This window comes from Streptomyces sp. NPDC057854, from assembly GCF_042797055.1.
GTDB lineage: Bacteria > Actinomycetota > Actinomycetes > Streptomycetales > Streptomycetaceae > Streptomyces.
Genome location: NZ_JBHVMF010000023.1, coordinates 1 through 43,870, shown reverse-complemented (window position 1 = coordinate 43,870; position 43,870 = coordinate 1). Strand labels below are relative to the sequence as shown.

The 43,870-nt window shown below is 75.1% G+C and carries 39 protein-coding genes and 3 pseudogenes; 26 read left to right on the top strand and 16 right to left on the bottom strand.

Going from position 1 to position 43,870, the window contains the following annotated elements; genetic code table 11:
* Positions 1–163: 163 nt before the first annotated feature.
* Both ACFVQZ_RS28390 and ACFVQZ_RS28385 read left to right on the top strand, forming a co-directional pair.
* Positions 164–583, top strand: a complete 420-nt coding sequence (locus ACFVQZ_RS28390; RefSeq protein WP_383627350.1) for a hypothetical protein — start codon at positions 164–166, stop codon at positions 581–583.
* An 84-nt stretch (positions 584–667) separates the two neighbouring features.
* Positions 668–1,375 (top strand): DUF6766 family protein, encoded by a 708-nt coding sequence (locus ACFVQZ_RS28385; RefSeq protein WP_051788197.1) that lies wholly within the window; start codon positions 668–670, stop codon positions 1,373–1,375.
* A 10-nt stretch (positions 1,376–1,385) separates the two neighbouring features.
* Here the strand turns inward: ACFVQZ_RS28385 and ACFVQZ_RS28380 are convergent, their stop codons facing one another.
* The 7 genes and pseudogenes from ACFVQZ_RS28380 to ACFVQZ_RS28350 all read right to left on the bottom strand — a co-directional run.
* Positions 1,386–2,231 carry a metallophosphoesterase gene (locus ACFVQZ_RS28380; protein ID WP_383627346.1) on the bottom strand — a complete coding sequence of 282 codons (846 nt, stop codon included), beginning with the start codon at positions 2,229–2,231 and terminating at the stop codon, positions 1,386–1,388.
* Entirely contained in the window at positions 2,228–2,515 is a 288-nt protein-coding gene (locus ACFVQZ_RS28375) for a BON domain-containing protein (protein WP_051788199.1), read from the bottom strand. The genes ACFVQZ_RS28380 and ACFVQZ_RS28375 overlap by 4 nt, the downstream gene beginning before the upstream one ends.
* The gene (locus tag ACFVQZ_RS28370) at positions 2,508–3,173 is read right to left on the bottom strand and encodes a nucleotidyltransferase family protein (RefSeq protein ID WP_383627512.1); all 666 of its coding nucleotides are present in this window, start codon (positions 3,171–3,173) and stop codon (positions 2,508–2,510) included. The genes ACFVQZ_RS28375 and ACFVQZ_RS28370 overlap by 8 nt, the downstream gene beginning before the upstream one ends.
* Before the next feature lie 5 nt (positions 3,174–3,178).
* Positions 3,179–4,201 (bottom strand): iron-containing redox enzyme family protein, encoded by a 1,023-nt coding sequence (locus ACFVQZ_RS28365; RefSeq protein ID WP_030497022.1) that lies wholly within the window; start codon positions 4,199–4,201, stop codon positions 3,179–3,181.
* Between the two features lie 21 nt (positions 4,202–4,222).
* Positions 4,223–4,630, bottom strand: a complete 408-nt coding sequence (locus tag ACFVQZ_RS28360; RefSeq protein ID WP_383627342.1) for a CDGSH iron-sulfur domain-containing protein — start codon at positions 4,628–4,630, stop codon at positions 4,223–4,225.
* A 160-nt stretch (positions 4,631–4,790) separates the two neighbouring features.
* Positions 4,791–5,483 carry an HAD family hydrolase gene (locus ACFVQZ_RS28355; protein WP_030497024.1) on the bottom strand — a complete coding sequence of 231 codons (693 nt, stop codon included), beginning with the start codon at positions 5,481–5,483 and terminating at the stop codon, positions 4,791–4,793.
* Positions 5,484–5,599: 116 nt separating this feature from the next.
* Positions 5,600–6,244: pseudogene (locus tag ACFVQZ_RS28350) on the bottom strand (HemK2/MTQ2 family protein methyltransferase); the annotation flags it as partial.
* Between the two features lie 250 nt (positions 6,245–6,494).
* On the opposite strand from ACFVQZ_RS28350, the gene ACFVQZ_RS28345 reads away from it, so the two are divergent.
* On the top strand, positions 6,495–7,079 hold the full coding sequence (locus tag ACFVQZ_RS28345) for an SRPBCC family protein (RefSeq protein WP_383627338.1): 585 nt from the start codon (positions 6,495–6,497) through the stop codon (positions 7,077–7,079).
* A 2-nt stretch (positions 7,080–7,081) separates the two neighbouring features.
* The gene (locus ACFVQZ_RS28340; RefSeq protein WP_051788202.1) at positions 7,082–7,510 is read left to right on the top strand and encodes a hypothetical protein; all 429 of its coding nucleotides are present in this window, start codon (positions 7,082–7,084) and stop codon (positions 7,508–7,510) included.
* A gap of 48 nt (positions 7,511–7,558) precedes the next feature.
* On the opposite strand, the gene ACFVQZ_RS28335 is transcribed toward ACFVQZ_RS28340, so the two are convergent.
* The gene (locus tag ACFVQZ_RS28335) at positions 7,559–7,843 is read right to left on the bottom strand and encodes a hypothetical protein (protein WP_030497028.1); all 285 of its coding nucleotides are present in this window, start codon (positions 7,841–7,843) and stop codon (positions 7,559–7,561) included.
* 152 nt (positions 7,844–7,995) lie between these two features.
* On the opposite strand from ACFVQZ_RS28335, the gene ACFVQZ_RS28330 reads away from it, so the two are divergent.
* Positions 7,996–8,532: an isochorismatase family cysteine hydrolase gene (locus ACFVQZ_RS28330; RefSeq protein WP_030497029.1), complete on the top strand. Its 537-nt coding sequence runs from the start codon at positions 7,996–7,998 to the stop codon at positions 8,530–8,532.
* Between the two features lie 18 nt (positions 8,533–8,550).
* Here the strand turns inward: ACFVQZ_RS28330 and ACFVQZ_RS28325 are convergent, their stop codons facing one another.
* Together ACFVQZ_RS28325 and ACFVQZ_RS28320 are read right to left on the bottom strand one after the other, a co-directional pair.
* The gene (locus tag ACFVQZ_RS28325) at positions 8,551–8,769 is read right to left on the bottom strand and encodes a hypothetical protein (protein WP_030497030.1); all 219 of its coding nucleotides are present in this window, start codon (positions 8,767–8,769) and stop codon (positions 8,551–8,553) included.
* A 100-nt stretch (positions 8,770–8,869) separates the two neighbouring features.
* Complete coding sequence (locus tag ACFVQZ_RS28320; protein ID WP_383627333.1) at positions 8,870–10,144, bottom strand: MDR family MFS transporter; 1,275 nt, start codon at positions 10,142–10,144, stop codon at positions 8,870–8,872.
* Between the two features lie 492 nt (positions 10,145–10,636).
* Here ACFVQZ_RS28320 and ACFVQZ_RS28315 point away from each other — a divergent pair, with 492 nt between their 5' ends.
* From ACFVQZ_RS28315 to ectB, 13 genes are all read left to right on the top strand, one after another.
* On the top strand, positions 10,637–11,113 hold the full coding sequence (locus ACFVQZ_RS28315) for a hypothetical protein (RefSeq protein WP_030497032.1): 477 nt from the start codon (positions 10,637–10,639) through the stop codon (positions 11,111–11,113).
* Entirely contained in the window at positions 11,104–11,589 is a 486-nt protein-coding gene (locus ACFVQZ_RS28310; protein ID WP_383627330.1) for a GNAT family N-acetyltransferase, read from the top strand. Before ACFVQZ_RS28315 ends, ACFVQZ_RS28310 begins: the two co-directional genes overlap by 10 nt.
* Complete coding sequence (locus tag ACFVQZ_RS28305; RefSeq protein WP_383627327.1) at positions 11,586–13,253, top strand: amino acid adenylation domain-containing protein; 1,668 nt, start codon at positions 11,586–11,588, stop codon at positions 13,251–13,253. Before ACFVQZ_RS28310 ends, ACFVQZ_RS28305 begins: the two co-directional genes overlap by 4 nt.
* Positions 13,246–14,211 carry an alpha/beta fold hydrolase gene (locus ACFVQZ_RS28300; RefSeq protein WP_383627324.1) on the top strand — a complete coding sequence of 322 codons (966 nt, stop codon included), beginning with the start codon at positions 13,246–13,248 and terminating at the stop codon, positions 14,209–14,211. The genes ACFVQZ_RS28305 and ACFVQZ_RS28300 overlap by 8 nt, the downstream gene beginning before the upstream one ends.
* A gap of 2 nt (positions 14,212–14,213) precedes the next feature.
* Entirely contained in the window at positions 14,214–15,830 is a 1,617-nt protein-coding gene (locus tag ACFVQZ_RS28295) for an AMP-binding protein (RefSeq protein WP_383627509.1), read from the top strand.
* Complete coding sequence (locus tag ACFVQZ_RS28290) at positions 15,827–16,537, top strand: rhodanese-like domain-containing protein (protein ID WP_383627321.1); 711 nt, start codon at positions 15,827–15,829, stop codon at positions 16,535–16,537. The genes ACFVQZ_RS28295 and ACFVQZ_RS28290 overlap by 4 nt, the downstream gene beginning before the upstream one ends.
* Positions 16,538–16,583: 46 nt before the next feature.
* Positions 16,584–17,846 (top strand): NAD(P)/FAD-dependent oxidoreductase, encoded by a 1,263-nt coding sequence (locus tag ACFVQZ_RS28285; RefSeq protein ID WP_030497038.1) that lies wholly within the window; start codon positions 16,584–16,586, stop codon positions 17,844–17,846.
* 80 nt (positions 17,847–17,926) lie between these two features.
* Positions 17,927–18,475, top strand: a complete 549-nt coding sequence (locus ACFVQZ_RS28280; RefSeq protein WP_383627318.1) for a DUF3291 domain-containing protein — start codon at positions 17,927–17,929, stop codon at positions 18,473–18,475.
* Between the two features lie 59 nt (positions 18,476–18,534).
* The gene (locus ACFVQZ_RS28275; protein WP_383627315.1) at positions 18,535–20,508 is read left to right on the top strand and encodes a class I tRNA ligase family protein; all 1,974 of its coding nucleotides are present in this window, start codon (positions 18,535–18,537) and stop codon (positions 20,506–20,508) included.
* On the top strand, positions 20,505–21,617 hold the full coding sequence (locus tag ACFVQZ_RS28270) for an NAD(P)/FAD-dependent oxidoreductase (protein ID WP_383627312.1): 1,113 nt from the start codon (positions 20,505–20,507) through the stop codon (positions 21,615–21,617). The genes ACFVQZ_RS28275 and ACFVQZ_RS28270 overlap by 4 nt, the downstream gene beginning before the upstream one ends.
* A 192-nt stretch (positions 21,618–21,809) precedes the next feature.
* Positions 21,810–23,093, top strand: a complete 1,284-nt coding sequence (locus ACFVQZ_RS28265) for a lysine N(6)-hydroxylase/L-ornithine N(5)-oxygenase family protein (protein WP_383627309.1) — start codon at positions 21,810–21,812, stop codon at positions 23,091–23,093.
* The gene (locus tag ACFVQZ_RS28260) at positions 23,090–24,304 is read left to right on the top strand and encodes an amino acid:polyamine antiporter (protein WP_383627306.1); all 1,215 of its coding nucleotides are present in this window, start codon (positions 23,090–23,092) and stop codon (positions 24,302–24,304) included. Before ACFVQZ_RS28265 ends, ACFVQZ_RS28260 begins: the two co-directional genes overlap by 4 nt.
* 71 nt (positions 24,305–24,375) lie before the next feature.
* The gene (ectB, locus tag ACFVQZ_RS28255) at positions 24,376–25,626 is read left to right on the top strand and encodes a diaminobutyrate--2-oxoglutarate transaminase (RefSeq protein WP_383627303.1); all 1,251 of its coding nucleotides are present in this window, start codon (positions 24,376–24,378) and stop codon (positions 25,624–25,626) included.
* A 193-nt stretch (positions 25,627–25,819) separates the two neighbouring features.
* Here the strand turns inward: ectB and ACFVQZ_RS28250 are convergent.
* Positions 25,820–26,173, bottom strand: a pseudogene (locus ACFVQZ_RS28250) (winged helix-turn-helix transcriptional regulator); the annotation flags it as partial.
* A gap of 107 nt (positions 26,174–26,280) precedes the next feature.
* On the opposite strand from ACFVQZ_RS28250, the gene ACFVQZ_RS28245 reads away from it, so the two are divergent.
* The 3 genes from ACFVQZ_RS28245 to ACFVQZ_RS28235 all read left to right on the top strand — a co-directional run bounded on the left by ACFVQZ_RS28245 (position 26,281) and on the right by ACFVQZ_RS28235 (position 32,661).
* A complete protein-coding gene (locus ACFVQZ_RS28245) occupies positions 26,281–27,492 on the top strand; it encodes a pyridoxal phosphate-dependent aminotransferase (RefSeq protein ID WP_030497046.1) in 1,212 nt (403 codons plus the stop codon).
* 255 nt (positions 27,493–27,747) lie between these two features.
* Complete coding sequence (locus tag ACFVQZ_RS28240; protein WP_383627300.1) at positions 27,748–29,046, top strand: acetyl-CoA carboxylase biotin carboxylase subunit family protein; 1,299 nt, start codon at positions 27,748–27,750, stop codon at positions 29,044–29,046.
* A 150-nt stretch (positions 29,047–29,196) separates the two neighbouring features.
* Positions 29,197–32,661, top strand: a complete 3,465-nt coding sequence (locus tag ACFVQZ_RS28235; RefSeq protein ID WP_383627297.1) for an ATP-binding protein — start codon at positions 29,197–29,199, stop codon at positions 32,659–32,661.
* A 22-nt stretch (positions 32,662–32,683) separates the two neighbouring features.
* Here ACFVQZ_RS28235 and ACFVQZ_RS28230 read toward each other — a convergent pair whose 3' ends face one another.
* Positions 32,684–33,295, bottom strand: coding sequence for a TetR/AcrR family transcriptional regulator (locus ACFVQZ_RS28230; protein ID WP_383627294.1), 612 nt, complete (start codon positions 33,293–33,295; stop codon positions 32,684–32,686).
* 66 nt (positions 33,296–33,361) lie between these two features.
* Between ACFVQZ_RS28230 and ACFVQZ_RS28225 the strand changes: the two genes are divergently transcribed.
* The 5 genes and pseudogenes from ACFVQZ_RS28225 to ACFVQZ_RS28205 form a co-directional block, all read left to right on the top strand.
* On the top strand, positions 33,362–34,858 hold the full coding sequence (locus ACFVQZ_RS28225; protein WP_383627291.1) for a DHA2 family efflux MFS transporter permease subunit: 1,497 nt from the start codon (positions 33,362–33,364) through the stop codon (positions 34,856–34,858).
* Positions 34,855–35,595 (top strand): SGNH/GDSL hydrolase family protein, encoded by a 741-nt coding sequence (locus ACFVQZ_RS28220; protein ID WP_383627287.1) that lies wholly within the window; start codon positions 34,855–34,857, stop codon positions 35,593–35,595. Before ACFVQZ_RS28225 ends, ACFVQZ_RS28220 begins: the two co-directional genes overlap by 4 nt.
* A 147-nt stretch (positions 35,596–35,742) precedes the next feature.
* Positions 35,743–36,660, top strand: coding sequence for a hypothetical protein (locus ACFVQZ_RS28215; RefSeq protein WP_383627284.1), 918 nt, complete (start codon positions 35,743–35,745; stop codon positions 36,658–36,660).
* A 114-nt stretch (positions 36,661–36,774) separates the two neighbouring features.
* Positions 36,775–38,034 carry an MFS transporter gene (locus ACFVQZ_RS28210; RefSeq protein WP_030497053.1) on the top strand — a complete coding sequence of 420 codons (1,260 nt, stop codon included), beginning with the start codon at positions 36,775–36,777 and terminating at the stop codon, positions 38,032–38,034.
* A gap of 114 nt (positions 38,035–38,148) precedes the next feature.
* A pseudogene (locus ACFVQZ_RS28205) lies at positions 38,149–39,076 on the top strand (TerC family protein); the annotation flags it as partial.
* 310 nt (positions 39,077–39,386) lie between these two features.
* Here the strand turns inward: ACFVQZ_RS28205 and ACFVQZ_RS28200 are convergent.
* From ACFVQZ_RS28200 to ACFVQZ_RS28185, 4 genes are all read right to left on the bottom strand, one after another.
* Positions 39,387–40,607, bottom strand: coding sequence for a hemolysin family protein (locus ACFVQZ_RS28200; protein ID WP_383627506.1), 1,221 nt, complete (start codon positions 40,605–40,607; stop codon positions 39,387–39,389).
* 36 nt (positions 40,608–40,643) lie between these two features.
* Complete coding sequence (locus ACFVQZ_RS28195) at positions 40,644–41,495, bottom strand: universal stress protein (protein WP_383627280.1); 852 nt, start codon at positions 41,493–41,495, stop codon at positions 40,644–40,646.
* Positions 41,496–41,618: 123 nt separating this feature from the next.
* Positions 41,619–42,920 (bottom strand): Na+/H+ antiporter NhaA, encoded by a 1,302-nt coding sequence (gene nhaA, locus ACFVQZ_RS28190; protein ID WP_383627277.1) that lies wholly within the window; start codon positions 42,918–42,920, stop codon positions 41,619–41,621.
* 239 nt (positions 42,921–43,159) lie between these two features.
* Positions 43,160–43,870, bottom strand: a 711-nt coding sequence (locus ACFVQZ_RS28185) for an alanine:cation symporter family protein (RefSeq protein ID WP_383627274.1), incomplete at its 5' end; no start/stop codon positions are given.

Sequence of the window (43,870 nt, the reverse complement as noted above, 5' to 3'; positions counted from 1 at the left end):
GTGCTCCTGGCCGCCCCCCCCCCCCCCGGGGGTGGGGGGGGGGGCGCCCATTTCCCGGGCGCCCCCGCGGGGCGCGCGTGGGGGTGACGCGGGGCGGGGGGGGGCCCCGGGGGGGGGGGCCCCCACGTCCGGCGCGTGCAGGGTGGGGCCAGGAGGGTGACGCATGAGACGTACGAACCGTGGGAGACGCGCGGCGGCCGTGCTGGCCGCCGCGCTGCTGCTCGGCGGCTGCGGCGCGTCCGCGGCCCGCGAGGACGGCGCGACCGACGCCGGACGGCGGTTCGCCGCCGCGCTCGCGGCCGGCGACTTCCGCACCGGCTGCGCGCTGCTCGCCCCGCAGACCCGCGACGAGGTCGAGGAGGACGGGCGGACGCCCTGCGCGGCCGGCCTGCGCGAGGCCGGGCTGCCGGCCGCCGGGGCGCCGCTCGGCGTCGACGTCTACGGGCGCGAGGCGCTGCTGCGGATGGCGGGCGACACGCTGTTCCTGTCCCAGTTCGACGCCGGCTGGCGGGTGACGGCCGCCGGGTGCGAGGAGCAGGCCATGGAGGACGAACCGTACCGCTGCTCGGTGAAGGGAGGCTGACGGCATGAGGATCGTGTTCCTCGGCTGCGTCGTGACGATCCTGGGCGGGCTCGCCTACTTCACGGTGATCGGGGCGATGCACCGGTGACGCGCGAGAGCCGCGGAGAGCGCCCGGCGGCCACCGGCTTCTGGCGGACGAACAGCCTGACGCTCGCGTTCGGCGCGGCCTTCTTCGCCGTCCTCGCCGGCCAGGCGGTCGCCGGACGCGCCGAGTTCAACGAGCAGCTGGCCGTGGCGGGCCTCCAGCAGGTCGGCTTCGGCGCCTACCTGACGTCCTCCGACTTCGCCGTGGACGTCACCGAGAACTGGCAGTCCGAGTTCCTCCAGTTCTTCCTGTACGTGTACGGGACGGTGTACCTCCTCCAGCGCGGCTCGCCCGAGTCGAAGCCGCTGGACCGGGTGGGCACCGAGAGCGACGAGTACCAGCGGATGGGCCCGCACGCGCGGGCCGACTCGCCGCGCTGGGCGGGCACACGGGACTGGCGGCAGAAGCTGTACTCGCGCTCGCTCGGACTCGTCATGGGCGTGTTCTTCCTGCTGTCCTGGTTCGCCCAGTCGGTGTCCGGGGTCGCCGCGTACAACGCCGAGCGGCTGCGGCAGCTCCAGGCACCCGTCGACTGGGGCCCGTACCTCCTGTCGGCCGAATTCTGGAGCCGGTCGCTGCAGAACTGGCAGTCGGAGCTGCTGGCCGTCGCGTCGATGGCCGTGCTCTCCGTATACCTCCGGCAGCGCGGCTCCCCGGAGTCGAAGCCGGTCGGCGCCCCGCACACGTCGACCGGCGTCGAAGGCTGACCGCCGCCGCTCAGCGGTTGTCGTAGCGGGCCGTGAGCGCCCCGGCGGCGGCCCGCGCCACGGGCACCGACGCGTCCGCGTCGCGGCGCCGCCCGTCGAGCGGCAGCCGGTAGAGGGCGTAGGCGTGATCGATCACGGGCTGCGCCACGTTCCGCACGCGGACGCCGCCGGCCGTCATGCCGTGCTCGGTGCCGAGATGGGCGTGGCCGTGGACGGCCAGGTCGGCGCCCTCGGCGTCGATGGCCTCGGCGAGCAGATAGCTGCCCAGGAACGGGTAGATCTCCGGCGGTTCGCCCGCGAGGGTGTCGGGGACCGGCGAGAAGTGCGTGAGCGCGATGCGGACGGCGCAGCCCTCTTCGCGCAGGTCCGCGAGGGCGCCCGCCAGCCGCTCCGCGCTGTGCCGGGTCGTCCGGACGAACGCCTTCATCTCGGGCTCGCCGAACTCGCCCGCGCTGCGCCCCACGAACCCGCCGCAGAAGCCCTTCACCCCGGCGACGCCGACCTTGTGGCCGTCGACCGGCAGCACGGTGCTGTCGCCTTCCAGCACGTGCACGCCGGCGTCGCGGAGCACCTGGGAGACCTCGTCGGGTTCGTCCGCGTGGTGGTCGTGGTTGCCGAGGACGGCGACGACGGGGACGCCGAGGTTCTCGACCTCGCCGGCCACCACCCGGGCCTCGGCGGCGTAGCCGTGCCGGGTGAGGTCGCCGGCCAGCAGCAGCACGTCGGCACAGCCGGGGAGGGCTTCGAAGGCGGGGCGGAGCAGGCCCTCGCAGCCCTCGCCCAGGTGGATGTCTCCGACGGCGGCGACGCGGACGGCGGAGCGCCCGTCGGTCCGGTCCGGTTCGACGAGGGTCATGGCAGCTCCTCCCCGTGGTCCGGGGCGTCGTGGCCGGCGACGGCGAGCTCCGCCCGCACGGGGACGTCGCCGAGGGTCTCGCGGGCGAGGTCCAGGATCTCGTCGCGGCGGGCGGGGTCGGTCACGGTGCCGGAGAGCAGGACGGCGCGGCCGCGCCACTCCACCCGTACGCCGAGTTCGGCCTGGCCGTCCGTGGCGAGCCGCTCGCGCAGCAGGGCGATGCGGTACTCGTCCGCGGCCGGTCCGGTGAACCGCTCGGCGAGGTGTTCCGGTCGGTCAGTCACGGCGGTCCGCCCCCTCCTCCCCCGCCGCCGGGTCGTCGTCGGCGCGCGGGAGGACGCCGAGGAGGCCGAGGAGGTAGAGGAAGGCCACGGCCATCGGGTGGTCGCGGGTCTCCTCGCGGACCCGGTCCCAGTCGACGCGTTCCCGCAGGCCGCGGGCGACCGGCAGGAGGGCGCCGTAGTCGCAGTGGTGCTCGGAGAGCGCCGCGAGCCGGCTGATCATGAGGTCGGTGGGGTCGAGCACCGGCAGGTGCACGGAGTCGACGGGCAGGATCCAGGCGCGGTCGAGGAGTTCCTCGGTGACGGCCCGGCCGGCGAGCGAGAAGATCAGGTCGATCTGCTCGCCGCCGCTGCGGGCCTTGACCAGCCAGTCCTCCGGCGGGTCGACGATCCGGATGCCGCGCTCGCGCAGCAGCTCGACGACGGTCCCGGAGTCCTCGGCGCGCAGCGCGAAGTCGGTGTCGTGCTGGAGCCGGACCGGGATGCCGTACGCGTACGCGGCGACGCTGCCGACGAGGGCGAACGGGCAGCCGGAGTTCTTCAGGACGGCCCCGACCTCCTTGGTGACCTCCAGGATGGCCTGGGTGTGGTCGGGCGGCAGCGCGTCCACGATCCGGCCTTCGCCGCCGGTCTCGTCGCCCGCGTGGGTGGCCTGTGTCATGACGTTCATTTCTCCTCCTCGATGGGGGCCCGCAGCGCGCTGGCGCCGGAGTCCCAGGCGTCCGTGACGGCCCGGGAGAGGGCGTCCTCCACGACGCCGGTGGCCTGGGCACCGAAGACGACGTCGGCGGCGAGACCGGGTTCCTCGTCGAGCAGTCCGCCGACGACCTCGCGCCGGACCAGCTGCTCGTGGACGGCGTCGGCCTCCACGTGCTCGTCGTAGAAGAAGGCCGCCGCCTCGCCGGCTCCGCACCGGCGGAGCGCGGCCGCCAGCCAGGACGCGGCGGGCGGGGAGGTGACCTCCAGGACGGCGAAGTGGCCGACGAGGGCGCCCCGGAGGGCCCGGTGCAGCCCGAACAGCGACATCACGTTGACGCAGGCGAGGGACTGCGCCCCGACGGACGGCAGGTAGTGGCCGTACTCGGGGCTGAGGTCCAGGGCGCGCATCAGGTCGGCGTAGAGCCGGGAGTGCACGCGCTCCTCGCGGCCGCTGCCGTACTCGTCGTACAGCACCGTCGCCATGCCCGCCTTGGCGCGCCCCCGCAGCCGGGGCAGCACCCAGGCGTGCGGGTCGGACTCCCGCAGCTGCTGCACGGACCGCAGCACGGCGTACTCGCGCAGCTGCTCCAGGGTGCCGTGGCGGAGCAGGTAGCGGGAGGCGCCCCGGCCGTCGGGCGGCTCGGTCAGCAGGGCGTCGAAGAGTTCGCCGGGGGTGGTGCCGCCGGGGCAGGAGTCCCGGAGCGCCGCCAGGAAGTGGCTCTCCAGGAGGGCCCGCAGGCGGAGCAGTCCGAGGTCCCACTCGGCGGCGTCGGGGACGTCCGCGAAGCCGCGGTAGTGGAGTTCGTAGCCGAGGTGCAGGGCCAGCTGGACGTCCTCGCCGAACGGGTCGGCGGCGAGGACGGCGCCGGGGCCGGGCAGGGCGCCGGACCGGCCGCCGAGGCGGGCGGTCACGGCGGCGGAGAGCTCGCCCCGGGGCGGGGGCAGAGCGGGCGCCCGGGTCTCCGCGGCGCGCGGGGCGGTGATCGTCATGACACGGTCTCCTCGGTCGGGTCAGGCGGGCGGCGCGGGCTCGTCCGTGCGCCGCGGGCGGGCCCGGCGGCGGTGGCTGGTGTCGCAGAACGGGTCGCGGAGGCTGCGCCGGCACCGGCACAGCGCGACGACGGGCCGTTCGCTGCGGCGCACGGTGCCGTCGGCCATCACGATCTCCACGGGCCCGTCGACCAGCAGCGGGCCCTCCCGGAGCGGGGTGATCCGGACGGCGGGGGCGCCGGGCGGCGGGGCCGGCTCGGGCGCGGGGTCCCGGCCTCCGGGGGCGGGGCTCCGGCCTCCGGGGGCGGGGCTCCGGCCTCCGGGGGCGGGGCCGGGAGCCGCGGGCGCCTCGGGGGCCGCGGGGTGTCCGGGGCCTGCGGGCTGGTCGGGGCCTGCGGGGTGCTCGTGCACGGGGTCCACGGGGTCCACGGGGTACCTCCTGGGGCGGTCGGGGCCTTGTGCCGGGGGCGCCGGTACGGCTCCGGGCTGGGGTGCTTCGGCCCTTTCGGGCGGAACGGCGGACCTTCCGGTCCGTCGAGGGGGGTGCTTGAGCGCCTGCCCCCTCGCGGCCCGGCCATGCCCGGACGCGTCAGCGCGGCGGGCGGGCCAGCGGGCCGGAGTCGAGGTGGCGCAGCAGGGTGAGGGCGTCGTCGTGGACGGCGACGGCGCCGGCGTCCTCCAGTTCGCGGCGGGTGGTGCCGCCGGTGAGGACGGCGACGCAGGGCACGCCGGCGCGGCCGGCGGCCTCGACGTCCCACACGGTGTCGCCGACGAGGACGGCGTCCTCGGGTTCGGCGCCCACCTTGTCCAGGGCGGCCCGTACCAGGTCGGGGGCGGGTTTGGTGGCGGTGACGTCGCCGCTGGAGGTGGCCGCGTCGATGACGTCGTCGGCGTCGAGCCGGGCCCGTACGGCCGCCACCTCGTCCTCCGAGGCGGAGCTGGCGAGCACGACCCGCCAGCCCCGGGCGGCGACGGCGCGGAGCAGTTCGGCCGCGCCGTCGAACGGGGTGAGGGAGTCGTACCAGGTGGCGTAGAGGGTGCCGTGGGCGTCGGAGACGGCCTCGTCGTCGTCCTTGGCGCGGTCGGCGCCGAGCACGGCGTCGAGGAGCCGGTCCGAGCCCATGCCGACGGCGCGGTGGATGCGGGACATCGGCACCGTGTGGCCGTGCTGCCGCAGCGCCATCCACCACGTGAGGGCGTGCAGGTAATTGGTGTCGACGAGGGTCCCGTCGACGTCGAACAGGGCGACGCCGCGGGTCTGCGGCGCGGGGTTCGGGGTCATCGCGTCTCCCGGGTGCGGTGGGGGGTCCGCGGGCGGTGGGGGGCCGCCGGGCCGTCGCCGGCCGCGGACAGGATGCGCCTGCCCGGGGCCGGGCGGGCCATGCGGGAGCCGGCCGGGCGGACCGCGCGGATCACCACGAGCTCTTCGGTGCGGGTGCCGGGCGGGACGATCCCGCGCGCCTCGAACCAGTCGGCGCGGGCCGTCATCACGGGGCCGAACGGCTGGTCCCGGCGGGCGACGACCTCGGCCGGCAGCCCTTCGGCGCGCAGGGCGGCGAGGGTGGCGGACACGCCGCTGAGCGAGGACTGGACGAGGAGGAGCACGCCGTCGGGGGCGAGGACGGCGGGCGCGGCGCGGCAGATCCGGTCGAGGAGCAGCCGCCCGTCGTACCCGGCGTCCCACGCCCGCGCGGGACCGTCCGCGGGCACGTCCGGCGCGGGGGCGGGTACGTAGGGCGGGTTGACGGTCACCAGGTCGAACCGCTCCCCCGCCACGGGCGCGGCGAGGTCGCCGCGCAGCACCCGGACGCGGCAGCGGCCCCGGCGGGCGTTGCGGCGGGCGGCGGTGACGGCGGCCGGCGCGATGTCGGCGGCGGTCGCCGTGGCGCCGCGGCGGGCCGCCGCGATGGCGAGGACGCCGCTGCCGGTGCACAGGTCGAGGGTGCGGGCGCCCTGGTCCAGGCGCTCGCGGGCGAGGGTCTCCAGCAGCAGGGCGGTGTCGCCCTGGGGTGCGTACACCCCGGGTGTTCTGATCAGCGTCATGGGCTTCGTCCGCTCGTCGTCGGGGCGCGTGGGGCGTCGGCCGCTCCGGCACGCGCGCGGGCCTCGTTCGGCGCGGTTACCCGCTCCGCGGTCCTCCACGCGCGCGTGGAGGTGGAGACGGCGGACGGTGGTCGCGGCTCCGACGCGAGGCACGCGCGCGCGTGGGCGGGCGAACCGGCGGTTACGGCTCCGGCGCGCGGGTAGCCGCGCCCCGACGGACACCGCGCCGGCACGACGCGACCACAGGGAGATGACGGAGATGGTGCACGACACGATCGAGGTGGAGGCCCCCCTGCGCGAGGTCTACGACCAGTGGACGCAGTTCGAGGAGTTCCCCCGCTTCATGGACGGTGTGGAGGAGGTGCAGCAGCTCGACGACCGCCTGTGCCACTGGCGCACCAAGATCGCGGGCGCGACCCGCGAGTTCGACACCGAGATCGTCGACCAGCTTCCCGACCAGCGCATCGCCTGGCGGACGGTGGGCGGCGACGTGAAGCAGAAGGGCGTCGTCACCTTCGAGAAGGTCGACGAGGCGCACACGCGCGTGCAGCTCAGCATGGAGATCGAGCCGTCCGGGATCGCCGACCGGGCGGCGAAGGCGATGGGGGTCCTGGAGAGCCGCATCGAGGGCGATCTGAAGCGGTTCAAGCGCTTCATCGAGGAGCGCGACCACGCGACGGGCGGCTGGCGCGGCCGGCTCCGGCCCGCCGACAGCGCGGGCGGCACGACACCGCCGGATCCGGCCACACCCGGCGACGACGTCCCGCCGTACGGTTCGGCGTCCCCGGAGACGCCGCCGCACCATCCCCGTCCGCCGTACGACGGACCCGTGTAGCCATGTCCGGGCCCCGCTCCGCGCTCCTCCTCGTGGACGTCTCGCTGCACACGGAGGAGCGGGGCCGCCTGCCGGTGGCCCTGAGCGGCGGCGCTGCGGACGCCGCGCCGCTGGTCCTCGGGGAGGGGACGGTGGTGAGCGTCGGGCTCACCTTCCGGCTGGGGACGGAGGTGGACGGTCTGACGTACGAGGAGGAGTACGCCCGGGACGGCCGGGTGCTCACCACGACCCGGACGCCGCTCGGCGACTTCCGCCGCGGCGGGCCGTACGAGGTGTGGCTCCCGCCGCGGCGGTTGCCGGTCGGCCGGGCGCACTGCGGCGTCTACCGGATCACCGGCCTGCTGACCGACGGCGAGGGACGTGAGCTGGCGCGCGAGGCGCACGACCTGCGCCTGGTGCACCTGAGCGGGACGCCCACGGCACCCGCCTGAACGCCGGGCGGGCGGGGCCGTGGGCCTTGGCGGGTGCGCCGGCTCGGGTCAGGCGGCGCCGGGGACGAAGTGGCGGTGGATCTCCGCCATGCGCGGCCGGGGCTGTTCCGGCCAGCCGAGGCTCGTCGCGATGGGCATCATGCGTTCGGCGAACGCCTCCATCTTCGCCTCGCTCTCCCACATGTCGAAGATCTCCAGGCCGCTGTCGGTGGCCACGCACGCGTGGGCGAGGCAGCCGTCGAAGATGCCGGGCTCCTCCTGGAGCCGGGCGCTGAGCGTGTCGTACTGGTCGGTGGTGACTCCGCCGAGGACGGCGTGGACGAGGATCGCCATGATCCCTCCTCCGGGTGAGGGCGGTCCGCCCCCTCTCCCCCAGCACATCACGCCCGGCCGGGGTCGGCACCCGCTCCGGGTGCGGACCGGGGGCCGTACCGGTATGCCGGAGGTACCGAGTACGCGGTTCGCGGAGGAGGACGGTGGCGCGCATGGGACGTCCGGCGCTCGTGGTGATCGACATGCTGAACACGTACGCGCACGAGGACGCGGAGCGGCTGGTGCCGTCCGTGGAGGCGGCGCTGCCCGCGATCGTGGACCTGCTGCGGCGGGCGCGGGCGGCGGGAGTACCGGTGGTGTACGCCAACGACAACTTCGGCGAGTGGCGCTCGCACCACGGGGAGATCCTGGAGCTGGCGCTCGCGGGCCGGCGTCCGGACCTGGTGGAGCCGGTGCGGCCGGACGAGGACGCCCTGTTCGTGGTGAAGGCGCGGCACTCGGTGTTCTTCGAGACGCCGCTGGAGTACCTGCTCCGCTCGCTGGACGTGACGGACCTCGTCCTCACCGGCCAGGTCACGGAGCAGTGCGTGCTCTACTCGGCGCTGGACGCGCACATCCGGCACCTGGACGTGACGGTGCCGCGCGACGCGGTCGCTCACATCCACGAGGACCTGGCGGGGGCCGCGCTGCGGATGATCGAGCGGAACATGGGCGGGCGGATCGTGGACGCCGCCGACGTGGCGTTCTGACCGCCCGCCCCGGGGCACTCAGATGCCGAAGCCGAGGAGGGCCACCTCCAGCGGGAGCGCGGGGCGCTCGGGGAGGGCGGGCGGTTCCTCGCCGCGGCCGGTGTGGGTGGGGCGGACGGGCCGCAGCGCGGCGAGGCCGTCGGCGGCCCAGCCGGCCTCCGTGGCGGGCAGGGAGAGCGTCATCCTCCGGCCGTCGGGGAGGGTGGTCTCCAGTGTGGTCGGGTCGTTCGCAAGCATGGCACCTCGCTCGGGTCGCACGCCGTGGATCACCGTGTCCGCTGTGTCCACCGTGTTCGTCCGGTAGGACGGCCGGGCCGGCGGAAGGGTTCCCTCCGGGTCAGCCGGCCTCCGCGGCGGGGGCCGGCTTCGCGGGTTCCGGCCGGTGGTCGGTCTCCTCGGCGGCGGCGCGGCGGGTGAGGCGGGTGCCGATCCCGAGCTGCGCGCCCGCGGCGGCGAGGGCGACGACGAGGCAGCCGAGCCAGAGGGGCGAGGCGCCCCAGGTGTGGATCACCCAGCCGCCGACGAGCGGGGCGACGACGGCCGAGCCGGTCCACGCGACCTGGTAGAGGCCCTGGTAGCGGCCGCGGAGGTGGTCCGGGGAGATGCGGGCGACGAGCGCGAAGCTGGTGGGGGTGTTGCCGATCTCGCCGAGGGTCCACACGATGATGGAGGCGCCGTAGATCCAGGCCGAGTCGCCGAGGAGCAGGACGGAGTAGCCGCCGCCGACGAGGGCGGAGGAGCCGGCGAGCACCCAGGATTCGGGGAAGCGCTTGTAGAGCCGGGTGAGCGGCAGCTGGACGGCGACGATGACGATGCCGTTGAGCGCGGCGACCTGGCCGAAGGTGCTCGGTGAGAAGCCGTCCAGACCCATCGCGATGGGCAGTCCGCTCTCGGACTGGAGCAGGATGGTGAGGACGAGGAACTGGGCGGCGACGAACGCGACGAAGCTGCGGTCGCGCAGGACGGCGCCGAAGCCCTCGGCCTCCTCGGCCTCGGTGGGCGCCGTGGTGCGGGCGCGGCCGGGGACGCGGGTGGCGATCAGCAGGGCGCCGATGAGGGTGGTGGCGCCGTTGAGCCAGAAGAGCGCGGTGTAGCCGACCAGGGAGACGAGGCCGACGGAGAGCATCGCGATGGAGTAACCGACGTTGATGGCCCAGAAGTTGAGCGAGTAGGCGCGGACCTGGTCCTTGCCCGGGACGACGTCGGAGATGAGCGCGTTGTGGGCGGGCCGGGTGGCGTTGTTGACGACGCCGACGACGAAGGCGCCGACGAGCAGCGCCCACGGGGAGCGGGCGTACGCGAGGGCGATCATGCTCACGGCGGTGGCGCCGAGGGCGCCGACGAGGGTCGGTTTGTGGCCGAACCGGTCGCCGAGGGCGCCGCCGAACGGTCCGGCGAGCAGCGAGCCGACGCCGATGCCGGCGACGACGGTGCCGGCGAAGGCGGCGCTGCGGTCCAGCTCGTCGGTGATGTAGAAGGCGAGCAGCGGCATCACGAACCCGCAGGCCCGGTTGACGAGTTGGGCTGCCCAGAGCCACCAGAATCCGGACGGGAGCCCGCCGAAGGTCGCGGCGAAGGACGTGCGCGCCCTGGTGAGTGGCCGGAATGGCATGGGGTGGGGTCCCTTCGTCGTGACGCCGTCGGACGGGGCGGACGGTACGAGACCGGAGTGCCGCCGGTCCGAACACGGAATGAATACCGGCCGGAGCCGTTCCGCGGAAGACGGGATCGCGCCAGGCGGCTCTCGGACAGGTCGGCGGACCGCCCGTGGCCGGGGTTCACCGGGGGGTCGGGGACGCTTCCGGCGGAAGAGTTCCGGTGTTCTCCCCCGGGCGCCACACTCTTCCTTAGGCGGTGGGCGCATGTGCCGTCAACATGTGGCGAGTTACCGGCGTGTCGCGCAAACGACGAGGTCAGGGGGGGCTTTCGCGGCGCGCTGTTGATCTCTATGCTCTCACTCGCCGCCCCGGCCCCATGGGGTGATGTTCCAGAACATATGGGGATCGTTCCTTGCACTTCCGTACCGCTGATCCACAGAACAGCCCGGAGGCGAAGAGCACGTGATCGACATGGAGCGGGGTCCGCGGACGGGATGCGCCGCCGGATGAACCCTCTGACCTACACACCGCGCCTGGTGAAGGCGCTGCCGCCGGTGCACGCCAACGGGCGGGCGCTGAAGGCGTACGCGATGTTCGCCGATCCCGGGCGGGCCGGCGAGCTGCCGGACCCGGAATGGCTGGAGCGGCACGCGGCCACGGTGGTGAGCGAGCCGCTGGGTCCGGGCGACCACCCGGCGGGCTTTCTGATCCTGCACCACGGCGCCGAAGGAACGTATCTGCTGGTGAGCCAGTGGTACGACGCCGACATGCTGAAGCACTGGGTGCGGGGCGCGGTCCCCGCGGACGGCGGGGACGTGGTCTTCGCGCCGCTCGCCCAGCGGGACCTGGTCGCCTGCGTGTGGGAGCTGGAGGTCGTGAAGTTCGAGCGCGACGCGTGGGTGAACACGGTGATGGCGCGCGGGAGCACCGACCGGGAGACGGTCGGCGCGTATCTGGACACGACGTTCTCGGGGTGGGTGTGAGGGTGGGGCACGACATCGAGATCCGGCCGGTCGAGCCGGACGATCTGGACGCGCTGCTCGGGCTGTGCGCCGAGCACGCGGCGTACGAGAAGGCGGAGTTCGCCGACACCGGGCAGGTGGAGCGCTGGCGCGCGGCGTTCTTCGGCGAGCGGCCGGCGGTGCACGGCTGGCTGGCGCTGGACGGCGGGGAGCCGTGCGGCTTCATGACGGTGACGGTGGACTTCTCCACCTGGAGCGCCGCCCGCTTCGCGCACATGGACTGCCTGTACCTCCGGGAGGCGTACCGCGGGCTCGGTCTCGGGCGCGTGTTCCTGGAGCGGCTGCGGGAGTTCGCGCGGGCCGAGGGGTGCGGCTGGGCCGAGTGGCAGACGCCGCGCGACAACGAGGCCGGCATCGGCTTCTACGGGCGGATGGGCGCCCGGTCCAAGGAGAAGCTGCGGTTCAGCTACGACGTCGGGACGGAGGACGGCTCGTGACCACGACACCGGAGCGTACGACTCCGCCCGCCGCGCTGCCGCCGTGGTCGATCGACCCGGCGGACCAGGCCGGTCCCGCGCCGGCGCTGGGCGACCTGGTCGCCGCGGCGGCGGCGAACTGGCCGGAGCGCGCGGCGCTGCACGACGGCCGGATCGGCCTCACCTTCGCGGAACTGGAGGAGCGGGCCACCACGCTGGCGGCCTGGCTGGCCGGTGAGGGCGTGGGGCCGGGCGACCGGGTGGCGATCCTCGCCGAGAAGAGCGCGCTGATGCCGGTGCTCGCGATCGCGGCGTGGAAGTGCGGCGCCGTCTACGTGCCGCTCGACGGAACGGCCCCGGAGTCGCGCCTGCGCGGTCTGCTCGGCCGGCTCGACGCCCGGATCGTGCTGGCCCTGGACGACCGGGCGCCGGTCGCCGACGGGGTCCGCTGGGCGGGCCGGACGGAGCTGGACGGGGTGCTGGCGGGTCCGGCGCGGGCGTGGCCGACCGTGCCGCACCGGCCGGATGACATCGCGTACATCATCTTCACCTCGGGCTCCACGGGCGAGCCGAAGGGCGTGGAGATCACCGTCGCCAACCTGGTCGCGTACTTCGGGAACCACAACGAGGTCCTGCGGTTCACGCCCGCCTCCCGGGTGTTCAGCCTCTCGCCGTTCCACTTCGACGTGTCGATCGAGGACACGCTGCTGCCGCTGTCGCTCGGCGCGTACGTGCACCAGTTCCGCGGGATGCACGCGGGCGCGGTGATGCGGGCGGTCATCACCCGCGAGCGGATCACCCATCTCATCGCGGTCTCCACGCTGTTGACGATGATCACCGAGGGCGGGCGGCACGTCACCCGGGAGAACTTCCCGTGCCTGGAGATGGTGATGACGGGCGCCGAGGTGTGCGACCCGGGCGTCATCAACGTCTGGAAGGAGGGCCTGCCCGAGGTCCGGGTGATCAACGTCTACGGACCGACGGAGGCGACGATCGTCTGCGTCGCCCACGAGATCGTGCGGGTGGACCCGGAGCGGGTCGACGCGTACCCGATCGGGCGGCCGCTGCGCGGGGTGGCGGCGCTGCTCGTGGACGACGGCGAGACGGTCCACGAGCCGGGCCGGGTCGGCGAGTTGTGGATCGGCGGCGAGCAGGTGATGCGCGGCTACCACGGCATGCCGGAGGAGACCGCCCGGCGGGTGGTCGAGGTGGACGGCGTCCGCTACTACCGCACCGGCGACCTCTGCGCGTACGACGAGAACGGCGACCTCGTGTTCCGGGGCCGGAACGACGACGAGGTGAAGCTCGCGGGCCGGCGCATCCACCTGGGCGAGATCCGGCAGACCGTGCTGAGCTCCCCGGGCGTCGAGCGGGCGGCCGTCGCGCTCGTCCCCCGGCTCGGCCACGACGTGATCGCCCTGGTGGTGATGGCGCCGGACCGGTCGGCGGTGGCGGACGCGGAGAAGCGGCTCGCCGAGCTGCTGCCCGCGTACATGCTGCCGACGGTCGTCGCCTGGTCGCCCGAGCTGTCCGTCTCCTCGACGGGCAAGACGGACGAGAAGCTGCTGATGGCACGGCTCGCCGAGGCGGTCCGCGAGACGGCCGCGACCACCCGGTTCGCGTTCACCGCGGCCGGCGAGGTGGTCCCGGACGACGAGCCCGACGGGGGGTCCGGACGTGCCTGAGACGGACACGGCCGGGCCCGCGGCGGAGACCGCGGTGCTCCATCCCGAGTTCGGCCGGCTGGCCGCCGCCCGCCGGATCATGGCGGTACGGGGCTCCACTGGATCGCTCGCGGAGGACCGGGCCAACGCCGAGCGCTGGGTCGCCCGCTTCGGCGGGGCCGTCGACCCGGCGGACGGCGCGGCCGTCGCGCGGGGCCCGCACTCGCTCACCGTCCGGCCCCGCCAGGAGGACCCGGACAGTCCCTGGGTCGTGTACGTCCACGGCGGCGGGATGGTCTACTACTCGACCGACGTCTTCCAGCCCTTCTTACGCACCCTGGCGGACACCCTGCGGGCGCCCGTGGAGGCGTTCGACTACCCGAAGGCGCCGGAGCACACCGTCGAGGAGGCGGTGGACCACCTGGTCCGGCACATCGGGGCCCGCCGCCGGGAGCTGACGGACCGTCCGGTGGTGCTGGCCGGGGACAGCGTCGGCGGGCTGCTGGCCCTCTACTTGAGTCTGCGGGAGCTGCCGGGGGCGTTCTCCCGGATCGTGCTCCTCTATCCCGTCCTCGACCTGCGGACCGAGCGCGCGTCCTACCGGGCCTTCGGCGAGGGCCACTTCCTCGACCGCGACGCGATGCGGATGTTCCGGTCCTTCCTCGAACCCTTCTTCTCCGCCCGTGACTTCGACCCGATGCGCCTCGCGGAGCGGGACCTGGCGCGGCTGCCGGGCTGCTCGGTCGTCACCGCCGGCTGCGACGTCCTCCGGGACGAGGGGATCGCCTGGGCCGAGGGGACGGCGGGCCGCACGTCCGGGCTCCGGCACCTCCACTTCCCCGCCCTTCCGCACGACTTCTGCCTGTATGCCGGCCGGCTGGAATCCGCCGGGAGCGCCGTCGCGGAGATCGCCAGGACCGCGTTCCCGCTCGACCTCCCCCTCTCCCAGGACGCTCTCGACGAACGGGGCCGCTCGTGACCATGGACAACCGCGCGGGCGGGCCGCCGCCCGCCCTGGGCGACCTGCTGGCCGGCCCGGCCCGCCGGTGGCCGGAGCGCCCCGCGATCGACGACGGGACCGCGCACCACACGTTCGCCGAACTGGAGGACGGCGCGCTGCGGATCGCGGGCTGGCTGGCGGGACAGGGGGTGGGCCCGGGCGACCGGGTCGTGGTCCTCACCGAGACCCGCACTGTCATGCCCATGATCATCGCGGGCATCTGGAAGCGGGGCGCCACCTACGTGCCCGTCGACGCGGCGGAGCCGCTGCCCCGGCTCCGGAAGCTGCTCGACCGGCTCCGCCCCGCCGCCGTCGTCACCCCGGCCGGCCGGGAGCCGGTGCTCCCCGGCGTCCCGATGCTCGACGGAGAGGCGCTGGTCCCGCTCCTCGCGGGCCCCGCCGCCCCGCACACCACCCTGGCGCACGGACCCGGCGACGCGGCGTACGTCGTCTTCGCCTCCGGCGCCACCGGGGAGCCGCAGGGCGCCGAGATCACCGCCGAGGGGCTGCGCGCCCACTTCGCCGGGCACAACGAGGTGCTGCGCCTCACGCCCGACTCGCGCGCGCTCGGTCTCTCCCCGTTCCACTTCGACGTGTCCCTCCTCGACACCCTGCTCCCGCTCTCCGTGGGGGCCTCCGTCCACCAGTTCCGCGGCCTCCCGGCCGGCGCCGTGCTGCGCTCCGCGCTCGCCCGGCAGCGCGTCACCCACCTCTTCGCCGTCACCCTGATGCTCGGCCTGATCACCGACGACGGACGCCACATCACCCGGGAGAAACTGCCGGCCCTGGAGGTCGTCATGACGGGCGCCCAGGTCTGTCCGGCGCCCCTGCTGCGGATCTGGGCCGACGGGCTCCCGGGCCTCCGTCTCGTGCAGGCGTTCGGCCCCCCGGAGGCCACGATCTTCGCCCTCACCCACACCGTGCGTCCGGACGACCTCGCGGACCCCGCGGGCGGCGCGGGAGCGGAGGGCGCCGCGCCGTGCCCCGTCGGCAGGCCGCTGCCCGGCGTCCTCGCGAAGCTGGTGCGGGACGGCGCCGAGGTCCACGGACCGGGCGCCGAGGGCGAGTTGTGGATCGGCGGGCCGCAGGTCACGCGCGGCTACTTCGACCAGCCGGAGGAGACCGCCCGGCTGGTCGTCGAGGACGGCGGGACGCGCTGGTTCCGCACCGGGGACCTCTGCGCCTACGACGCGGACGGCGTCCTCGTGCTGCGCCGCCACGCCGACCCGCGGATCACCTGGCTGGCGGGCCGCCGCACCCACCTGTACGAGATCGAGCGGGCGGCCCTGAGCTGCCCCGGCGTCGACGGCGCCACCGCCGTCGCCGCCCGGCGGGCCGGCCGCGACACGGTCGCCCTCGCCGTCGCCGCCAAGGACCGGCGCACGCTCCGCGACCTCACCGAGCACCTGCGCGGCCTGCTGCCGGCGCCGCTGCTCCCGGCCGTGCTCGTCCGCACCGAGCCCGGCCGGGAACCGGACGTGCCGCGACTGGTCCGGTGGCTCGCCGACCCGGACCCGCGCCCGTCCTCCCCGTACTTCGACATGTCCGCCGACGGTGCCGTCGAGCCCTTCGACGGCGACGACAAGGAGGAGCAATGACCACAGCGGTGAACGACCCGATCCAGGAGAAGGTCGCCGCGTACCTGGAGACGGCGCTCGGCAAGCCGGTGGACCTCGCCCCGCTGCCCGACACCACTCCGCTGAACACGCTGGGCCTGGACTCGCTGCTCACCATCAGCGTCCTCGTCACCCTCCTGGAGGACGCGGGCGTCGACCTGGGCGAGCACGCGGACTCCCTCGTCACGCCCAGCACCCTCGGCGACCTGTACGCGATCGCCGGGCGGTTCCTCGGCTCGCCGGAGGAGCCGGCCGCCGCCGCGGCCCCCGCCGCCGGGCCGCCGGCCCGGGAGCAGGACGCCCAGCTCGCGTACTACCAGGCGAAGCTCGCGTACGAGATGGACTCCGCGGACCTCCGGGACGCCCTCGCCGCCGGCCAGGACATCGTGGTCGTCGACGGGCGCGGCAGCGAGGCGTACGCGGCGGAGCACATCCCCGGCGCGGTCAGCATCCCGCACCGCTCGATCTCCCAGGAGTCGCTGGCCGGGCTCGCCAAGGCGCCGCTGTACGTCACGTACTGCGACGGCATCGGCTGCAACGCCTCCACCAAGACCGCGATCAAGCTCGCGACCGCCGGGTTCCGGGTGAAGGAGCTGATCGGCGGCCTGGACTGGTGGAAGCGCGACGGCCACCCCACGGAGGGCCACGCCGCCCCGGAGCACGCGCACCACGCCGGCTGCGGGTGCTGACCGCCCGTCCCTACGTCCGTCACTTCCAGAAGCGGGGAGCAGATCTGTGAGCACCGAGGAGCACGACGGGACGCCGCTGGACGTGGCGGTGGTGGGCGGCAGCCTCGCCGGCTGCGCCACCGCCGTCCACTTCGCCGCCCAGGGGTACCGGGTGGCGGTCTTCGAGAAGCGGGCGACGCCCGAGGAGCACCACAAGCAGCTCTGCACCCACTTCGTGCAGCCGCACACCGTGCCGCTGCTCAACGCCCTCGGGCTCGCCCATCTCCGGGAGCCCGCCTGGTCGGTGGCGACCAAGGCGGTGTTCGTGACGCCCGGCGGGGTGGTCGAGACACCGGGCCCCTGGTACGACCCGGAGCAGCCGGAGTCGTACGCGCTCAACCTGGAGCGGCGGGTCCTCGACCCGGCGATCCGGGAGTCGGCGCGGCGCCACGGCGTCCGGTTCGCCGAGGCGACCGCGGTGGAGGGCGTGGAGGAGGCCGGCGACGGCTGGACCGTGGTGCGCACGACGGGGGACGCCGGCCCCCGGTCGTACCGGGCGCGGCTCGTGGTGGCGGCGGACGGGCGGCGCTCGCGGATGGCCGGGCTGCTCGGCAACGAGGCCGACAGCCGGCCCAACGAACGCGCCGCCGTCTTCGGCTACTTCCGGGGGATCGAGGCACCGGCGGACAACCGCTCGGTCTTCGTGATGAACGAGCGGGACCTGGCGTGCAGTTACCCGCTCGTCGGCGGCCGGACCGAACTGGTCCTCTTCGCGGACAAGGCGCGGGTCGAGGGGTGGCGGGGCAGCCCGGACGGCCGCATGCAGGAGTTCCTGAAGTACTTCGACGGGCTGCCGGAGGCGCCGTCGGTGGCCGACGCGGTCCCGGAGGGTCCGCTGCTCGGCTACAGCGACTATCCGAGCCTGATCCGGCGGCCGGTCGCGGGCTCCGTGCCGTTCGTCGGCGACGCCGCCCTGTCGCTGGACGCGATGAGCGGCGTCGGCTGCGGATTCGCCCTCCTCACCGCGCAGCTGCTGGCCCGCTCGTTCACCGGCCGGACACTGGACGCGGACGGCATCCGCGACGGACTCGCCGCGTACCGGGCCGAGTTCGAGCGGACGCTGCTGCCGCACGCCGAGGGGATCTGCGGAGACTCGCTCGTCGACAAGGACGAGGCGACCCGCAAGCGGATGTTCGAGACCATCTGCGGGGACCAGGACCTCGCCGCGAAGTACCTGGCGCTGACCGGGCGCATGATCATGCCGGCCGAGTTCCAGCGGGCCTTCATGCGGGGCCTGATGGCCCGCGGCTCCCGCGCGACCCGCGCCTGACGCCCCTCTCTCCCCCGTCCCCTCCGCGTCCCTCACCCCCCACCCCACCGGGCACGTTCACCAGGGAAGGACAGACACCGATGGCGCGTGTCGCGTTCACGACGTTCGCGATCCTCAAGAAGCCGTACGGGAACCCCGAGGTCCAGGCGTTCGACGACCTGACCCCGCCGACCTTCGAGGAGGCGGAGGGCAGCCCCGGCTTCATCGCCCGGGCCAAGGAGGACCCCGGCCAGAGCCACCTCACCAACTTCCAGCGCGACTGGGGCGCATGGGGCAAGTTCGAGGTGCCCCGCTTCTACACGGGCGGCCGGACGGACGACACCGACAGCCGGGCCTCGACCCTCTCGCTCTGGACCGACCTCGACTCCGTCCTCGCCTTCGTGTACGCGGGCGTGCACCGCACCGCCCTCGGCCGGCGGCACGAGTGGTTCCTGAAGCCCGAGTGGCCCACGTACGCGGCCTGGTGGGTCTCCGACGACACCATCCCCACCTGGTCCGACGCCTGCGCCCGCCTGGAGCACCTGCACGACCACGGGCCGTCGCCGTTCGCGTTCTCCTTCCGCAGCCCGTTCGACGCGGACGGCAACCCGGCGCGGCTGCGCCCCGCCGGACGGCGCCCCGGCGCCTGACGCCGCCGCGCCCGCCCCGTCCGCCCTTCCGATCCTTTCCCACCACCAGAGGGGTCCCCTTGATCACGCGTGCCTTCGACCGGTCGGCGATGAGCTGGTCGTACGAGATGCACCTGCAACCCATGCTGTCCGCCTCCGACATCGAGGGGCTGCCGTTCGGCTCCGTCTTCGGCAGCGTCCCCGGCCGCACCGTCTCGAAGCGGCACGCCCACCAGGACGGCGAGATGTTCATCGTCCTGGCCGGGAAGGCGACCGTCGTCCTCGGCGACGAGGAGCGCGAGCTGGGCCCGGGCGGCGTCTGCTACCTGTCGCCGTTCGGCTTCCACGAGATCCGCAACGACCACGACGAGCCCTTCGACATCGTCTCCGTGTACTGGGAGCACATCCCGAGCGCCGTCGCCGTCCTGGACAAGGCGCCGCCGCGCGACCGGCTCGCCGACCGCACCCTGGTGTTCTGCCCGCCGCCCACCCCCAACGGCGGCCTCCACCTGGGTCACCTCGCCGGCCCGTACGTCCGCGCCGACCTGCTGGTGCGCGCCCTGCGCAGCACCGGCCGCGACGCCCGGTACGTCACCGGCACCGACGACCACCAGTCGTACGTGGCCACCGCCGCCCGGCTGACCGGGACGACCCCGGCGGCCGTCGCCACCGCCGAGGGCGACGCGATCGTGGCGACCCTGCGGGCGGCCAGGATCGGCGTCGACCGGCTCACCCGGCCCGCCGGCGACCCGGGGCACGCGGACCGGATCCGGGCCCTGTTCGACCGGGTGGCGGCGTCGCCCGCCGTACGGGAGGAGGAGCGGGAGACGGCGTACTGCCCGAGCTGCGACCTGTCCCTGCACCAGGCGTTCGCGCGCGGGGCGTGCGCGCACTGCGGGGCGGCCAGCGACGGCGAGATCTGCGAGGCGTGCGGGCGGCCCGACGAGGCCCGGCAGATGGCCGGCGTCCAGTGCCGGATCTGCGGCACGGCGGCCGTCACCCGCCCCGAGCGGGCGCTCTGGCTCGACCTGAACGCCTACGCCGACGAGCTGCGGGAGTACCTGCGGGTGACGGCGACCGCGCCCGACCTGCAGATCCTCGTGGAACGGCTGCTCGACGAGGGGCTGCCGCCGTACCGGCTCGCCCGGACCACCGAGTGGGGCGTCGACCTCGGCGAGGGCCGCGCGCTCGACGCCTGGGCGGACCTCGCCCTCACCTTCCTGGACGCGGCCAGGACCGAGGCGGAGGACGGCGGGCCGGCCCGCATCGCTCTCTTCCTCGGCTACGACAACAGCTTCTACTACGCGGTGCTGCTGCCGGTGCTGGCGTTCGCCGCCGGGCTCGGCGACCACCTGCCGTCCGCCTTCGTCACCAACCAGTTCCTCCACCTGGGCGACGAGAAGTTCTCCACCAGCCGCGGTCACGCCGTGTGGGCGGACGACGCGCTCGCCGAGGCCGGAGCGGACGCGGTACGGCTCGCGCTGCTGCGGGACGCCCCCGAGGGCCGGGTCACCCGGATCACCGAGGAGCGGGCCGGCCGGCTGACCGAGGACCCGCTGTACGTGGCCGCGCACGAGTGGCTCGACGGCTTCGCCGGGCTCGGCGGGAAGGGCGACGGCGTGGTGCCGGGCACGGGCGCCTGGACGGACGCGCACCGCGAGTTCTACCGCTACCTCAACCTGGCGACCCGTCAGCTCGACGGCCTGATCCTGCCGGAGGCGTTCAGCGCGCGCGGCTACGTCGAGCAGCTCGACTCCTTCGTGCGGCGCTGCGCCGAGTTCCGGGCGACGGAGCGGGTGGCCCGCCAGGTGCCGTCGCTCGCGGAGGAGGCCCGTACCAGCCTGGCGCTCGAATACCTGGCGGCCAAGGTGTTCGCCGCGCTGGCCTGGCCGGTGACCCCGGGGCTCGCCGAGCGCGTGTGGGCGTGGCTGGGCCTGCCGGGCGAGCCGGTCCGCGAGGCCGACTGGTCGTTCCTGCCGTCCGGCACCCGGTGTGCGGGACCCGCGCCCGCCCGCGCGGCGGCCGACGCGCCCGCCGCGAGCGGGCGGTCGTGAGCGACGCCGCCCCGGCCGGCCCCGCGCCCGGCGGGAAGCTTCCGGCCACGGCGGACGTCGTGGTGGTGGGCGCCGGGATCACCGGCGCCGCCGTCGCGCACCACCTGGCCCGCCGGGGCGCGGCCGTCGTCGTCCTGGAGCGGGCGCCCCGCCCCGGCACGGCGGGCGCGACCGGCTACTCCGGCGGCATGGTCCGCGCCTACGACCCCGACCCGGCGATCGCCCCGCTGGCCGAGGCCGGTCTCGCCGCCTACCGGGATCCCGGGCGGTGGGCGGCGGGCCGGGCCCCGCTGCGGACCACCGGCGCGGTGACCGTCGCGGACCCGGGCCGGGAGGCCGAACTGCGGGCCGCCGCGCGGCGGATCAACGCGGCGCTCGGCACCACGGCACACGTGGTGGCGGGGCCCGCCGAGGCGGCCGGCGTCGGGCTGGCCGGCGGGATCGCGCTGGTCGAGCCGGAGGCCGGCTGGGTCGACCCGGCGGAGGTCACCGCGGACTGGCTGGAGCAGGCGCGCGCCGACGGCGCCGCCGTCCGCTGCGGGGTGCCCGTGCTGGCCGCGGAGACCCGCGGCGGGCGCACGGCGGTCGTCACCACCGTCGGCACCGTGCGGGCCGGGACGGTCGTGTCGGCGGTCGGGCCGTGGGCGGCCGACGCGCCGCCCGGGCTGCGGCCGGACGTGCCGGTCCGCTCCCGGTCCATCCAGGTGAGCGTGGTCGGGCGGGACCCCACCGGCCCGTCCCACGCGACCTTCGTCGACCTGCGGACCGGTCTGTACGCGAAGCCGGTCGGCCCGGACCGCACGCTGATCGGCATGCCGCACCTCGTCTGGGACGCGCCGGTCGGCGCGCCGCCGGACCCCGGGCACGCGCGGGCGACGGCCGCCGCGCTCACCGCCCACTTCCCGTGGCTCGCGTCGGCGCCGCACCTCGACACGATCCGCGCGGCCGACGCCTACGGCGACCCGTCCGCCGACGGTCCGGCGTCCGGGCTGCTCACCGGGACCGGGGTGCCGCACGTGTGGGCGGTACGGGGCTGGAACGGCGGCGGCGTCAAGACGGCGCCGGAGGCCGGCCGCCGCATCGCCGAGGCGGTCCTGTCGGGCGCCTGATCCGGCCGCCGGGTCGCGTGGCCGGGCGGCGCGCCGCCCGGCCCCCACCGCCCGTCCCGCAGCCCCGCCTCTCCGTCACACCGTCACACCTCCACACCCGTCACACCGACTCTCTCCGCCTCTCGCCCGCGCCACGGGCGGTGGGCCGCTCCCGGCTGCACGACTCCTATCCGCTTTCGTCAAGGGGGAACAGTGACCCGCTGCCACGACGTGCTCGGCATCGGCTTCGGCCCGGCCAACCTCGCTCTCGCCATCGCCCTGGAAGAAGAGGGGTACGACCTGGACGTCCGCTTCCTGGAGGCCCGCCCCGGGCCGTCCTGGCAGAGCGCGATGATGCTCGACGGCTCGGACATCCAGAACCACCCCGTGCGCGACCTGGTGTCGCTGCGCAACCCGCGCAGCCGCTACAGCTTCATCAACTACCTCTTCGAGCAGGGACGGCTGCTCGACCACCTCAACCTCCCCATGGAGTTCCCGCTGCGCAAGGAGTACGCGCAGTACGTGACGTGGGCGGCCGGCCACTTCGACCGGCTCGTCGACTACGGCACGCGCGTCACCGCCGTCACGCTCGGCCCGGACGACGAGGGCCGGCCGCGCTACACCGTCACCACCTCCACCGGGGAGACCCTGCACGCGCGGGTCCTGGTCGTCGGGACCGGGCGCGCCCCGTACATCCCGGAGCCGTTCGACACGGTGGACTCGCCGCGCGTCTTCCACCTGACGCGCTACCTGCCCGCCCTGCGGGAGCTGGAGGAGGCGGGTGTGGCGCCGCGGCGGGTGACGGTGGTCGGCGGCAGCCAGAGCGCCGTGGAGCTGACCCTGGACCTGGCGCGGCGCTACCCGGCGGCCGAAGTGACCACGCTCGTGCGGTCGCTGACGCTGCGTGAGAAGGACACCAGCCCGTTCAGCGAGGAGGGGTACTTCCCCGGCTTCACGGACTACTACTACGCGGCCTCCCGCGAACGGAAGGACGCCATCGACCAGTTTATGCGGCTGACGAACTACTCGTCCGCCGACGGCGACGTGCTGCGGGAGCTGTACCGGCTGATCTACGAGCAGCGGCTCGACGGCGAGCAGCGGGTGTTCGTCAGCGGCAGCCGCCAGGTGCGGTCCCTGGAGGCGGGCGAGGACGGCGTCCGGATGCACGTGGACGAGCTGAACACCGGGGAGTCCGAGGTCCACGAGGCCGACGTCGTCGTGCTGGCCACCGGCTTCCGCGACCTCGGTCCGGCCGCCCACCAGGAGCGGGTGCCGGCGCTGATGCGGGACGTGGCCGACGCGTTCGCCTTCGACCCGCACGGCTACCTGAGCGTCGGACCGGACTACGAGGTGCGGCCGGTGGCGCCGGAGACGCCGCCGCTGTTCCTCAACGGCCTGTGCGAGTCCAGCCACGGCATCGGCGACGCCGGTTCGTTCAGCCTGCTGTCGCTGCGCGCCAAGGTCATCGCCGAGAGCCTCCGGAAGCGGCTGCCGTGACGGAGCCTCCGGAAGCCACCGGGACGGCCGGCCGCGCCGGGACGGGGGCCCGCGACCGGGCGGCGGGGACGCCGCCGGCGCGGGTGCTCGCCGGGCGGCTCGCCGGCGGGGTCCTCGGTGCCGGGCTGCTGGTCATGCCGCCGGTCGTCGCCGCCCTCGCGGACGGGGCGGGGCCGCTGCTGTGGGCGGTCCACATCCTGCTGGGCGGTGCGGTCGCGCTGGTGCTCGGGCTGCTGGTCCGCGCCCGGCTGGGCCCGGCCTCCCTCGCGGGGGCGGTCGGGGCGCTGCTGGGCACCTGGGCGGAGCGGACCGTGGACGGCGTCTTCGCCGTGGCGTTCACCGCCGGGCAGGCCGCGATCGCCTGGTTCGCGGCGACCGCGCTGCTGACCGCCGCCGACGGGGCGCCGCCCGCGGCGGGGGCGGACGGGCTGCCGCTCGCCCTCGGGGTGCTCGCCGTCGGCGTGGCGGGGGCGCTGTCCCCGCTGGAGCCGCCGGCGGCGCTGCTCCGGTGGCGCCCGTGGGCCGCAGGGCTGCTGGCGCTGGCGTGCGCCGTCTGGTTCTGGCCGGCCGACCCCGGGGCGGGCACGGCGCTGGCGCCGTCGGGGTTCTCGGAGCCGGGCGCGCTGTGGCTGGCGCTCACGGCGCTGTTCTTCGCCGGCGTCGGCTGGGAGACCGTCACCGGGGCCGTCCCGGCGATCGGCGCCGGGCCCCGGGCCACCGCCGCCGGGGTGGCGCTGGGCACGGGGTACGTGGCGGCCGTCTGCCTCGTCCTGGCGGCGATCCAGGAGCGGGGCGCCCGCGCCCCGGCGGCGGCGCCCCTGCGGTGGGTGCTCGCCGTGGCGACGGCCGCCGTGCTCACCTCGTACGTCCTCACCAACGTCCGCACCGCGGCCCGGATCGCGGCGCGCCTGCGCCCCGGGCCGGCCCCGGCGCCCTCGGCGCTCCCGGCGCTCCCGGCGCGGAAGCCCGCCGCGCCGCTGGTCGTCGCCGTCGGGGCGGCGTGCTGCGCCTTCGCCTGGGCGGGGGCGCGGGACGGCGGCGTACCCCTGCTGCTGCTCGGTCCGGCCGCCGCGGCGCTGGTCGGCTACGCGCTGGCCGCCGCCGCGGCGGTCCGTCACGGCGGGCCGCCGCTGCGGGTCGCCGGGGCGCTGCTGCTGGCCGTGCTCACGGGCCTGGCGGTGCTCGCCGTCCCGTTCCTGTCCGGCGCGTGAACGCGCGCCGGACCGCACCTCCGCACCACCTCCCTACCTTTCCACCCCCCATCTCCGAGGAGACCCCTCTCATGAACGCCTCGACCCTCGAATCCGAGGTCCGCAGCTACAGCCGCAACTGGCCCGTGGTCTTCGACCGGGCGCGCGGCAGCCGGCTCACCGACCGGGACGGCCGGGCCTACCTGGACTTCTTCGCGGGCGCGAGCGCCCTCAACTACGGCCACAACCACCCCGTGCTGAAGCGGGCGCTGCTCGACTACCTGGAGCGGGACGGGGTGACGCACAGCCTCGACATGCTGACGGTGGCGAAGGACGACTTCCTGCGCGAGTTCGGGGCGCGGATCCTCGGCCCCCGGCGGCTGGACTACCGGGTCCAGTTCCCCGGCCCGACGGGCACCAACAGCGTGGAGGCGGCGCTGAAACTGGCCCGCAAGGTGACGGGTCGTCAGACCGTGGTGGCCTTCACCGGCGCCTTCCACGGCATGTCGCTGGGGTCGCTCGCCGTCACCGGGAACGCGTCGAAGCGCGGCGGCGCCGGGGTGCCGCTGGGGCACACCTGGCGGCTCCCGTACGACGGCTTCGCCGGGGGCGAGGTGAACGGCCTGCGGCTGCTCGACGGCATGCTCGACGACCGCAGCAGCGGCATGGACCTGCCCGCCGCCGTCATCGTGGAGACGGTGCAGGGCGAGGGCGGGGTGAACCCGGCCCGGGCCGCCTGGCTCGCGGACCTGGCGGAGCTGTGCGACCGCCGGGGCATCCTGCTGATCGTGGACGACATCCAGATGGGCTGCGGGCGGACCGGGCCGTTCTTCAGTTTCGAGGCGGCCGGCATCACCCCGGACATCGTCTGCCTGTCCAAGTCCCTGAGCGGGTACGGGCTGCCGATGGCGCTGACCCTGTTCCGCACCGAACTGGACGTGTGGCAGCCGGGCGAGCACAACGGCACCTTCCGCGGCAACAACCCGGCCTTCGTCACCGCGACGGCGGCGCTGCGGGAGTTCTGGGCGGACAGCACCCTGGAGAAGCAGACGGAGACGCGCGGCGCGCTCTTCGAGGAGCGGCTGGGCGACCTCGCGGAGCGGTACGCGGCGCAGGTGACGGCGCGGCGCGGACGCGGCCTGGCGTGGGGCCTGTCCTTCCGGGACCCGGCGACGGCCCGGCTGGTCGCCGACGGGGCCTTCGCCCGGGGCCTGCTGGTGGAGACCTCGGGTTCCGAGGACGAGGTGGTGAAGCTGCTGCCGCCGCTGACGGCCACGGACGAGGAGCTGGAGGAGGGCCTGGCCGTGCTGCGGGAGTCGGTGGCGGCGGCGGTCGGGGCCTGAGGGGCGGGCAGCCGGGGCGCGAGGGGTTCGCGGGACGTCACGGGGGACGACACAGGAGACGTCACGCGGGACGTCACGCTGGGACGTCGCCCCCGCGCCGTCACCGGGCCGCCGCCGGGGCGGGCTCCTCCTCCGTACGGCCGGGGGCGGCGCCGGGGTCCGGTGCGGGGTCGCCGGCCGGGGCGCGGCCGGTGAACCAGTGGGTGCGCACCGCGTCGGTGGGCCGGGGGTCGCCGAGCGCGTCGAGGCCCCAGTGCGCCAGGGCCTCGACGACCGGGCGGAGTTCGGCGCCGCGCGGGGTGAGCTGGTACACGGTCGCGTTGGCGGGCCGTTCCAGGCGTCGGCGCTCGACCAGCTCCTCGCCCTCCAGCTGCTTGAGCCGGCTGGCGAGGATGTCGGTGGAGACGCCGGGGAGGTCGGCGTGCAGGTCGGTGTACCGCCGCGGGCCGTGCAGGAGCTCCCGGACGATCAGCAGGCTCCAGCGCTCCCCCACCGCGTCCAGGGCTCGGGCGACGGCGCAGTACTGGTCGTAGCTTCGGCGTGGCATGAGGGCCAGCATAGCCAAAAGGTTGGACTTTCCAAGTGGGTACTTGGTAGAACGAAGCAGCCACAGCGGCGCGGATGACGGTGACAGTGACGGTCGGGAGGCCGCAGATGACGTTTCGACAGTCCAGCAAGTTGAAGGACGTGTGCTACGAGATCCGTGGCCCGGTCGTCGACCAGGCCAACGCCCTCGAGGAGGCGGGTCACAGCGTCCTGCGGCTGAACACCGGCAACCCGGCGCCGTTCGGCTTCGAGGTGCCGGAGGAGATCCTCCAGGACATCATCCGCAACCTGCCCCAGGCGCACGGCTACAGCGACGCCCGGGGCATCCTCCCGGCCCGGCGCGCGGTGATGCAGTACTACCAGCAGCGCGGCGTGGCGGGCGTGACCGTCGACGACGTCTACCTGGGCAACGGCGCCTCGGAGCTGATCCAGATGGCCGTGCAGGCCCTGGTGGACGACGGCGACGAGGTGCTGGTGCCGATGCCGGACTACCCGCTGTGGACCGCCGTGGTGCGGTTCGCCGGCGGCCGGGCCGTGCACTACCTGTGCGACGAGGAGGCGGACTGGTTCCCCGACCTCGACGACATCGCCGCGAAGATCACCGACCGCACCAAGGCCATCGTCGTCATCAACCCCAACAACCCCACGGGCGCCGTCTATTCGAAGGAGCTGCTGGAGGGCATCCTCGAACTGGCCCGCCGCCACGGCCTGATGGTGCTCGCCGACGAGATCTACGACAAGATCCTCTACGACGGCACCGAGCACCACTGCCTGGCCACGCTCAGCGACGACGTCGTGACCCTCACCTTCAACGGCCTCTCCAAGTCCTACCGCGTGGCCGGATTCCGCAGCGGCTGGCTGGTCGTCTCGGGCCCGAAGGAGCAGGCCGCGGACTACCTGGAGGGCCTGACCATGCTGGCCGGCATGCGGCTGTGCCCGAACGTGCCCGCGCAGTACGCCGTCCAGGCGGCGCTCGGCGGCCGGCAGTCGATCCACGACCTGACCCTGCCGAACGGGCGGCTCACCGAGCAGCGCGACGTCGCCTGGCGGGCGCTGAACGAGATCCCGGGCGTCAGCTGCGTCAAGCCGAAGGGCGCGCTGTACGCCTTCGCCAAGCTCGACCCGGCGGTGCACAAGATCGTCGACGACGAGCAGCTCGTCCTCGACCTGCTGCTGCGCGAGAAGATCCACCTCGTGCAGGGGACCGGCTTCAACTGGCCGCGCCCGGACCACTTCCGCTTCGTCACGCTGCCGCGCGCCGACGACCTGGAGACCGCGATCAACCGCATCGGCCGCTTCCTCTCGACGTACCGCCAGTAGGGCTCCGCCGCAGCGGAACCTGGGCGCGAATTCCGGCCAATTCAGCGCCGCCCTTCCCGATTTGACGCAACGGCGGGCCGAGGGCGGCCCGGCCGGGCAAGCTTGGATCTTGAACGACCGTGCCCGCGGCGCGCCGCACCGGCGGCGCGCCGCGGGCACGGCACCGCGCACGGCTCCACGTACGGCACCCCCCGCACGTGGTGCCGTACGCGCACCGACCTCGCACCGCATCCGCACTCCACCGGAGGAGCTCCGTTGAACCGTCAGAGCGAACGCCCGCCCGCCGTGATCGTCATGAGCGACCTGGCGGCCCTCGCCCGCCAGCACCGCCTGATCACCGACATCGCGGAGCGCGGGCTGGCTCCGCTGGTCGTCGTCGGCCCCACCACCGACCTGGCGAAGCTGACCGGACACATCGCGGAGCCGGCCCACCCGCTCTCCCGGATCGAGGCCGTCCGCCAGTTCCCGGACGCCGTGATCGCCGGTGTCCTCGCGTCCGTGCAGGACTGGATCGCCGACTACGACATACGCGGCGTGATCTGCAGCGGCGAGGTCTTCGTCGACCCGTGCGGGGTGCTCTCCGAGGCGCTGGGCCTGCCCGGCCCCGGCGCCTGGGCGGCCCGGGTCTGCCGCGACAAGGTCATGCAGCGCGTCATCCTCCGCGACCACGGCCCCGCCTGGCGGGCGTTCGCGCCCCACCAGCGGGAGTCGGCCGCCGCCGACGCGTACCCCGCCGTCGTCAAGCCGGCCGGGCGGATGTTCAGTTCGGGCGTCGTCCGGGTCGAGAACGACGAGGAGCTGCGGGCCGCGCTCGCCGCGTACGAGCCGGACGAGACGATCCTCGTGGAAGAGCTGGTCACCGGACCCGAGTTCTCCGTCGAGGCCCTCGTCCACCGCGGCGAACTGCTCTGGAGCGGCGTCACCGCCAAGCTCACCAACGAGGACGACAGCCGCTACTTCACGGAGATCGGCCACACCAGCCCCGCCGACGTGCCGCTCGCGCACTCGGACGCGCTCGTCGCCGCCAACGCCGCGATCCTCAAGGCGCTGCGCTTCGACAGCGGCATCACCCACGCCGAGTTCCGGCTCCGCGACGGCCAGCCGGTCCTCATGGAGATCGCCGCCCGGCTCCCCGGCGACGCCATCACCATGATGTGGCACCTGGCCACCGGCAAGCCCATCGAACCGGCCATCGTCGACCTCGCGCTCGGCGTGCGCCCCGACTACCCGGCCCCCACCCGCCGGGCCGTCCAGCGCTTCGTCGAGCACACGCCCGGCCGGCTGACGGACGTGCGGTACGACGGCGAGCCGGTCTCCTGGATCGTCGACGACGCGGTCTGGCCCCTCGTCGAGGCCACCACCCCGGACGCGCCCGCCCGCTGCGCCTCGGTCATGGTGGCCCTCGCCCGCGGTTCCCGCCTCGGCGCCCTCCACGACTCGTCCGGCCGCTCGGCCTACGTCGTGGCGGACCTCCCCTGGGACGCCGACCCGGTCGCCGAGGTCCGCGCCTACACGGACCGCGTCGAGCTGACGATCGAACCGGACCCGGCGTAAGGGACCGGCGCGGGGCCGGGCGGACCGGCGCCCGGCCCCGGCCCGGCCCTGTCCCCGGACCCACACCCGCGCCGCCCGCCGCACCCGGTCCCGCGCGGGCCGGGGCTCCGGAGAGCACTCCCGGGCGGCTTGGCTAAAGTGGCCGCTCTCATGAACGTGGCACGACAGGACGAGGACGTCCGGCAGAAGGGCGAGGGCGCGGCCCCGCTCCTGCGGCTGCGCCTGTTCGGGGGGTTCCGCGCCGAGCGGGACGGCGGTCCGGAGCTGCCGGGGCGCTGGCCCCGGCCCGGCGCGCGGACGCTCGTGAAGCTGCTCGCCGTGGCGCCCGGGCACAGCCTCCACCGCGAACAGGTGCAGGAGATCTGCTGGCCGAACGCCACCCCGCAGGCCGCCGCCAGCAGCCTGCGGGTCGCGCTGCACGCCGCCCGGCACGCGCTGGAACCCGAGATCGCCCCGCGCGCCGCTTCCTCGTACCTCCGCTCGGACGGCACGCTGCTGCGGCTCGACCCGGGACGGGTCTGGATCGACGCGGACGAGGCCGAGCGGCTCTCCCTCGCGGCGCTCGCCGGCTCCGAAGGCGACCGCCCGCCCGGCGACCCGCTGGCGGCGGCGCTCGCCGCGTACGGCGGGGAACTGCTCCCCGAGGACCGGTACGCCCCCTGGGCCGAACGGCGCCGCGCCGAACTCGCCGCGCTGCGGCTGCGCGTGCTGCTCGCCCTCGCCGAACGGCGGCTCGCCGAGGGCGCGTACGAGGAGGCGTCGGACGCCGCCGGGCGGGTCGTCGCCGAGGCGCCCGCCGAGGAGCGGGCCCACCAGCTGCTCATGACGGCCTCGCTGGAGCAGGGGCTGCGGGCGCGGGCGGTGCGGCAGTACGAGCGGTGCCGCGCCGCCCTCGCCGGCGAGCTGGGGATCGCGCCCGCCCCGGAGACCGAGCGGCTGCGGCGGCTGGCCGTCCGCGCCGAGCCGGTCCCCCGTACCGGCGCGGAGGCTGTCGCCTCCCCTTCCGCAGAAACGATCCTTCCGCCCGCCGTACGGGCCCTGGCGCACGGCACCCTGCACGGCCGCGACGCGCTGCTGCGGACCGTCGTCACCGCCACGGACCACCCGGTGCTCCTCCTCGTCGGCGAGGCGGGCATCGGCAAGACCCGGCTGGCCGCCCAGGCCGCCCGGCGGCTCGCCGGCTCCGGCGCCGCGGTGCTGTGGGGCGCCGCGCACGAGGCCGAGGGCCCCACGCCGTACGGCCCGTTCGTCGAGGCCCTCGACGGCTGGCTCGCCCGCCGCCCGCCGTCCGACCGGACGCGCATCGGAGCCCTCTGCCCCGAACTCGTCCCCCTCCTCCCCTCGCTCGACCGCCCGGCCGCGGGCGCACCGGGGAGGGGCGACGGACCGGCCGGCGACGCCGGGCCCGAGGCGCGCGCCCGGCTGTTCCACGGCGTGGAACGCCTGCTGGCGGAGATCGGCGGGGACGCCGGGGTCGTCGTGGTCCTCGACGACCTGCACGCCGCCGACGCCGGTACGCACCACCTCCTCGCGCGGCTGGCGCGCCGGTTCGCGGAGGCGGGCGACGGGTCCCGGTGCCGCTTCCTCGTGACGCTCCGCGACGACGAACCCCTCCCGGAGGCCGACCGGCTGCGGGTCGACGAGCTGGTCCGTGCGGGGCTCGCGACACGCCTCGGCGTACCGCCGCTGAGCAGGCAGGACGCGCTCGCCCTCGTCCGCGAGGCCCGCCGGCCCGGCGGTGGGGAGGGCGAGCGGGAGTTCGAGCGGGTGTGGCGGCTCTCCCTCGGCAATCCCCTCTTCACCGTCGAACTCGCCCGCGCGGGCGCGGTGGACGGCGAAGGACACGCCCCCGGGAACGCCGAGGGGGCCGCCGCCCCCGAGGGCGTCCGGCAGCTCGTCGCCCGGCGGCTGCTGCGGCTCGACACCCGGGCCCGGCGCATGGCGGAGGTCGTCGCCGCCGCCGGCGGAACCGCCCCGCTGGCCGAGGTCCTCGACATCGCCCGGACCGGGATCCATCCGCCGCTGGCCCCGGCGGAGGCCACGACCGCTCTCGAAGAGGCCGTGGGCGCCGCGCTCCTGACGGAACGCCAGGTGACGGTGGCCGGACGGAACGTCACCGGCCTTGCCTTCCGTCATCCCCTGCTGCGGCTCACCTGCTACGGGCTGCTCACCCGGGTGCGCTCCCTCGGGCTGCACGCCGCGTGGAGCGACGCCCTCCTGCGGCACCGACCCGACGATGTCGACGCGCTGGCCTGGCACCTGGTGCGGGCCGAGGACCCGCGGGCGGTGGAATACCTGCGGCGGGCGGCTGAGCGCGCGGCGGCCCTGTACGCGAACGAGGACGCGGACGCGTACTACCGCCGCCTGACGCCCCTGGTCGCGGCCGACCCGGCCCTCGCGGCCGCCGTGGGCCTGGACCACGGCGCCCTGCTCCAGCGGATGTCCCGCGCCGAGGACGCCGCCGGCGTGCTGGACGCGGCGCTGGACGCCGCCGACCGGGCCGGGGCCGGGGCCACCGCCGTGACCGTCACCGCCCGGCTCGCCGAGGCCCTGATCCGGGCGAGCCGGCAGGACGAGGCGCGCCGGGTGCTCGACGCCCGCCGGCCGGACCCGGCGACCCCGTTGGACGCGGTGGCCGCCCACCGCCTGGCCACGGCGATCCTGTTCTTCGTCGCGGGACGGCACGCCGAGGCGGCGGAGGCCGCGGCCGGATCTGCGGCCGTCGCCGCGCTGCTGCCCGGCCGGGAGCGCGACCGGGCGCTGGCCCGCGCGCTCGGCCAGCAGGCGGCGGCCCTCGGCCTGGCCCAGCGGCTCGGCGAGGCCCAGGCCGCCGCCGAGCGGGCGCTGACGCACGCGGTCGCGGCCGGGGACGCCGTGACCGAGGGCCTGGTGCTGTCGATCCTGCGGGAGAACGCCCGCCGCGGCGGCCGGCTGGCCGAGGCGGTCGCGTACGGCGAGCGCGCCGTACACCTGGCCGACCGGGCCGGCAGTCCGGAGGCGGGCGCGTTCGAGCGGACCAACCTCGCGGAACTGCACCTGCTGCTCGGCCGGGACGCCGAGGCGGAGGAACTGGCGGTGGCGGCGGAACGCACCGCCCGTGCCCGGGCGCCGCGCACCCTCCCGTACGCGCTGACCGCCCTGGCCCGGACCCGGATGACCTGGAATCCGGCGATGGCCGGGGCGCTGCTGGCCCGCGCGGAGGCCTGCGCGGAGGCGTCCGGCGAGCAGCAGGCGCGCGACGAGGTGCGTCTGGCGCGCGCCGAACTGGCCCTGCGCGGCGGCCGTCCGGAGGAGACCCTGGTCCTGCTCGACGGGGGTACGGTCACCCCGCGCACCGAGTGCGTGCGCGGCTGGGCGCTGCTGCGCACCGGGCGGCACGCGGAGGCCGTCGCGCTGCTGGAGCGGGAGGCGGCGCGCGCCGAGGCGGCGGGGCTGTGCCTGCTGTCGGTGGAGGCGACGACGGCGCTCGCGGTGGCGCTGGGCCTGTCCGGGGCGCCGGAGCGGGCGGACGCGCTGCTCGCGGAGGCCCTGGAGCGGGCCGAGGCCCTGCCGTACCCGTCCGGCGCCGACCGGGTCCGCGCGGCCCGCGCGCGGTTCGCGGACGCGACCGCCTGAGCACCGGCGACATGACGGAGCGTCAATCGGCTTGCTGGATCCCGAGGATGGCGTGCATGCCGCGCAGCGTCCACTCCCCCGCACGGCTGTCGCCGTGCAGGAGCCGGGCCGGGGTGACGCCGGCGGCCAGGGACTCCAGGCCGTAGACGACCTGGCCGGGGTCGGTGCCGGGCGGGAGGTCGCCGGCGGCGACGGCCGTCTCGACGTCGCGGCGGAGGGTGTCCCGCCAGCGGGCGCGGCTCTCGGCGATGCGGTCGTGGACGGCGCCGGCGCGCCCGTCGTAGTCGTAGGTGACCTGGGTGAGCAGACAGCCGCCCGAGTAGCCGGGGTCGACGGCGTACGCCACCCAGGACGCGCAGACGGCCAGCAGGCGCGGCAGTCCGGGGTCGCGGTGGCGCACCGGCTGCCAGACCCGGACGCGGAAGCTCTCCACCACCAGGTCCACGGTGGCCAGTTGGAGGTTCTCCTTGCTGCCGAACCGGCCGATCACCCCAGCCTTGCTCATGCCGAGCGCGTCCGCGAGGCGGCCGATGGTGACGCTGTCGAGACCTTCCCGGGAGGCGATCTCGGAGGCGGCGGCGAGCACCGACCGCCGTGTTTCCAGGGCCGCTCGGGCCGATGCGCGTCCTGCCATGCGGCGAGCTTAGCAAACGACCGTACGGCATTGACGTACGAACGGTCGTACTCTTAAATCCTCGCCATGACGACTTCCGTCCCCTCCTCGCCGCCGTCGCCCCTGCCCTCACCCCCGCCGTCACCCGGATCTCCGCCCGCCGCCACCGGCTCCGCCCGGCGCGCCTCGCTCGCCCTGCTCCTCGCCTGCGCGGGCACCTTCCTGAGCTTCCTCGACGCCACCGTCACCAACCTGGCGGTGCCGCCGATCGCCGCCGACTTCGGTACCTCGCTGACCACCGTCTCCTGGGTCGCCACCGCCTATGTGATCCCCTTCGCCGCCCTGCTCGCGCCGGCCGGGCCGCTGGCCGACGCGGTCGGCCGGGCCCGCCTGTTTCTGGCCGGGGTCGCCGTCTTCACGGTCTCCTCGCTGTTGATCGCCGTGGCGCCGAACCTGCCCGTGCTGCTCGCCGCACGCGTCGTCCAGGGCCTGGGCGCCGCCCTGTTGGTCCCCGCCTCCCTCGGTCTCGTCCTCGCGGAGATCCCCGCCGAGCGCCGGCGCGCCGCGATCGGCGTGTGGAGCGCGGCGGGCGCCCTGGCCGCCGCCGCGGGACCCGCCCTCGGCGGCCTCCTGGTCGAACTCCTCGACTGGCGCGCCCTGTTCTGCCTCAACCTGCCGGTGGGCTTCGCCGTGCTGATCGCCGGCCGGAAGCTGCCGTCCGGCGAGTCCCGCGCCGGGCGCGCACCCGATCTGCTGGGCGGCCTGCTCCTCGCGCTGAGCGTCGGCGCGGCGGTGTACGGCCTCACCCAGGGGCCCGAACACGGCTGGGCCTCGGCGCACGTGCTGACCGCCGCCGCCGTCACCGTGCTCGCGGGCGCGGCGACCGTGCTGCGGGCGCTCCGGCACGCCCGTCCCGCGCTGCGGCTCGACCTCTTCCGCAGCCGGTCGTTCGCCGTCGCGGGCGCGGTGTCCTTCGCGTACGGCACCGCGCTGTTCACCACGATGCTGCTCGGCGTGCTCTTCCTGACCGGCGCGTGGGGCTACTCCGCGCTGGAGGCGGGGCTCGCGATGAGCCCTGCGGCGCTCGTCACGGCGGTGGTCGGGGTCGGCGTCGGACGGCTCCCCGCCGCCCCCGCCCCGCGCACGCTGGTGGCGGCGGGCTCGGCCCTCGTCGCCGTCTCGACGGGCGTGCTGGCGCTGTTCCTCGGCACCGAGCCGCGCTTCTGGACGCTGTGGCTGCCGGCCGGGGCGGTGATGGGCGCCGGCGTCGGCCTGTCCACCGTCGGCATCTCCAGCGCCGCCGCCTTCTCCGTGGCGCCCCGTCACTTCGCCGCGGCGACCGGCCTGGTGATGGCCGCCCGCCAGGTCGGCGGCGGGCTCGGCATCGCCGCCACGGCCGTGATCATCGCGGAGGTGGCGGGCAGGGGGACGGCGACGGGAGCGGAGCCGTACGCCGTCGTGTACGGGTTCGCCACCGCCGTCAGCCTCGCCGCCGCGGCCGGCGGCCTCGCCCTGCGCCTCACCCCACCCCCGCCCGCGTCCGCCGCAGGCACCTCTCCTACCCCTGCAGGAGACCAGCGATGACGACCCGCCCGTCCGAGGCCCCGCCCGCCGTCGACCACGACAACCGCACCGCGTCCGGCACGTCCGCCGAGGCCACCGACCCGTACTGCGTACCGGCGCGCACCGCCGCCGCGATGCTGCGTCCCCTGCCGTGGAACCGGCTGGCCGTGCTGGGCGACAGCGTGACCGCCGGCGTGATGGACCCGCTGCCGGGCTACCGGCACCGGTCGTTCGCCGACCGCCTCACCGACGCGCTCGCCGCCACCCGCCCGGGCTTCGCCGCCGTCAACCTCGCCGAGCCCCACCTCCGCGTCGCCGAGATCCGCGCGCGGCAGCTCGTCCCCGCCCTGGACTTCGCCCCGGACGCGGTGCTGGTGAGCGCGGGCGGCAACGACGCTTTCCGCAGCTTCGACCCGGACGCGCTGCGGGCCGAGCTGGGCGCGCTCCTCATCCCGCTCGTGGAGAGCGGCGCCGTCGTCGTCACCGTCGGCCTCTTCGACCTCGCCCGCTCGGGTCTGGTGCCGCGGGAGCACGCCGACGGCATGGCCCGCCGCTTCGACACGCTCGACGCCGTCACCGCGGACCTCACGCGCAGCCTCGGCGGCGTCCACGTCGACACCCACCACCATCCGCTCGGCACCGACCCGGGCATCTACGCCGCCGACCGCGTCCACGGCAACGCGCGCGGCCACGCGGTCGCCTTCGCGGCCATCGCCCAGACGCTGGCCCGGTGGAGCGAGGAGGACGCCGGCGCCTGACGCCCACCGCCGGAGAATCCCGCCGGAAATCCGGTCGAGAAAGAACCTGCGGAATACCCCCTGGGGGTATATGGTTGTGAGCGTCGTCCGGAGCGGACGACAGCACCGCGCACCACCGCGCGCCACATCGCATCCAGGGGAAACGCCATGAACGAGCACGCCGGCCACGGCCACACCGACCACGCGGCGCACACCGGCCACGCGACACACGGCGGCCACGCGGGCCACACCGGTCAAACCGGTCACGCGGGTCACGCCGCTCACGCCGGGGCGCAGCCCGGCGGGCTGGCGGTCTCGGCGGACGGCTACACCCTCGAACTCGACGCGGCGATCCTCACCGCCGGTGTCCAGACGGTCACCTTCCGGGTGACCGGCCCGGACGGCCGGCCGGTGACGGAGTACGTCCCCGAGCACGAGAAGGAGCTGCACTTCATCGCCGTCCGCCGGGACACGGCCGGGTTCCAGCACGTGCACCCGGTGCGGGACGAGCACGGCACCTGGAGCACCGAGCTGACGCTGGAGCCCGGCGACTGGCGGTTCTTCACCGACATCCACCCGGCCGGCCACGACCGGACGCTGACGCTGGGGATCGACGCCGCGGTCGCCGGCCCGTACGCCCCGCAGCCGCTGCCGGAGGCCACCGGAACCGCCCGGCTCGGCGCGTACACCGTGACCCTCAAGGGCGAGCTCGTGCCCGGCGAGGCGAGCGAGCTGACCCTCACCGTCGGCCGGGACGGGCGTCCGGTGACCGACCTGGAGCCGTACCTGGCGGCGTACGGCCACCTGGTGGCCCTGCGCGTCGGCGACCTCGGCTACCTCCACGTCCACCCGGAGGGCGAGCCCGGCGACGGCGTCACCGCGCCGGGGCCGGACATCTCCTTCATGGCGGTCGCGCCGACGGCCGGCACCTACCGTCTGTTCCTGGACTTCCAGCACGAGGGCGTCGTCCGGACGGCGGAGTTCACGGTCCGCACGACCACCCCCGCCGCCGAGCACGGCGACCACCAGGCGCACCACGCCGGCCACGGGCACGGCGGCCACCCGTCCCCCCACGCCCACCACTGACACGAACGGAAGCGATCCCTTGCCCTGCTGTCCCCCCTGCCCCGCCCGTCCCCGCGGGGCACGGCCGCCGCCCCGGCGCCGTGCCCCGCCGCATGGACACGGAAGGACACCGCCATGCGCCTCTTCGCCCTCCGGGACTACCGCCGTCTGTTCGGCGCCCAGGTCATCGCCCTCTTCGGGACCGGCCTCACGACCGTGGCCCTCGGGCTCCTCGCGTACGAGCTCGCCGGCCCGGACGCCGGCGTCGTGCTCAGCACCGCCCTGACGATCAAGATGGTCATGTACGTGATCATCGCGCCGCTCGCCGCCGCGTACGTCGACCGGCTGCCCAGAAGAACGTTCCTCTTCCTCCTCGACGTGGTCCGCGGCCTGGTGGTCCTGGCCCTGCCCCTGGTCACCGAGGTCTGGCACGTCTACGTGCTGATCGGTCTGCTGCAGGCGGCCTCCGCCGCGTTCACCCCGACGTTCCAGGCCGTCATCCCCGACATCGTCACCGACGAGTCCGCCTACACCCGGGCCCTGTCCGCCTCCCAGGTGGCCTCGACCATGGAGAGCCTGCTGAGCCCGGTGCTCGCGGCCGTCGCCCTGGCGTTCCTGAGCTTCGACCGGCTGTTCCTCGGCACCTCGGCCGGCTTCCTCGTCTCCGCCGCGCTCGTCCTGTCCACCCGTATCCCCGAAGCCCGCCCCAGCGGCCACACCAAGGCCTGGGACAAGGCGGCAGCCGGCATCAGGACGTTCCTCGGGACGCCCCGGCTGCGGGGCGTGATGGCGCTCAACGTCGTGGTGGCGGCGGCCGGTTCGATCGTCGTCGTGAACACCGTCAACCACGTCCGGGACCGGCTCGGCGGCACCCAGTCGGACGTCGCCTGGATGCTGGCCGCGTCGGGCACCGGCACCCTCCTGGCCGCGCTGGCGCTGCCCCGCGTCCTCGACCGGATCGCCGCCCGGACGGTCATGCTGACCGGCGCCGGAGTCCTCGTCGCCGGCACGACCGCCGCGGTCGCGCTCTCCGCGACGGACCTGCTCACCCGGACCGCGACGGCCGCCGTCTGGGCCGCGATCGGCGTCGGGATGGCACTGGTCATCACGCCGACCGGCACGGTCATCCGCGGCGCCGTCGAACGCAACGCGATCCCCGGGGCGTTCGCCGCCCAGTTCTCCCTCTCGCACCTGGCGTGGCTGGTCACGTACCCCGTGGCGGGCCGGCTGGCCACGACCGCCGGCTTCACCGTCACCTGGTCGGTCCTGGCGGCCCTCGCCGCCACGGCCACCGCGGCGGCCCTCCTCCTCTGGCCCCGCCGCACCCGCCGCACCGCCACGCCGACCCCGATCGCCGCCGCCCCCGACCGCGCCGCCCTCACCAGGGCGGCGTGAGCCGGCGGCCCCGCGGCGCCGCCGCCTCCCGGCGTGCCCCGGGAGGCGGCATGCCGGACACTCGTGCTAAGAGGGCCCGCGCGCCGCGCGCGGGCCGTGGTGAGGGTGTTCGGCATGCTCGAGGTCCCGCTCTGGCTGTGGCTGGCGTTCGCCGCGACCGTGGTCGTGTCGCTGGCGGTGGACCTGCTGGCCCACCGCACCGCGCACGTCATCGGCTTCCGGGAGGCCGCCGCCTGGAGCGGCCTGTGGGTGGGGCTCGCCCTGGTCTTCGGCGCGGTCGTCTTCCTCGTCCTGGGCGCGACCGCGGGCACGGAGTACACGACGGCCTGGCTCCTGGAGAAGAGCCTGTCGGTGGACAACCTGTTCGTCTTCGCCGTCATCTTCGCGTACTTCAAGGTGCCCCGGGCCTATCAGCACCGCGTGCTGTTCTTCGGCGTCATCGGCGCGCTCGTCTTCCGGGCGATCTTCCTCTCCCTCGGCGTGGCCGTGGTCAGCCGCTTCACCGCCGTGCTGTTCGCCTTCGCGGCGGTCCTGTTCTACAGCGCGTACAAGCTCCTCAAGGACGAGGAGGAGAGCTTCGACCCCGGCAAGAGCCTCGCGGTGCGGATGCTCCGCAAGCTGATCCCGGTGCGGGACGAGTACGCGGGGGCGAGGTTCTTCGTCAAGGAGGCCGGCCGGCGGGTGGCGACTCCGCTGCTCGCGGTGGTCGCCGCGATCGAGGCCGCCGACCTGGTCTTCGCCGTCGACAGCGTCCCGGCCGTCCTGGCCGTCAGCGACGACGCCTTCATCGTCTACACCAGCAACGCCTTCGCCATCCTCGGCCTGCGGGCGCTCTACTTCATGCTCGCCGGCCTGCTGGACCGCTTCCACTACCTGAGCAAGGGCCTGGCGGTCATCCTCGCCTTCATCGGCGTCAAGCTCGTCCTCCAGGCGGCCCACAAGACGATCAGCCCGGCCGTCCCGGAGATCCCCTCACCGGTCAGCCTCGCGGTCATCGTCGTCGTCCTGGCGGCATCCGTGGTGCTCAGCGTCAAGAGGCCCGTGCCGACGGCCGCCGCCCCGCAGCCGCCCCCCGCGTCATCGGGACTCCCAGGAGACGCCCCTCTTCCCGACCCGGAGAAACAGGCATATCGTAAAGATATGGTCAAACTGAGGCGCAAGCCGACGACGTACACCTGCCCGACGTGCAAGACGTCCTTGCCGCCCGCGGTCCACCGCCACAAGACCCTCGGCGTGTTCGTTCCGGAGTGGGGCCCGGGCCCCTGCCAGAACCGCGACTGCCCGGACTTCCGGCTGGACCCCGCTGCACGCGTCCACCGGCACGACGAGGCGAGGCCCCGGCGGGACGAGGGCTAGGGCGTCTCCTCGCCCGGCCCGGCGTCTCCGCCGTACGGGCGCAGGCGGACCGCGGTGATGGCGTGCTGCTCGACCGCCGCCACCTCGATGTCCCATCCGTCGACGCGGCACCGGGCTCCGGGCCCCCGGGGCAGGCGGCCGAGCACGTCCAGGACGAGGCCGGCGACGGTGGTGGAGCCGGTGCGTCCCGCCGCGCCGAGCTCGACCCCCAGCTCCGGCAGGTCGTCGGCGGGGAAGTCGCCCGGGACGAGGAGGGATCCGTCGGGGCTCCGCTCGACCTGCCGGCCGCGCCGGTCGGTCTCGTCGTAGATCTCCCCCACGATCTCCTCCAGCAGATCCTCGAGGGTGACGATGCCCTCGACCGATCCGTGCTCGTCCGTCACGAGGGCGAACTGCTGATGGTCGGTCCGGAAGCGCAGGAGCGCGTCGGAGATCTTCATGGCGTCGGGGAACACGGTCGCCCGGCGGGCCAGTGCGCCGACCGGCACGGCGTCGTCGCTGGTGGTGAGGTCGCGCAGGTGCACGATCCCCGTGATGTCGTCGAAGTGACCCGCTCCGAGCACCGGGGCCCTGGAGTGCCCGGACGCGGCCAGTTCGCCGCGCGCCCGGACCGCCGGGGTGCCGGCCGGCAGGGCGAACACCGCGCGGCGCGGGACGAGGGCGGTGCGGAGGGTCCGCTCGTGGATCTCCAGCGCCCTGGCGGCGATGGCGCGCTGGTCGGGCGTCAGCCCCCGCTGGCTGACCACCATGTCCCGCAGCTCCTCCGGGGTGGGCGGCTGCTTGCCGGCCCCCGGATCGCCGCCCAGCAGCCGGACCACGAGGTTGGTCGTGCGGCCGAGCGCCCAGACGGCCGGGCGGGACACCGCCGCGAGCAGGCTCAGCGGGCCGGCGGCGAGCAGGGACCACCGCTCCGCGAACTGCATGCCCAGCCGTTTGGGCGCCAGTTCGCCGACGACGAGCGTGACGAAGCTGAGGACGAGCGTGACGAAGCTGAGGACGAGCGTCACCAGTCCCACCGCGAGCGGTTCGGCCATGTCCCCGGCGAACGGCAGCAGGGGGACGAGCGGCTTGGCGAGCGACACCGCGGCCGAGGCCGACGCCAGGAACCCGGCGAGGGTGATGCCGATCTGGATGGTCGCCAGATACCGGTTCGGATCGGCCGTCAGCCGCGCCAGCCGGGCCGCCCCGCGCCCGCCCCTGCGCCGCAGCCGGCGCAGCTGGCTCTCGCGCGGCCCGGCCGGGTGCCCCGGCGTTCACGAGCCCTTCCCCTCGGTCCGTACGACGGTGACCGAGCACTGCGCGTGGCGCAGCAGGGCCCGGCTGACGGACCCGAGCAGCAGCCCCGCGAGCCCTCCGTGTCCCCGGGAGCCGGCCACCAGCAGTCCGGCGGCGGCGCTCGCCTCGATCAGGACCTGGCGCGGGTCGCCGCGGACGACGCGCACGTCCAGGCTCACCTCCGGGTGGTCCCCGCGGTGTCCGGACAGCAGGTCGCGCACCGCGGCCTCCGCGGTGTCGGTGTCCGCTCCGCCGCCGACGGGGGAAGGAGGGGGGTCGTCCCGTACGTGGAGGGCCACCAGCCGCCGGCCGCGCAGGGCGGATTCGGCGAACGCGAACCCGGCCGCCGCCCGCCCGGCCGTGGTGCCGTCCACCGCGAGCAGCACGGGACCGGCGGGCCGGAGCCCGCCGCGTACGGCCATCACCGGGCATTCCGCGTGCGCGGCCAGACGCTCGGCCGTGGAGCCCAGCAGCGCGGGCGGGGCGCCGCCCGCGCCCGGTCCGCCGACGACGAGGAGCCGGGCCTCGCGCGCCTCGGCCTCCAGCACGGACTCCGTCTCGCCGCCGACGACGGCCGGCGTCACCTCGACGCCGGGGGCCGTTCTCCGGGCTCGCCCGACCGCCCGGGCGATCAGCTCCTCGGCGCCGTCGCGGAGCGCGCCCTCCGGCGGCCCCAGCGGCGAACCGCGCGGTGCGTGCATGCCGGGCCAGACGAACGCGTGCACGATCCGGAGCCCGGCGCCGCGCAGGGCCGCTTCGCGTGCGGCCGCCTCCACCGCGGCCAGGCTCGCGGGCGAGCCGTCGACTCCCACCGCCACGTGGCCGTTCATCGCCCGCTCCTCCACGGGAGGGTGGTGGAACCTCCGCGTCCACACGTTCTCCCTCCAGCCTCGCCCTCCGGCGCGCCGCCCGCGACCGGTGGGCCGGGCGGTGCGGGCCCCGGGCCGTCCCCGTCAGCGCGCTCCGCCCGACCGGTCGCCGGTCTGGTAGACGTCGGGGATGCCGTCGGCGTCCTCGTCGCGTTCCTCCTCTTCCCACAGCCGCTTGTAGAGGCGGTTGCGGCGGCGCAGGAGGACCGCGGCGAGCGCCGCGGCGACGAGGGAGCCGACGAGGACGGCGGCCTTGACGTGTTCGGCCTGGGCGGGGTCGGGGAAGGCGAGTTCGCCGATGAGGAGGGCGACGGTGAAGCCGATGCCGGCCAGGGTGGCGAGGCCGAGGACGTCGGCCCAGGCGAGGTCGGGGTTGAGCTGGGCGCGGGTGAAGCGTGCGGCGAGGTAGGTGCCGAGGAAGATGCCGAGGACCTTGCCGACGACGAGGCCGATGAGGACGGCGAGGGGTTCGGGGTCGGTGAACACCTGGCCGAGGGCTTCGCCCGAGACGCTGACGCCGGCCGCGAAGAGGGCGAACAGCGGAACGGCGACGCCAGCGGAGAAGGGATGGACGAGGTGGGCGACCCGTGCGCCGGGCGACGATTCCTCTCCCTCGTCACGGGTGGTGCGCAGGATGAGGCCCATGGCGACGCCGGCGACGGTGGCGTGGACGCCGGAGTTGTACATGAGCGCCCAGACGGCGACGCCGAGGGGTACGTACCACCACCAGCCGCGGACGCGGAGGCGCTGGAGGGCGTAGAAGAGGACGAGACCGGCGAACGCGCCGCCGAGGGCCCAGAAGTTCAGGTCGGAGGTGAAGAAGACCGCGATGATGAGGATGGCGCCGAGGTCGTCGACGACCGCGAGCGTCAGCAGGAAGGCTCGCAGGGCGGAGGGGAGGTGGGTGCTGATGACGGCGAGGACGGCGAGGGCGAAGGCGATGTCGGTGGCCATGGGCACGGCCCAGCCGTCGAGGCTGCCGCCGCTCGCCGTGGCGGTGAGGGTGTAGAGGGCGGCGGGGACGGCCATGCCGCACAGGGCGGCGACGACAGGCAGTGCGGCGGTGGCCGGAGTGCGCAGCTCGCCGACGACGAGTTCGCGTTTGAGCTCGATCCCGGCGACCAGGAAGAAGACGGCGAGGAGTCCGTCGGCGGTCCAGTGGCCGACGGAGAGGTCCAGGCCCAGGGCCGGTATGCCGAAGTGGAAGTCCCGGATCGCCTCGTAGGCGCCGCTCCACGGGCTGTTCGCCCAGCCGAGGGCGAGGACGGCGGCGGCGAGGAGGACGAGTCCGCCGACGGTCTCGGTGCGCAGGGACGCGGCGATGGCCTGGCGCTCGGGCCACGGGAGGAGACCGAAGACGGTCGTGCGGGGGCGTGCCTGGGGCATGGGGACGAGCCTCCGGGGCGTGTCGGCAGGTGGGCACACGGGCCCCTCGGACGCCGACCAGACTTCCCGGCACACCGGCATCGTTTCGTTGATGCGTTCTTTACACCCTAGCGGGTGTCCAGGAGTCTCACCAGGACGTCCCTGACCTGCTGGAACAGTGGAAACAGGGGGAAGGGCCCTGTTCCCGCCGAGGCGCGGGGCGGGGACAGGGTCCTTCGGGAGCCGGGCCGCGGGGGCGGTCAGACGGTGGTCTTCACCGGCTCCTGGTCGGTGGCCTCGTCCGCCGTGTCGAGGCCGGCGTCGCGGCGCTTGACGAAGGCGAGGAAGGAGTTCAGCTCCCGCTTGACGACAGGTGCGAGGAGGTAGAGGCCGATGATGTTGATGACGGCGAGCATGAAGAGCACCGCGTCGGCCATGTCGATCAGGGTCTGGAGGGTGAGCAGCGAGCCCGCGACGGCGAAGACGGTGTAGAGGACCTTGAAGGTGAGCTCGCTGGCGCGGCTGCGGCCGAACAGGTGCGTCCAGGCCTTCATGCAGTAGTAGCCCCAGGTCAGCACGGTGGAGATGGCGAACAGCATGACCGCGAGGGTCAGGATGTACGGGAACCAGGGCAGGACGGTGGCGAAGGCGTCGGAGGTGAGGGTGACGCCGCCGATGGACTCGCCCTGGCGGGCCTCGACGTAGCTGGCCGGGTTGGCGATGACGATGGTCAGCGCGGTCATGGTGCAGATGACGACGGTGTCGATGAACGGCTCCAGCAGGGCGACCAGTCCCTCGCTCGCCGGGTGCTTGGTCTTGACCGCGGAGTGGGCGATCGGGGCGGAGCCGAGACCGGCCTCGTTGGAGAAGGCGGCCCGCTTGAAGCCGATGATCAGCGCGCCCAGCACGCCGCCGGCGACGCCCTGCGGGTTGAAGGCGCCCTCGATGATCGACGAGACCGCGGCCGGGAC

Bases quoted from the DNA above. Each gene is read 5' to 3' on its own strand.
- ACFVQZ_RS28295 (WP_383627509.1), top strand. From the start codon at position 14,214: ATGGACAACCGCGCGGGCGGGCCGCCGCCCGCCCTGGGCGACCTGCTG.
- ACFVQZ_RS28290 (WP_383627321.1), top strand. From the start codon at position 15,827: ATGACCACAGCGGTGAACGACCCGATCCAGGAGAAGGTCGCCGCGTAC.
- ACFVQZ_RS28390 (WP_383627350.1), top strand. From the start codon at position 164: ATGAGACGTACGAACCGTGGGAGACGCGCGGCGGCCGTGCTGGCCGCC.
- ACFVQZ_RS28225 (WP_383627291.1), top strand. From the start codon at position 33,362: ATGACGACTTCCGTCCCCTCCTCGCCGCCGTCGCCCCTGCCCTCACCC.
- ACFVQZ_RS28215 (WP_383627284.1), top strand. From the start codon at position 35,743: ATGAACGAGCACGCCGGCCACGGCCACACCGACCACGCGGCGCACACC.
- ACFVQZ_RS28230 (WP_383627294.1), bottom strand. From the start codon at position 33,295: ATGGCAGGACGCGCATCGGCCCGAGCGGCCCTGGAAACACGGCGGTCG.
- ACFVQZ_RS28235 (WP_383627297.1), top strand. From the start codon at position 29,197: ATGAACGTGGCACGACAGGACGAGGACGTCCGGCAGAAGGGCGAGGGC.
- ACFVQZ_RS28335 (WP_030497028.1), bottom strand. From the start codon at position 7,843: ATGGCGATCCTCGTCCACGCCGTCCTCGGCGGAGTCACCACCGACCAG.
- ACFVQZ_RS28355 (WP_030497024.1), bottom strand. From the start codon at position 5,483: ATGACCCCGAACCCCGCGCCGCAGACCCGCGGCGTCGCCCTGTTCGAC.
- ACFVQZ_RS28220 (WP_383627287.1), top strand. From the start codon at position 34,855: ATGACGACCCGCCCGTCCGAGGCCCCGCCCGCCGTCGACCACGACAAC.
- ACFVQZ_RS28280 (WP_383627318.1), top strand. From the start codon at position 17,927: ATGGCGCGTGTCGCGTTCACGACGTTCGCGATCCTCAAGAAGCCGTAC.
- ACFVQZ_RS28365 (WP_030497022.1), bottom strand. From the start codon at position 4,201: ATGACGATCACCGCCCCGCGCGCCGCGGAGACCCGGGCGCCCGCTCTG.
- ACFVQZ_RS28345 (WP_383627338.1), top strand. From the start codon at position 6,495: ATGACGGAGATGGTGCACGACACGATCGAGGTGGAGGCCCCCCTGCGC.
- ACFVQZ_RS28325 (WP_030497030.1), bottom strand. From the start codon at position 8,769: ATGCTTGCGAACGACCCGACCACACTGGAGACCACCCTCCCCGACGGC.
- ACFVQZ_RS28370 (WP_383627512.1), bottom strand. From the start codon at position 3,173: ATGACACAGGCCACCCACGCGGGCGACGAGACCGGCGGCGAAGGCCGG.
- ACFVQZ_RS28380 (WP_383627346.1), bottom strand. From the start codon at position 2,231: ATGACCCTCGTCGAACCGGACCGGACCGACGGGCGCTCCGCCGTCCGC.
- ACFVQZ_RS28210 (WP_030497053.1), top strand. From the start codon at position 36,775: ATGCGCCTCTTCGCCCTCCGGGACTACCGCCGTCTGTTCGGCGCCCAG.
- ACFVQZ_RS28330 (WP_030497029.1), top strand. From the start codon at position 7,996: ATGGGACGTCCGGCGCTCGTGGTGATCGACATGCTGAACACGTACGCG.
- ectB (WP_383627303.1), top strand. From the start codon at position 24,376: ATGAACGCCTCGACCCTCGAATCCGAGGTCCGCAGCTACAGCCGCAAC.
- ACFVQZ_RS28320 (WP_383627333.1), bottom strand. From the start codon at position 10,144: ATGCCATTCCGGCCACTCACCAGGGCGCGCACGTCCTTCGCCGCGACC.
- ACFVQZ_RS28245 (WP_030497046.1), top strand. From the start codon at position 26,281: ATGACGTTTCGACAGTCCAGCAAGTTGAAGGACGTGTGCTACGAGATC.
- nhaA (WP_383627277.1), bottom strand. From the start codon at position 42,920: ATGCCCCAGGCACGCCCCCGCACGACCGTCTTCGGTCTCCTCCCGTGG.
- ACFVQZ_RS28340 (WP_051788202.1), top strand. From the start codon at position 7,082: ATGTCCGGGCCCCGCTCCGCGCTCCTCCTCGTGGACGTCTCGCTGCAC.
- ACFVQZ_RS28195 (WP_383627280.1), bottom strand. From the start codon at position 41,495: ATGAACGGCCACGTGGCGGTGGGAGTCGACGGCTCGCCCGCGAGCCTG.
- ACFVQZ_RS28315 (WP_030497032.1), top strand. From the start codon at position 10,637: ATGAACCCTCTGACCTACACACCGCGCCTGGTGAAGGCGCTGCCGCCG.